The sequence below is a fragment of the Pseudomonas sp. NFACC37-1 genome (genome assembly GCF_900101575.1).
Classification (GTDB): Bacteria; Pseudomonadota; Gammaproteobacteria; order Pseudomonadales; family Pseudomonadaceae; genus Aquipseudomonas; species Aquipseudomonas fluorescens_AA.
The window spans coordinates 1-57406 of the sequence record NZ_FMUZ01000027.1 but is presented as its reverse complement, the minus strand read 5'-3'; the positions used below and the strand labels follow the sequence as shown (position 1 = coordinate 57406).

Here is a 57406-nt window from a genome sequence, read left to right as displayed (position 1 = left end):
CCCGAGGTTGCTCATCAGGGTACCGACCACACCGCCCTGCAGCTTGCCGCGCCCATGCAGGTCACGAGCAATAATGAACAGCAGTTCGTCACCATCGACGACCGTACCGGTGTGATCGACCATCAGGACCCGATCACCGTCGCCATCGAAGGCAATACCGAGATCGGCCTGCTCGGCCAGCACTGCCGCCTGCAACGCCTCGGTATGGGTGGAACCACAGTTGTGGTTGATGTTCAGGCCATTGGGCTGGGCGGAAAGCACCACCACGTCGGCACCCAGCTCGCGAAACACGCTCGGCGCGACTTTATAGGTGGCGCCATGAGCACAATCGACAACAATTTTCAGGCCGGAAAAGCTGGTACCGGTCGGCACGCTGCCTTTGCAGAACTCGATGTAGCGACCCGATGCATCGTTGATCCGCGACACCTTGCCGATCTTGCTCGACTCGACCACGGTCATCGGCGCGTCCAGCAATTCTTCGATCATCAGCTCGATGTCATCCGGCAGCTTGGTCCCCTGGCCGGAGAAGAACTTGATGCCATTGTCATCATGGGGGTTGTGCGAGGCACTGATCACGATGCCCGCCTGGGCCTGGAACGTACGGGTCAGGTAGGCGATGGCCGGCGTCGGCATCGGGCCCAGCAGCATCACATCGGCGCCCGCCGACGTCAGGCCGGCCTCGAGCGCCGATTCGAACATGTAGCCGGAAATTCGCGTGTCCTTGCCGACCAGCACCTTGCAGGCGCCCATCTTGCGGAATGCCATGCCTGCCGCCCAGCCGAGCTTGAGCATGAAATCAGGGGTAATAGGGTATTCGCCGACCCGACCACGAATACCGTCGGTGCCAAAGTATTTCTTGCTCATAAGTGCTCCGTCATTCTTATTCGGCTGAATCCACAGCTGCGATCATCCGCACGACATCCATCGTTTCGGCTACATCGTGCACGCGCAATATGCGCGCACCTTTGGCGAGGGCCAAGGCCGCAAGGGCGAGACCACCATACAGGCGCTCTCCCACCGGCCGCCCCAGGGCATTGCCTATCATGCTCTTTCGCGAGACCCCAACCAACAGGGGCCGCCCCAGGGCGTGCAAGGCTTCCATATGTTTGAACAGGCTCAGATTGTGCGCCAATGTCTTGGCAAAGCCGAACCCGGGATCAAGGATGATCCGCTCGGCGGGAATGCCCACGGCAGCACATTGGTCCAGACGCGCCACCAGGAACTCACCTACCTCCCTGGTCACATCATCATAGTGCGGGTCGTTCTGCATGGTCCCCGGTTCGCCGAGCATATGCATCAGGCAAACCGGCAAACCGGTGGCCGCCGCGGCATCCAGGGCACCATCGCGTTGCAAGGACCGAACATCATTGATCAGGCCCGCCCCCAGTCGCGCAGTCTCGCGCATGACCGCAGGCGTGGACGTATCGACCGAGATAATGACATCGAGTTCGCGATGGATGCGCTCGACAATCGGCGCCACCCGCTCCAGCTCTTCGATGGGCGAAACCGCGCGCGCACCCGGCCGGGTCGATTCCCCCCCCACATCGATCAGTGTCGCGCCAGCGGCCACCATGGCCTCGGCATGCCGCAGCGCAGCATCGAGCTGGCTGAATCGACCACCATCGGAAAAGGAATCAGGCGTGACATTGAGAATGCCCATGACATGTGCATGGGCCAAATCAAGAACCCGGTTGCCGCAAGGCAACCGGGTCGAGGACTGAACAGAAGTCATTTCAAGCCTTAGACATCAGCGGCCGGACCGCCAATCGGTGTTTCCGGACGCTCACCCTGTACCGCCGGAGGTGTACCGGAAGTACCGGTACCACCACCCGACCAGTCACGAGGCTCGCGAGGCTCGCGACCCGCCATGATGTCGTCGATCTGCTCGGCATCGATGGTTTCGTACTTCATCAGGGCATCGGCCATGGCATCGAGCTTGTCACGGTTGTCCGTGAGGATCTGCCGGGCAGTGCCGTAGCACTGGTCGATGATGCTGCGCACTTCGGAATCGATCAGCTTGGCCGTTTCGCCGGAGAAGCTTGCATGCTGGCCACCGCCACCACGACCGAGGAACACTTCCCCTTCTTCTTCGGCGTACATCAGCGGCCCCAGCTTCTCGGACAGGCCCCACTTGGTGACCATGTTCCGAGCGATCTGACTGGCGCGCATGATGTCGTTGGATGCCCCGGTGGTCACACCGTCGAAGCCCAACGTCATCTCTTCAGCGATACGACCGCCGTACAACGAACAGATCTGACTGATCAATGCACGCTTGGACAGGCTGTAGCGATCCTCTTCCGGCAGGAACATCGTCACGCCCAGGGCGCGACCGCGCGGGATGATCGAGACCTTGTAGACCGGATCATGCTCAGGCACGACACGACCAACGATCGCGTGACCCGCCTCGTGATACGCGGTGTTCTGCTTTTCTTTCTCCGACATGACCATGGATTTGCGCTCCGCGCCCATCATGATCTTGTCCTTGGCCAGTTCGAATTCCTTCATTTCCACGACGCGCTTGCCGGTACGAGCGGCGAACAGCGACGCTTCGTTGACCAGGTTCGCCAGGTCGGCACCGGAAAAGCCCGGCGTACCACGCGCGATGACGGCCGGAGCGACGTCGTCGCCCATCGGCACCTTGCGCATATGGACCTTGAGGATCTGCTCGCGACCACGAATATCCGGCAGCCCCACCACGACCTGGCGGTCGAAACGACCTGGACGCAACAGCGCAGGGTCGAGCACGTCAGGGCGGTTGGTGGCGGCGATCACGATGATGCCGTCGTTCATTTCGAAACCGTCCATCTCGACCAGCAACTGGTTGAGGGTCTGTTCGCGCTCGTCGTGACCGCCACCCATGCCGGCGCCACGATGGCGACCAACGGCGTCGATTTCGTCGATGAAGATGATGCAAGGCGCGTGTTTCTTGGCCTGTTCGAACATGTCGCGAACACGACTGGCGCCCACGCCGACGAACATTTCGACGAAGTCGGAACCGGAAATCGTGAAGAACGGCACCTTGGCTTCACCGGCAATCGCCTTGGCCAGCAAGGTTTTACCGGTACCTGGAGGGCCGACCATCAGCACGCCGCGTGGAATACGACCGCCCAGGCGCTGGAACTTGCCCGGATCGCGCAGGAACTCGACCAGTTCGCCTACTTCTTCCTTGGCTTCGTCGCAGCCTGCGACGTCGGCCAGGGTGGTTTTCACCTGGTCTTCGGAAAGTAGCCGGGCCTTGCTCTTGCCAAAGCTCATCGGCCCGCCTTTGCCACCGCCACCGCCCTGCATCTGCCGCATGAAGAACATGAACACGGCGATGATCACCAGGATCGGGAAGCTGGCCACCAGGAGCTGGGTCCAGATGCTTTGCTGTTCAGGCTGCTTGCCTTCGACCACGACATGGTTGTCCACCAGGTCGCCAATCAGGCCATTGTCCTGGATTGCCGGACGAATGGTCTTGAAACTGTCGCCGTCGGTGCGCTTGCCGGTAATCACATAGCCATCAACGGCTACGCGCTCGACCTTGCCATCCTTGACCTGCTGGATGAAGTCGGAATAGTTGAGGGTCTGCGGCTCGTTAGGGCTGGAGAAGTTGTTCATCACGGTCACCAGGACAGCGGCGATGATCAACCACAGGATCAGATTCTTTGCCATATCGTTCAATTAACTACCCTCTGAAGCAAGCTCCGCTACTGGCGCGCGCTTCGCATGATATTCACCGGCCTAACTTACTACATTACCTACGACTCTGGCAGGCGCCGTCTGTAACCCTTTGTGAAACTTTGACCGCATAATTTTGGTTACGCGGCTTTTTCAATGCGAGACAAAAAAAACTATCGCCCTGCTCAAAGACGCTCATCACTGGCCGCGCCTTCGACACCGCGAAAGCCCCGCGCCAGCAGATACTGCTCGCGAGAACGGTCACGGGACGACAATGGCTTGCGCATCTGCACCTTGTCGAACAACTTGCGGATGCCCTTGTGGTACTCGTCGAAGCCTTCACCCTGGAAGACCTTGATCAGAAAATCACCGCCTGGACGCAGAACCCGCCCCGCAAGATCCAAGGCCAGCTCGCTGAGGAACATGGCACGAGGCATGTCGACAGCCGCTAATCCACTCATATTGGGGGCCATATCGGAAATCACAAGGTCAACTTGCGTATTTCCGACGGCTTCCAGGATTTTCGCCAGTACGGCGTCTTCAGTGAAGTCACCCTGGATAAAGGTCACATCAGGGATGCTGTCCATTTCCAGGATGTCGGAAGCGATCAAGCGGCCCTGACCACCAATCAGACGACTGGTAACCTGGGACCAGCCGCCCGGTGCCGCGCCGAGGTCGATCACGGTCATGCCTGGACGAATCAGGCGATCCTTTTCCTGGATCTCCAGCAATTTATAGCTGGCACGAGAGCGATAGCCGTCTTTTTGCGCCATTTTGACGTACGGATCGTTGAAATGCTCTCTGAGCCAGTTCTGGCTAGTCTTGGAACGGGCCACGGGCCACCTCTAAAAATAAAACGGGTCGTGATTAAGTGGGCGGTCCCGGACTTGCTCGGGTAAACTGGCCGCCGCTTTTTACAAGATCAGACGCAGGGGTCAGATTATGCCGCTCACTCAAGAGCAGAAGAAACAATACAAATCCATTGGCCACCATCTGAAACCGGTTTTGACTGTGGCTGACAACGGTTTGACTGAAGGTGTACTCGCCGAACTGGAGCGCGCCCTGGGCGATCACGAGCTGATCAAGATCAAGCTCAACATCCTCGATCGCGAAGCCCGCCTGGCTGCCGTTGCCGAATTGTGCAAGACCGGCAAGGCAGACCTGGTACAGGTCATCGGCAAGATGGCGCTGATTTATCGCAAGAATTTCAGCGTCAACAAGCAACTGTCGAACGTTCACCGCTTCAAGTGATGCCAAAGGGTCAAGGGTGTGCTTCGCACACCCTGCCGCTCCACCCCGGAACCGGCTGCAAGACCAGTACCAGACCGGAAAAACCCAGCACCAGGTAACTGAATACCTGCCACTGGCTCGCATCCGGCCAGCCGAGATGCACGGCAAAGAACATCCCGCACGCATACAACGACATGAGCAGCAATTGCCCACGAATGTCGCGCCATAGACTGGCAAGGCCTTCGACCTGAACCAGCACCAACGCCTGAAACATCACGCACGCCGCGGAAAAACCCACCAGCAGCGCCGTCAGCATGCCTGCGATCTCATCAATGAGCAGCGGTGCCAGGCCCACTCGCCCCAGCACCGGCAGCAAACCGATGTGCAGCAACCAGATGCCGCCCACCCACAACATCTGGGTGAGCTGCCAGATCATGGCGCCCGCTCGCAGCGGGCGCCTTCGTTCAGATGTGACGGACTTCGACAATCTCATACTCGATGACACCACCCGGTGTCTTCACCGCCACCACATCGCCCTCTTCCTTGGCAATCAAGGCGCGAGCAATGGGTGAACCAACGGAAATCTTGCCGAGCTTGATGTCTGCCTCGTCCTCGCCAACGATCTGGTAAGTCACGCTTTCATCAGTCTCGACGTTGGCGATTTCCACCGTGGTGCCGAAAATCACTTTGCCGGTATGTGGAATCGTCGTGACATCGATGATCACCGCATTCTGCATGCGGCCTTCGATGTCACGGACACGCGCCTCGACCATCCCCTGCTCCTCTCGGGCAGCGTGGTATTCGGCGTTTTCCTTGAGATCGCCCAGCTCACGCGCTTCACCAATAGCCTGGCTCAAGCGCGGGCGCTCGACCTTGGTCAGGAAAGCGTGTTCTTCTTCCAGGGCCTTCGCGCCCTGAACAGTCATCGGGTACTTGGTTATGCTCATGCCTTCAATCCTGCATGTAGATCCTGCAAGCGACGCACGGTCTTCTCGGGACCGAACTTGAGCGCTTCGCAGATCGCTTCGCCTGCCGCAATGGTCGTGGTGCAGTAGATCTTGTGCTGCAGCGCATTGCGACGAATGGAGTAGGAGTCAGCGATCGATTGACGACCTTCGGTGGTGTTGATGATCAGCGTGACTTCGTCATTCTTGATCATGTCGACCACGTGCGGACGCCCCTCGGTCACCTTGTTCACGCGGCGCACTTTCAGGCCTGCGGCTTCGATCAGCCTGGCAGTACCGGCAGTGGCGACCACTTCGAAGCCCAAGTTGATCAGATCGCGGGCTACGCCTGCAACCAGTGGCTTGTCGTCATCACGCACGCTGATAAACGCCGTGCCACCAGTCGGCAACACCTCGCTGGCGCCCATCTGGGCCTTGGCAAACGCCTCACCGAAGGTATCGCCCACGCCCATCACTTCACCGGTGGACTTCATTTCCGGGCCGAGGATCGGATCCACGCCTGGGAACTTGGCGAACGGGAACACCGCCTCTTTCACGCTGTAGAAATTCGGAATGATTTCTTTGGTGAAGTTCAGCTCTTTCAGGGTCTTGCCGGCCATGACTCGCGCCGCGATCATCGCCAGGGAAACACCGATGCACTTGGAGACGAACGGCACGGTCCGGGAAGCGCGCGGGTTGACTTCGATGACGTAGATATCTTCGCCCTGCAGGGCCAGTTGCACGTTCATCAGGCCGACGACGCCCAGCTCCAGGGCCATTTTCTTGACCTGCTCACGCATCTCGTCCTGGATGTGCGCTGGCAACGAGTAAGGCGGCAGCGAACAGGCGGAGTCACCGGAGTGAACACCGGCCTGCTCGATGTGCTGCATGATCGCGCCGATCACCACGTCCTTGCCGTCGCTGACCGCGTCCACGTCCATTTCGATGGCGCAGTTGAGGAAGTGGTCCAGCAGCACGGGGCTGTCATTGGAGACCTGGACCGCTTCGCGCAGGTAGCGCTTGAGTTCGTCTTCCTGATAGACGATTTCCATCGCACGGCCGCCCAGTACATAGGACGGACGCACCACCAGCGGGTAACCGATCTTGGCGGCGGCACGAATCGCTTCGTCTTCGCTGCGCACGGTGGCGTTTGGCGGCTGACGCAAGTTCAGGCGCTCGACCATCTGCTGGAAGCGCTCACGATCTTCGGCGCGATCGATCGCATCCGGGCTGGTACCGATGATCGGCACACCGGCGGCTTCCAGGGCACGGGCCAGCTTCAGCGGGGTCTGGCCGCCGTACTGGACGATCACGCCTTTTGGCTTCTCGACGCGGACGATTTCCAGCACGTCTTCCAGGGTCACTGGCTCGAAGTACAGGCGATCGGAGGTGTCGTAGTCGGTGGACACGGTTTCCGGGTTGCAGTTGACCATGATGGTCTCGTAACCGTCGTCGCGCAGGGCCAGTGCCGCGTGTACGCAGCAGTAGTCGAACTCGATGCCCTGGCCGATCCGGTTAGGACCGCCCCCCAGGATCATGATCTTGTCCCGGGTCGATGGTGCGGCTTCGCACTCTTCTTCGTACGTGGAGTACAGGTAGGCGGTATCGGTGGCGAACTCGGCCGCGCAGGTGTCGACGCGCTTGTAGACCGGGAACACTTCCAGCTTGTGGCGATGCGCGCGCAGGCTCTTCTCGGTCACACCCAGCAACTTGGCCAGGCGCATGTCTGAGAAGCCTTTGCGCTTGAGGCGGAACATGGTGTCGCGGTCGATGCTGGACATGCCCAGGGTCTTGACCTTCTCTTCTTCCTTGATCAGATCTTCGATCTGCACCAAGAACCAAGGGTCGATCATGTTCATGCCGAAGATCTGCTCGACGGTCATGCCGGCGCGGAAGGCATCGGCCACGTACCAGATACGCTCGGCGCCCGGCACGGTCAGCTCGCGCTTGAGCACGCTCATGCTTTCCGGGTCGGCCAGGTCCAGCTTCGGATCAAGACCGCAAACGCCCACTTCCAGGCCGCGAAGGGCTTTCTGCAAGGATTCCTGGAAGGTCCGGCCGATGGCCATGACTTCACCGACCGACTTCATTTGAGTCGTCAGGCGGGCATCGGCCTTGGCGAACTTCTCGAAGGCGAAGCGTGGCAGCTTGGTCACGACGTAGTCGATGGACGGTTCGAAGGACGCCGGGGTCTTGCCACCGGTGATGTCGTTCGACAGTTCGTCCAAGGTGTAGCCCACGGCGAGCTTGGCCGCGACCTTGGCAATCGGGAAACCGGTGGCCTTGGACGCCAGGGCCGACGAACGGGAGACCCGCGGGTTCATCTCGATGACCACCATGCGACCGGTGTTCGGGCAGATGCCGAACTGGACGTTGGAGCCGCCGGTTTCCACGCCGATCTCGCGCAGTACCGCCAGGGAGGCGTTACGCAGGATCTGGTATTCCTTGTCGGTCAGGGTCTGGGCCGGTGCGACGGTGATCGAGTCGCCGGTGTGCACGCCCATCGGGTCGAAGTTCTCGATGGAGCAGACGATGATGCAGTTGTCCTTTTTGTCGCGGACAACTTCCATTTCGTATTCTTTCCAGCCGATCAGGGATTCGTCGATCAGCAGTTCCTTGGTCGGCGACAAGTCGAGACCACGGGCGCAGATTTCTTCGAATTCTTCACGGTTGTAGGCGATGCCACCACCGGTACCGCCCATGGTGAAGGACGGACGGATGATGCACGGGAAGCCAAGGCGTTCCAGGACGGCGTTGGCCTCTTCCATGCTATGGGCGATGCCCGAGCGCGGGCAGTCCAGGCCGATGGATTTCATCGCCTTGTCGAAGCGCGAACGGTCTTCGGCCTTGTCGATGGTGTCGGCGTTGGCGCCGATCATTTCCACACCGAACTTCTCCAGGACGCCTTCGCGCTCCAGGTCCAGGGCGCAGTTGAGCGCGGTCTGGCCGCCCATGGTCGGCAGCAGCGCGTCCGGGCGCTCCTTCTCGATGATCTTGGCAACGGTCTGCCACTTGATCGGCTCGATGTAGGTGGCGTCGGCCATGGCCGGGTCGGTCATGATGGTGGCCGGGTTGGAGTTCACCAGGATGACGCGGTAGCCCTCTTCGCGCAGGGCTTTACAGGCCTGGGCGCCGGAGTAGTCGAATTCGCAGGCCTGGCCGATCACGATCGGGCCAGCGCCGAGAATCAGGATGCTTTTTATGTCTGTACGTTTTGGCATGGGTTTGTCACTCAAATCCGCAGGTCAGTCGGCTAGGCCGTCGAACAATCTTTGAAGCGCCCGAAGGGGCCGCCGCACTCGGGGCCGCCCTCGGGCTTCACGCGGTCAGCGTCGCTTGGCCATCTCGTTGATGAAGCGATCGAACAGCGGCGCCACATCGTTCGGGCCCGGGCTCGCTTCAGGGTGGCCCTGGAAGCTGAACGCGCTCTTGTCGGTACGCTCGATACCTTGCAGCGTGCCGTCGAACAGCGACTTGTGAATCGCACGCACGTTGGCCGGCAGGGTCGCCTCATCCACCGCAAAACCGTGGTTCTGGCTGGTGATCATCACCACGCCGGTATCCAGGTCCTGCACCGGGTGGTTGGCACCGTGGTGGCCGTGGCCCATTTTCAAGGTCTTGGCGCCCGAAGCGAGGGCCAGCAACTGGTGACCGAGGCAGATACCGAACACCGGGATCTCGGTTTCCAGCACGTCCTTGATCGCCTGGATCGCGTAGTCGCAAGGCTCCGGGTCACCCGGGCCGTTGGACAGGAACACGCCGTCGGGCTTGAGGGCCAGGACATCGGCGGCCGGGGTCTGGGCCGGTACCACGGTGACGCGGCAGCCACGCTCGACCAGCATGCGCAGGATGTTCAGCTTGACGCCGTAGTCGTACGCCACCACGTGGTAGGGCAGTTCGGAAGCCTCGATCGTCGCGTGACTGTCGGTCTTCAGGTCCCAGACCGTGGAGCGCCATTCGTATTGTTTCTGGGTGCTGACGACTTTCGCCAGGTCCATGCCCTTGAGGCCAGGGAAGCCCTGGGCAGCGGCAATGGCGGCTTCTTCGGAAATGTTGTCGCCAGCCATGATGCAGCCGTTCTGCGCGCCTTTTTCCCGAAGGATGCGGGTCAGGCGGCGCGTGTCGATACCGGCGATCGCCACGACGTTGTTGGCTTTCAGGTAATCGGACAGGGACATCGTGTTACGCCAGTTGCTCGCTACCAGCGGCAAGTCACGGATGACCAGGCCGGCGGACCAGACACGATCGGACTCGGCGTCTTCCGGCGTGGTGCCGGTGTTGCCGATGTGCGGGTAAGTCAGGGTAACGATTTGCTGGGCGTAGGAAGGATCGGTAAGAATTTCCTGATAGCCGGTCATTGCGGTGTTAAACACCACCTCACCAACGGTCTGACCGTCGGCTCCAATGGCTTCGCCGCGAAAAATGCTGCCATCAGCAAGGGCGAGTATGGCTGGCTTAGTCAAGAAGACCTCCCGTAAATAAAGCCTGAAAGGGCGATCGCAGGTTGTAAAAAAGCGGAGTGACGTATGGACACGTCACCCCGCTTGTTCACTGAATTATTCTGCGCGCTTTTAGTGGACACACTAAAGCTGTAGCTTACAGAAAAAGGCTTTTTTGGTCCACCGCTAAAGAGCCTTAAAGGCAGGGGAATGCGACAGGCCGTCGCGAAGCGGTGTAAAACGGGGCGCAGTATAACCTGAACCCCGCCTTCAATGACATCAACGCAGGTCGAGAACGTCCTGCATGTCGTACAAACCAGGCTCGCGGCCGTCCAGCCACAACGCGGCACGCACGGCACCCTTGGCGAAGGTCATCCGGCTGGAGGCCTTGTGGGTAATCTCCAGGCGCTCGCCTTCAGTGGCGAACAACACCGTGTGATCACCTACCACATCACCACCGCGCACAGTGGCGAAACCGATGGTATCGCGCTCACGGGCACCGGTATGCCCTTCACGCCCATACACGGCGACTTTCTGCAGATCACGCCCCAGCGCATCGGCAATCACTTCACCCATGCGCAAGGCCGTTCCCGAAGGTGCGTCGATCTTGTGCCGGTGATGCGCCTCGATGATTTCGATATCGGCATCGTCACCCAAGACCCGGGCCGCCATGTCCAGCAGCTTCAGCGACAGGTTCACACCCACGCTGAAGTTCGCCGCGAACACGATTGCGATGTCGTTGCCCGCCTCGGCCAGCAGTTGCTTCTGCGCAGCATCCAGCCCCGTGGTGCCAATCACCATGGCCTTGCCATGCTTGCGGCAGATCGCGAGGTTTTTCAGCATCACGTCCGGCAGGGTGAAGTCGATCAGCACATCGAACTCGTCCAGCACCTTCTCCAGGCCGCCGGACATCGGCACGCCGATACGCCCCAGCGAAGCCAGCTCGCCAGCATCGGCGCCCACCAGCGTACTGTCGGGCCGAACGATGGCCGCCGTCAGGCCGGAGAGCGGCGAGCGCTGCTGCACCGCTTCGACCAACGCCTTGCCCATGCGCCCCGCAGCGCCCATCACAGCTATACGTCGCATGCGAACTCCTTACAGGTCGCCGAAGAAGCGCTTCACGCCTTCGAACCAACCGGTGGTTTTCGGGGAGTGACTGTTGTCATCCGCCAGCGTGCTGCGGAACTCTTCCAAGAGTTCACGCTGACGCCGACTCAGGTTGACCGGTGTCTCCACTGCAACACGGCACATCAGGTCGCCCGCACCACCGCCACGCACTGGCGCGACGCCTTTGCCACGAATCCGGAACTGTTTGCCGGTCTGCGTGCCCTCGGGAATTTTCAGCTTGACGCGACCGTCGAGGGTCGGGATCTCGAGCTCGCCACCCAAGGCCGCATCGACGAAGCTGATTGGCACTTCGCAGAACAGGTGCTTGCCGTCGCGCTGGAAAATCGCATGCTCGCGCACGTTGATGACCACATACAGGTCGCCAGTCGGGCCTCCCTGGGCACCCGCTTCGCCTTCGCCGGACAGGCGAATGCGGTCACCAGTGTCGACACCGGCCGGCACTTTGACCGACAGCGTCTTGTACTCTTCGACACGCCCTTCGCCATGGCAGGAATCGCACGGGTCGGAAATGATCTTGCCTTGACCATGGCAACGCGGGCAGGTCTGCTGGACCGAGAAGAAGCCCTGCTGCATGCGAACCTGGCCGATGCCGCCGCAAGTCGGGCAGGTCACGGGCGAGGAGCCCTTCTTTGCACCCGAGCCATCACACGGCTTGCAGTTGACCAATGTCGGCACACGGATATTGACGGTGGTACCGCGCACCGCTTCTTCCAGGTTCAGCTCCAAGGTGTAGCGCAAGTCGCTGCCACGCTGGGCGCCACCACGGGCACCGCCGCGACCGCCGCCGAAGAAATCGCTGAACACGTCGCCGAAAATATCGGAGAAGTTCTGGCCGCCGAAACCGGCACCGCCGCCGCCCATGCTTGGGTCGACACCGGCATGCCCGTACTGGTCGTAGGCCGCGCGCTTGCTGGAATCGGACAGAACTTCGTAAGCCTCGTTGGCTTCCTTGAACATCTCTTCCGACGCTTTATCGCCGGGATTACGGTCCGGGTGGTGCTTCATCGCCAGGCGACGATAAGCCTTTTTCAGCTCTGCCTCGCTGGCCCCCCGCTCGACACCCAATACTTCGTAAAAATCACGCTTCGCCATTAGTCTTTGCACTCTTATAGGACGTCCGGCAAACCTCTCCTGAACCTTGCCAAACTCGTTGAGCCCCAATACAGGCCCGGACCCAACTCACGTCAATTCAACGATCCTGGTCTTTAAATATTTCAGCCAGGGCCCCGGCCAAAACGCAGTGCTCATTGCCGGAAAGCAGGAGCATTCCCGAACGCACCGCCAACATCCGAACACTGTCGCATGCTGTAAAAATTCCCTAGCTCCAGACACGCCAACGCGGGAGCAAGCCCCCGCGCGGCGACATCCTACCAGCCACCGCACAAGTGCAGTCAACCGGCCGACCAACAAGCGATTACTTGTGGTCTTTCACTTCTTCGAACTCGGCATCCACGACGTCGTCGGCTTTTTCGGCCGATTCGCCCTGGGCAGCCGCGCCTTCAGCGGGCTGAGCCTGCTCGGCGTACATCTTCTGAGCCACTGGCGCGGAGACCTTGGACAGCTCTTCGATCTTCGCCTCGATGGCCGCCTTGTCGTCGCCTTTCACAGCGGCTTCCAGGGCAACCACGGCCGCTTCGATGGCGGTTTTCTCTTCCGCGGTCACTTTCTCGCCAGCATCAGCGATCATCTTGCGGGTCGAGTGCACCAAGGCATCGCCCTGGTTACGGGCGCTGGCCAGCTCTTCGAACTTGCGGTCTTCCTCGGCGTTGACTTCAGCATCGCGAACCATCTGCTGAATTTCTTCCTCGGACAGGCCGGAGTTGGCCTTGATCACGATCGACTGAGTCTTGCCAGTGGCCTTGTCTTTGGCGCCGACGTGCAGGATGCCGTTGGCGTCGATGTCGAAGGTCACTTCGATTTGTGGCACGCCACGTGGCGCTGGTGGAATCTCGGCCAGGTCGAACTTGCCCAGGGATTTGTTCTGGGCAGCCTGCTTGCGCTCACCCTGCAGCACGTGGATGGTCACGGCACCCTGGTTGTCGTCGGCCGTCGAGAACACCTGGGATTTCTTGGTAGGAATCGTGGTGTTTTTCTCGATCAGCGCGGTCATCACGCCGCCCATGGTTTCGATACCCAGGGTCAGCGGGCTGACGTCGAGCAGCAGAACGTCCTTCACGTCACCGGCCAGAACAGCGCCCTGGATGGCAGCGCCCATGGCAACGGCTTCGTCCGGGTTCACGTCCTTGCGAGCTTCTTTGCCGAAGAAGTCGGTGACCAGCTTCTGAACCAGCGGCATACGGGTCTGGCCGCCCACCAGGATCACGTCGTTGATCGAACCAACGTCGATACCGGCGTCTTTCATGGCGATACGGCAAGGTTCGATGGTGCGCTGAACCAGGTCTTCCACCAGCGCTTCGAGCTTGGCGCGGGAGATTTTTACGTTCAGGTGCTTAGGACCGGTGGCGTCTGCGGTGATGTACGGCAGGTTCACGTCGGTCGACTGGCTCGAGGACAGTTCGATCTTGGCTTTCTCAGCGGCTTCTTTCAGGCGCTGCATGGCCAGCGGGTCACCCTTGAGGTTCATGCCGCTTTCTTTCTTGAACTCGTCGACGAGGTAGTCGATCAGGCGGATGTCGAAGTCTTCACCACCGAGGAACGTGTCACCGTTGGTTGCCAGTACTTCGAACTGGTGCTCGCCGTCGACTTCAGCGATCTCGATCACGGAGACGTCGAAGGTACCGCCACCCAGGTCGTAGACGATCACGGTGTGGTCGCCCTTGGCCTTGTCCATACCGTAGGCCAGAGCGGCCGCGGTCGGTTCGTTGATGATACGTTTTACGTCCAGGCCCGCGATGCGGCCGGCGTCTTTGGTCGCCTGGCGCTGGCTGTCGTTGAAATAGGCTGGAACCGTGATGACCGCCTCGGTCACCGCTTCGCCGAGGTAGTCTTCGGCGGTTTTCTTCATTTTCTTGAGGATTTCAGCCGAGATCTGTGGCGGTGCCATTTTCTGGCCGTTCACTTCAACCCAGGCGTCGCCGTTGTCAGCCTTGGCGATTTTGTAAGGCACCATCTTGATGTCTTTCTGAACGACTTCTTCGTCGAACTTGCGACCGATCAGACGCTTCACCGCGTACAGGGTGTTATGCGGATTGGTCACTGCCTGACGCTTGGCCGACTGGCCAACCAGAATTTCGCCATCATTGGCGTACGCGATGATCGACGGCGTGGTACGCGCGCCTTCAGCGTTCTCAATAACCTTGGCCTTGCCGTTTTCCAGCACGGAGACGCACGAGTTGGTGGTCCCCAGGTCGATGCCGATAATCTTGCCCATGTTAACTCTCCCGGAACTTGGATTTGGTTGCCGCAGCAGTGGTGGCTAACTGCGGTAGCACTTAAACGCTTGACTTATAGATGGGGCCGCTGCGCCCGATTTCAAGCCTGCTCATCAATAGAAGGCGAAACCGGTGCCGGTGCCTTGCTGACCACGACCATGGCCGGGCGCAGCAGACGGCCATTAAGCAGATAGCCCTTCTGGAAAACCTTCAGAACACTGTTTGGCTCGACGTCGGCACTTTCCTGCATCGCCATGGCCTGGTGATGCTCGGCGTTGAAGGGCTCGCCATGGGGATCAAGGGCTTCGAGCTGATAACGCTTGAGGGTGTCCTGGAACATTTTCAGGGTCAGCTCGATGCCTTCACGCATCGGACGGATGTTCTCGTCGTCCGGGTTGGACAACTCCAGGCCGCGCTCCAGGCTGTCGATAATCGGCAGCAGGTCGCCGGCAAAACGCTCCAGGGCGAATTTATGGGCCTTTTCTACATCTTGCTCGGCGCGACGGCGGACATTCTGCAGGTCGGCGGCTACACGCAACGCCTGATCCTGCGCACCGGCCAGCTGCTCCTCAAGCACTTGTACACGTGCCGCCAGGTCTTCACCGGAATCCTGGGAAGCCTGATTGGCGTCTAGATTTTGCGTGTCCTGCGTCTGTTCGTCAGCCATAGAGATTTCTCCTTTCAACTTCGTCCGCGAGCTCGACTCGCGCTTCTGCCCCGGTATATGGGGCCGGGTTTTCCAGCTTCAAGGGCCAACTGACGAATTAACCTTACAAAAAGCAGCTGCATAATCATTCCTCACGGCGCTAAGAAAATCACTTTCCCAAGCAAATCGAGCTAAGCGCGGGCATTGTCAGGCCGAAACAAAACACTGTATAAATAACCAGACCTAAAGCCTGGGAGCGGCCTTATGCTGGTGCACCTGTCCGTACACAACTACGCCATCGTCGAACATCTCGACCTCGAACTCGATCGAGGCATGAGCGTGATCACCGGTGAAACCGGCGCGGGCAAGTCGATCATGCTCGACGCCCTGGGCCTGACGCTGGGCGACCGCGCCGACAGCGGCGTGGTGCGCCCCGGAGCGGACAAGGCCGACATCCTGGCGACGTTCGACCTGGTCGACATCCCCGAGGCCAGCGCCTGGCTGGCCGAACGCGACCTGGACACCGACGGCCTGTGCATCCTGCGCCGGGTCATCACCGCCGAAGGCCGCTCCCGAGGCTACATCAACGGCACGCCCTGCCCCCTGGGCGATCTCAAAGCCCTCGGCGAACTGTTGATCGACATCCACAGCCAGCATGAACACCAATCCCTGCTCAAGACCGATACCCATCGTCGCCTGCTGGATGAGTACGCCGGCGCCACCGACCTGGCCCGGCAAGTCCAACTGGCCGCCCAACGCTGGCGCCAGACCCGACAGGAGCTCGATCGCCTTTCCAACTCCGGCGACGAACAGCGTGCCCGTCACCAGCTATTGAGCTACCAGCTCGAAGAACTGGAGAACCTGTCCCTGGGTGAAAATGAACTGGAAGAACTGGAACAGGAACACAAGAACCTGACCAACGCCGAAACCCTGCTGGGCATCTGCCGACAGGTGGTCGAACAATGCAGCGAGAGCGATTCGGGCAATGTGCTCAATGCCCTGACAGCCAGCCTGAACCGCCTCTCCAGCGTGAACAATTCGGTGGGCGCCCTGAACGAAGCGACCAACCTGCTGACGAGCGCGCAGATCCAGGTCGAGGAGGCCGTTGGGGAACTGAACCGCTTCCTTGATCATTTCGATGCCGACCCGGCCCGCCTGCAGTACCTGGAAGAGCGCCTGGACACCATCTATACACTGGCGCGCAAGCACCGCATCCAGCCAACCGACGTTGCCGAACTCCAACAGCGCCTGCTGGAAGAGCTGGAAACCCTGAACGCCAACGATGAATCCATCGAGCGCCTGGGGGACGAACTGGCTTCTTATGCCCGTCATTACCAGGAAAAGGCCAAGGAACTCAGTGAACTGCGGCGCCAGGCCGCGACAGGGCTGGCCAGTGCCGTGGAGCAGGAGATCCAGCGCCTGGGCATGCCGGGCGGACGCTTCACCATCGAATTGCGCCCCAACGCCGGTGACGAGCTCCAACCCAATGGGCTGGAACAGGTGGAACTGCTGGTCAGCGCCAACCCCGGACAACCGCTCAAGGGCCTGGCCAAAGTCGCCTCCGGCGGTGAGTTGTCGCGAATCAGCCTGGCCATCCAGGTCATCACCGCGCAAACCTCTCGGGTGCCAACACTGGTATTCGACGAAGTGGACGTGGGCATCGGTGGCCCAACCGCGGAAATTGTCGGCCAGTTGCTGCGCCGACTAGGGGAACGCGGCCAGGTGCTGACCGTCACTCACCTGCCCCAGGTCGCCGCCCAGGGACACCAGCACTTATTCGTGCACAAAGTGCGTGGCGAGGACGCGACTCGCACCGCCGTGTCCAAGCTCAACAAAAACGAGCGGGTGGAAGAAGTGGCGCGAATGCTCGGGGGTATCGACCTCACCAAGGAATCCCTGGCCCACGCGAAAAAAATGGTCGTTACTGCAAAAATCTGAGAGCGACAGAAAGCACGAAGGCGACCCTGGGGTCGCCTTCGTTCGTTTCGCGAACCTTAAATCCGCGCGACATGCTTACTTTTTCTTGCGTACGTACAGTACAAGATTGTGATCAACCATCTCGAAACCGTACTTCTCGACGATTGCTTTCTGCAGCCGCTCGATTTCTTCGTCGAAGAATTCGATGACTTCACTGGTCTCGACGTTGACCATATGGTCGTGATGCTTGCCATCGTCCAGTTCGAAGACCGCATGGCCTCCGTCGAAGTTGTGTCGCACCACAAGGCCAGCTGCCTCGAACTGGGTCAGAACACGGTAAACCGTGGCCAGACCGACGTCCTCGCCAGCCTCCATAAGCGCCTTGTAGACATCCTCGGCACTCATGTGGCGCTGCTCTGCGGAATCGAGCATTTGTAGAATCTTGACCCGTGGCAGGGTCACTTTGAGGCCGGCTTTGCGTAGTTCGCTATTTTCAACCATGGTCAGCTTTCTCGCGATGCTGCTTCGCAGCTTCTCTTAATGCGGGTATGATCGGCGTTTACGTTGTCCCAGCCAAGATAGTGGAAGTCGCCCACCGATGCAAAACACCAAGCTCTTGCTAACCAGTTTCACCTTTGTGGGACTGCTCGCACTCGCCGGTTGTTCATTCCCCGGGGTTTACAAAATCGACATCCAGCAGGGCAATGTCGTCACGCAGGACATGATAGACCAGTTACGCCCGGGAATGACCCGCCGGCAAGTACGGTTTATCATGGGTAACCCTCTGCTGACCGACACGTTCCATGCCGATCGCTGGGATTATCTGTACAGCTTGCAGCCAGGTGGCGGTGAGCGCCAACAGGAACGCATCAGCGTTATCTTCAGCCCTGACGACCAACTTGTCAGCTTGTCGGGCGACTTCATGCCTGGGGTGAGCCGCGACGAGGCCATCATGGGCAAGGAAAGCGGCACCACCGTGACCGATCCGACCCAGAATGCCGAACAGCCGAAACCGGAAAAACCGGCCAAGCCAGGTTCGTTGCTGGACCAGATCCAGAAGGACGTGGACAAAGTCGAGACCGTACCGGTCCCGACACCAGAGCCTCTGGACACCTCGCCGCAATAAATTGCGACATGAAAAAACCCGGCATGCCGGGTTTTTTATTGCCTGCGATTCAGACCAAGTCATTGCTCCGATTGTCGCGCAAGGGCAGCCTTGGCCGCGCGCAGGCGACGAATTTCCTTCGGATCAGCCAACAACGGTCGATAAATCTCCAATCGATCCGCCGCTTGCACCACTTGATTAGCCGGATCGGCAACCACCTTGCCAAAAATCCCCACCGGGCACGTCGCCAGGTCCAGCTCCGGGAATGCATCGGCAATCCCCGAGCCCAGCAGTGCCGCGCGAACACTGGTACCTTCCTGCACCACGCACGTGCGCAGGACCTGACGGTCCACCGCGGCATACACCACTTCTATCTCAATCAACGCTTGAGCTCTGCATTCTGCTTGGCCCGCTGGCAGAACGCGTCAACTAGCGTATTGGCGGCTTGATTGAACAGCGGCCCCAACGTCGCCCGCACCAGCGGACCGGCGTAGTCGAACGACAGGTCCAGGCTGATCTTGCAGGCTTTTTCACCCAAAGGCTTGAACACCCAGACGCCGTGGAGCTGATTGAAGGGCCCCTCTTCCAGGTTCATTTCGATGGACTGCCCCGGCACCAGCGTATTACACGTGACGAAGCGCTGGCTCAAGCCACTCTTGGCAATGTTGAGGCTGGCGCGCATCTGGGTTTCGGAGCTTTCCAGCACCTCGGCGGATGAGCACCACGGCAAGAACTCCGGGTATCTCGCCACATCGTTGACCAGGTCATACAGCGCCTGCGCCGGGTAAGGCAGCAAGGCCGAGCGTTGAATATGTGTCGTCATGTAAGCGTCACTTCCAGAGCTGGGCGGCAAACACTACGAGAATGCCGATGGGCGCCACATAGCGCATCAAGAACAGGCTCAAGGCAAACAATACCGGGCTGCGCAGCGACAGTTCATCACGCACCGCTTCACGCCCCATGACCCATCCTGCAAACACCACGAAACACAAACCACCCAATGGCAGCATGATCCGTGATGTGAAGAAATCAATCACGCCGAAGAAATCCAGCCCTCCGGTCGCTCCCCACTGATAGAGATGGAACAGCCCACCTTCGTTCACGAAAAACTTCGCCTGCTTCCATATATTGAAGGAAAACACCGTACCCAGGCCGACAAACCAGCAAGTGAAAGCCAGCCAGAAAGTCACCCAGGCGCGGCTGATGCGGGTCCGCTCAACCAGGTAAGCCACCATGGGCTCCAACAGGGAAATGGCCGAACTCCAAGCCGCGATGGCCACCAGCACAAAAAACACCACGCCCATCACTTGGCCGAAAGCCATGCTGCCGAAGGCGAAGGGCAGGCTGACAAACATCAGCCCCGGCCCCTCGCTGGGGTTCAGACCTGCGGCGAACACAATCGGAAACAATGCCACACCCGCCAGCAGCGACACGAAAGTGTCCAGCAGCGCAACGCCAACGACGGTGCGCGTCAGCGAGGCGTTCTTGGGCATGTAGGCGCCGTAGATCATGATCGAGCCGACCCCGACGCTCAGGGAGAAAAACGCATGCCCCATGGCCGGCAGCAGGCCGTCCAGGACTTTCTCCGGCTGGAAGTCGAACATGAAATGCACGCCCTCCATGAAATGCCCGGTGGTCATGCTGTAGCCCAGCAGCACCAGGATCATCACGAACAGCAACGGCATCATGATCCGCAGGCTGCGCTCAAGCCCGGCCACCACGCCCCGGGCAATCACCACTGCCGAGAGGACCATGAAGATCGTGTGCCAAAGGGTCAGCCTCCAGGGATCGGCGATCACATTGCCGAAGTAGGCGCCCACCTGATCCGGCGTGGCCCCTTGGAAATCCCCACGCCCCATGTCGATGATGTAGTCCAGGGACCAGCCACCGACCACGCTATAGAAAGACAGGATCAACAGCGCCGTGATCATCCCGGCGAAGGCGCCCCACGACCACCTGGTCGAGTGTCCCGCTTCCACCGCCAGCACCTTCAGGGCATTGGCCGGGCTTTGCCGGGCCCGACGCCCGATCAGCGTCTCGGCCAGCATCACCGGTGCGCCGATCAGCGCGATGCACGCCAGGAACATCAATACGAAGGCACCGCCACCGTAGACGCCGACCATGTACGGAAACTTCCAGATACTACCCAGACCCACGGCAGAACCGGTCGCCGCGAGTATGAAGACCCAGCGGCTAGCCCAACTGCCGTGGACAGAAACCTTGTCTGTCGACATCGTGATCACGCCCAAGCGTTCAAAAAGAGGGCGCATTGTCCGGGATTCACTCAACGTGCTCAAGCACGCAGGTTCACCGTAGCCGACACGCTCGCAACTGCCTATAATGCCGCCCCTATGGCTAAACAGAAGAAACACCCCACAGGGACCATCGCGCAAAATAAAAAGGCGCGACACGATTACTTCATCGAACAGCGTTTCGAGGCTGGCATGGTCCTGGCCGGCTGGGAAGTAAAGAGCTTGCGTGCCGGCAAGGCACAGTTGGTCGACAGCTATGTACTGCTCAAGGACGGCGAGGCCTGGCTGCTGGGCAGTCATATCACGCCGCTGACCACCGCCAGCACCCACGTGATTGCCGACCCGGTGCGCTCGCGCAAGCTGCTGCTCAACAAGCGCGAGCTGGAAAAGCTCTTCGCCTCCGTGCAGCAGAAGGGCTACACCTGCGTCTGCACGTCGTTGTACTGGAGCAAGCACCTGATCAAGTGCGAAATTGCCCTGGGCAAGGGCAAGAAGGAGTACGACAAGCGCGATACCGAGCGCGAACGCGACGCCGGCCGCGAGCTGCAGCGCGCGGTGCGCAACAAGGGCAAGGAAGACTGATTCTTTCGCCGTTGAGAGCGCATTCGCGAGCAAGCCCGCTCCCACATTGGATTTTTTGCGAACACAGAATATGTGCACAGCAGTGATCCGGTGTGGGAGCGGGCTTGCTCGCGAATGCAGAAGCCCAATCACCACCGAACTCGCGACCTATATCCCTTTACGCCGCTCCGCCCGCGCCACCCGCTGCACTTCCTGACGCACCTCTTCCAAGACTTCCTGCACATACAAGATATGTCGGCTGGACACTTCCCGCGCCTGCTCGGCATGCCCGTCCATAATGGCTTGGTACAATTCCCGGTGCTGGCTGATCAGCATGTCGCGGGTTTCACTGCGCTGCTTGTACATGCCGCCGATGTTGGTGACGACGTTGCGCTTGAGCAGATCGAACAAGCCGCGAATGGTATGCAGCAAGACTGCGTTATGACTGGCCTCGGCGATCGCCAGATGGAACCGGGCATCTGCCGCGCCCTCCTCCGCCCGGCTGACCTCGTCGTGGCGCGAATAACAATCCTGCAGCTCGTCGAAGGCTGCCGTCAGCCGCTCGCGATCCACATCCGTGGCCCGTTGTGCCGCGTAATACGCACAGGACGCCTCCAGGGTGTGGCGGAACTCCAGCAAGTCACGTTGCGCTTCAGGATTGCTTTCCAGCAGTTGCAGCAGCGGATCGCTGAATGTAGAGCCCAGTGACTCGACGACATAGTTACCGCCACCCTGGCGACTGACGAGCAAGCCCTTGGCGGCCAGTTTCTGGATCGCTTCGCGCAACGAAGGACGTGACACGCCAAACTGTTCGGCCAGGGTCCGTTCGGCCGGCAGACGCTCGCCGGACTTCAGCGTGCCCTCAAGGATCATGCCTTCAAGCCGCTCGACAATATCGTCAGACAAACGGCGCTGACGAATCTGATCAAACCCCATAACTCAATTCTCCACGATCCCGACGGCTCGCCGGGCTCTCTATTCTGGCCCATCCGGGCCGTGCCCACACCCACCAAAAGCCATTTGTCCGAACGGATCAGATGCCCTCTGCACCGCTTATTCGACGAAAGTTTCAGGGCGGCAAATTGACACACGACAACCAAGGCTTTTACCCTAGCCAACAGCGCTTGTAAATTGGTATTACCAATTAACCATATCCGCTGATCAGTGCCTGACCAACAACAATTAGGGGCCCACCCATGATGCAAACCTGGCAACAGCTCTACAGCCCGCTCGGCAGCCTCGGCTTGTCCGCACTCGCGGCCGTTATTCCCATCGTATTTTTCTTCCTGGCCCTGGCGGTGTTTCGCCTCAAGGGGCATGTGGCCGGCAGCATCACCTTGGCCCTGGCGATTGCCGTGGCGATTTTCGCGTTCAACATGCCCGCAGACATGGCCTTCGCCGCCGCCGGCTATGGCTTTGCCTACGGCCTGTGGCCCATCGCCTGGATCATCGTCGCCGCGGTGTTTCTCTACAAACTGACCGTCAAGAGCGGCCAGTTCGAGGTGATTCGCAGCTCGGTGCTGTCGATTACCGATGACCAACGCCTGCAAGTGCTGCTGATCGGTTTCTGCTTCGGCGCGTTCCTGGAAGGTGCCGCCGGCTTCGGTGCACCGGTGGCGATCACCGCCGCGCTACTGGTCGGCCTGGGCTTCAACCCCCTGTACGCCGCGGGCCTGTGCCTGATCGCCAACACGGCCCCGGTGGCGTTCGGCGCCCTGGGCATTCCGATCATCGTGGCCGGCCAGGTCACTGGGATCGATGCCTTCAAGATCGGCGCCATGACTGGTCGTCAACTGCCCCTGTTGTCGCTGTTCGTGCCGTTCTGGCTGGTGTTCATGATGGACGGCCTGCGCGGCGTGCGGGAAACCTGGCCAGCAGCGCTGGTGGCCGGTTTGAGCTTTGCCATCACCCAGTACTTCACCTCCAACTTCATCGGCCCGGAACTGCCGGACATCACCTCGGCCCTGGCCAGCCTGATTTCCCTGACCCTGTTCCTGAAGGTCTGGCAGCCCAAGCGCACCGCCGGCGCCCAGATTGCCGGCGCAACGTCCAGCGCAACGGTCACCGCCAGCGTCGGCGGTTTCGGCCAGCCGCGCAGCACCGTGGCTTCGCCCTACAGCCTGGGGGAAATCATCAAGGCCTGGTCGCCGTTCCTGATCCTGACCGTGCTGGTGACGATCTGGACCCTCAAGCCGTTCAAGGCCATGTTCGCCGCGGGCGGCTCGATGTACGGCTGGGTGTTCAACTTCGCCATCCCGCACCTGGACCAGATGGTGATCAAGGTCGCGCCCATCGTGATCAACCCCACCGCCATCCCGGCGGTGTTCAAGCTTGATCCGATTTCCGCCACCGGCACGGCGATTTTCTTCTCCGCGTTGATCTCGATGCTGGTACTGAAAATCAACCTCAAGACTGGTCTTACCACTTTTAAAGAGACGCTTTTCGAGCTGCGCTGGCCGATCCTGTCCATCGGCATGGTCCTGGCCTTCGCCTTTGTCACCAACTACTCGGGCATGTCGTCGACCATGGCCCTGGTACTGGCCGGTACGGGCGCGGCGTTCCCATTCTTCTCGCCGTTCCTGGGTTGGCTGGGCGTGTTCCTGACCGGTTCCGATACCTCATCCAACGCGCTGTTCAGCTCGCTGCAAGCTACCACCGCGCACCAGATCGGCGTCAACGACACCCTGCTCGTCGCGGCCAACACCAGCGGCGGCGTGACCGGCAAGATGATTTCGCCACAATCGATCGCGGTGGCCTGCGCCGCGACCGGGCTGGTGGGCAAGGAATCGGATCTGTTCCGTTTCACCCTCAAACACAGCCTATTCTTTGCAACGATTGTCGGTCTGATCACGTTGGCCCAAGCCTACTGGTTTACCGGCATGCTGGTTCATTAAGTCCTACACGCAATACTGGAAAAACCGACGCCGAACCGTGATTTCGGCGTCTGCTATTCACAACCGGGTCTGCAAGGCTGCTGAAAGATTTCCTGGCTATATTCAGCAGCCTCAGCGGACGGATAACCGGGACCACCCGGAGACACGCCTGATGAGCGAGCTTTTTTACAACGCCGTACCGAACGCGACCCGTGTCGCCCCGCCCTTGCCCGAACCACGGCAATACCCCAGCGAGAAGCCGCGTCGGGTCTACCTGTTCGGCACGTGCGTGGTGGACCTGTTCTATCCCGAAGCCGGGATGGATGCGATTCATCTGCTGGAGCGCGAAGGGATCCGGGTGGATTACCCGCAAGGGCAAAGTTGCTGCGGACAACCGGCCTACACCTCGGGGTACACCGAGCAGGCGCGGACGGTGGCACGGGCGCAACTGGCCCTGTTCGCCGAAGACTATCCGGTGGTGGTGCCCTCGGGTTCCTGCGCCGGCATGCTGCGCGAGCATTACGCCGACCTGTTCAAGGACGAGCCGGAAACCCTCAAACAGGTGCAGGCCCTGGCGGCCCGGACCTATGAACTGGCCGAGTTCCTGCTGCTGGTCTGCAAGGTGCAGTTGAACGACGGCGGCGAGCCGATGAAGGTCGCGCTGCATACGTCTTGCTCGGCACGGCGTGAGATGAATACCCACTTGCACGGCCGCGCGTTGTTGGCGCAGTTGCGTAACGTGGAGCGAGTCGAACACAGCCACGAAAGCGAGTGCTGTGGGTTTGGTGGGACATTCAGCGTACGCATGCCGGATATTTCCGGCGCGATGGTGGCCGACAAGACCCGGGCGCTGAAGGAATCCGGCGCACATCAGGTCGTCAGCGCCGACTGCGGTTGCTTGATGAACATCAACGGCGCATTGGAAAAACAGCAGGAGGCGTTGCGCGGCAAGCATCTGGCAAGCTTCCTCTGGCAGCGTACCGGAGGTGCCGCATGAGCACGCCAACGCTGATTCCGACCGTTGAAGTACCGGTTGAGGCGCAGGGAGATTTTCGCGCCCGAGCCCACAAGGCCCTGGACGACACGCAACTGCGAAACAACTTCCGCAGCGCGATGGATTCACTGATGACCAAGCGGGCAGCGTCCTTCAGCGATGCCCACGAAAGAGAACACCTGCGGGTGCTGGGCAATGCGGTCCGCGCCCGTGCGTTATCCAAGCTGCCCGACCTGCTCGAGCGACTGGAAACCAACCTGACCCGCAACGGTGTGAACGTGCACTGGGCGGAAACGGTGGACGAAGCCAATGGCATCGTCCTCTCGATCATCCGCGCTCACGAGGCGCGGCAAGTGATCAAGGGCAAATCGATGGTCAGCGAAGAGATGGAGATGAACCATTTCCTCGAGGCTCGGGACATTGAATGTCTCGAATCCGACATGGGGGAATACATCGTCCAGCTCGACCACGAGAAGCCTTCACACATCATTATGCCGGCGATCCACAAGAATGCCGGTCAGGTCGCGTCCTTGTTCCACGACAAACTCGGCGTGGAGTACACCAAGGACGTCGACCAACTCATTCAGATCGGCCGCAAGGTATTGCGGCAGAAATTCTTCGAAGCCGACATCGGCGTCTCCGGCGTCAACTTCGCCGTTGCCGAAACCGGCACGCTGCTGCTGGTGGAAAACGAAGGCAATGGGCGGATGTCCACCACCGTGCCGCCGGTGCACATCGCCGTGACCGGCATCGAAAAAGTGGTGGAGAACCTGCGCGATGTCGTGCCACTGCTCTCGCTGCTGACTCGCTCGGCCCTCGGCCAGCCCATCACGACCTACGTCAACATGATCTCCGGGCCACGCAAGGCCGATGAGCTGGACGGTCCCCAGGAGGTCCACCTGGTCCTGCTCGATAACGGTCGCAGCCAGGCGTTTGCCGACAGCGAACTGCGCCAGACGCTGAACTGCATTCGCTGCGGCGCCTGTATGAATCATTGCCCGGTCTATACCCGAATCGGCGGCCATGCCTACGGCGAGGTGTACCCGGGACCTATCGGAAAAATCATCACGCCGCACATGGTCGGCCTGGCCAAGGTGCCGGACCACCCGAGCGCCTCTTCGCTGTGCGGGGCCTGCGGTGAAGTGTGTCCGGTGAAGATTCCGATCCCCGCGCTGCTACGGCGGCTGCGGGAAGAAAACGTCAAGGCGCCGGACAGCCCGAACCCGGTGATGCGCGGCCAGGGCAGCAAATACTCGCCCAAGGAGCGTTTCATCTGGAATGCCTGGGCCTGGCTCAACAGCTCGCCGCGGCTGTACCGACTGTTCGGGTTCCTCGCCACGCGCCTGCGCGCCCTGACACCCAAAAACGTCGGCCCATGGACCCAGAACCACAGCGCCCCCCAACCCGCCGCCCGCTCATTGCATGACCTGGCCCGCGAACACCTGAACCAGCAGGGAGACCGCCGATGAGCGCCAAGAACAATATCCTCGCCAAGCTGCGTAAAAGCCTGACGGGCGCCACACCCGTTACCGACAACTTCGATGTCGAACTGGTGACGCAAACCTATCGCTACGCGCCGGAGGAACGCATTCCCCAGTTGCGCAAGCTGATGGAAGCGGTCCACACGGAAATCCATCTGACGTCCGAGGACGGCTGGCCGGCCCTGCTCGCGCAATTACTGCGCGACCGTCAATTGCCGAGCCTGCTCATCGCCCCGACCACCGCACACGGGAAAAAAATCGCACAGTTCTGGGCGAACAATCCGGACCTGCCACCCCTCAAGGCTTACGACCGCCCCATTGAGGAATGGAAAGCCGAGTTGTTCAACGACACCCCGGCCAGCCTCACCGGAACCCTCGGCGCCATCGCCGCCACTGGCAGCCTGATTCTCTGGCCAACGCGGGAAGAGCCGCGACTGATGAGCCTGGTGCCGCCGGTGCATTTCGCCCTGCTCAAGGCCAGCGAGATCCGCGACAACTTTTATGAAGTGCAACAGGAATTCGAATGGGCCCAAGGCATGCCCACCAATGCCCTGCTGGTGTCCGGCCCGTCGAAAACCGCCGACATCGAACAAGTCCTGGCTTATGGCGCCCATGGTCCGAAGGATCTGGTGGTCTTGATTCTGGAGGACCAATGACCCTTCCGGCCCCTTTCCTGCGTGACGTCCAACAGCTGATCCCACAAAAACGTCGTTTCGACGACCCCTTGTCGACCTTGGCCTTCGGCACCGACGCCAGTTTCTATCGGCTGATTCCGAAACTGGTGGTACGCGTCGAGTCCGAAGATGAAGTGATTGCCCTGCTGAAACTGGCCCAACGGGACCAGGTCCCGGTCACGTTCCGCGCCGCCGGCACCAGCCTGTCCGGCCAAGCCATCAGCGACTCGGTACTGATTGTGCTGGGGGATAACTGGAACGGTCGCGAGATTCGCGAGCAAGGCACGCAGATTCGTTTGCAACCCGGCGTGATCGGCGCCCAGGCCAACGCCTGGCTGGCTCCGTTCGGGCGCAAGATCGGCCCAGACCCGGCGTCGATCAACGCCTGCAAGATCGGCGGCATCGTCGCCAACAACGCCAGCGGCATGTGCTGCGGCACCGCGCAGAACACCTATCACACCCTGGCCGGTATCCGCCTGGTACTGGCCGATGGCACACGCCTGGACACAGAAGACGACAACAGCGTGGCGGCTTTTCGTACAAGCCACGGAGAACTGCTGGAACGCCTGGCCACCCTCGGTCGCGAAACCCGCGCCAACACCGAATTGGCCGCTCGAATTCGCCACAAATACCGTCTGAAAAATACCACCGGCCTGTCACTCAATGCCCTGGTGGATTTCGACGAGCCTGTGGATATCTTGAGCCACCTGTTGGTGGGCTCCGAAGGCACCCTCGGCTTCATCAGTGCAGTAACCTACAACACCGTCATCGACCATCCGAACAAGGCTTCGGCGCTGATCGTATTCCCGGATGTGGAAACCTGCTGCAACGCCGTCACCGTGCTGAAAAGCCAGCCGGTATCGGCCGTGGAACTGCTGGATCGCCGCAGCCTGCGCTCGGTGCAGGACAAACCGGGCATGCCGGATTTCGTACAGCATCTGTCGATTAATGCCTGCGCCTTGCTGATCGAATCCCGCGCGGCTTCTTCGTCGTTACTACAGGAACAACTGGCCCGGATCATGACCTCCCTTGTCGGCTTCCCGGTGGAAAAACAGGTCGACTTTACCGAAGACCCACGGGAAAACGCCCGGCTCTGGGCGATCCGCAAAGACACCTTTCCAGCCGTGGGGGCGGTACGCAAAACCGGGACTACGGTGATCATCGAAGACGTGACCTTTCCGGTGGAACAACTGGCCCTCGGCGTGAACCACCTGATCGAGTTGTTCGACAAACATCACTACGACGAAGCGATCCTTTTCGGACACGCGCTGGAAGGCAATCTGCACTTCGTCTTCACCCAGGGCTTCAACAGCGCCGAAGAAGTCGCACGCTACCAGGCGTTCATGGATGACGTGGCGCACTTGGTAGCAGTGGAGTTCGGCGGCTCGCTGAAAGCCGAACACGGCACCGGGCGCAACATGGCGCCGTTCGTCGAGCTGGAATGGGGCAGTGATGCCTACCAGTTGATGTGGCAGCTCAAACGGCTGCTCGACCCCAATGGCATCCTCAACCCGGACGTGGTGCTCAGCGAGGCCCCGCAAATCCACCTCAAGCACCTCAAGCCCCTGCCGGCCGCCGATGAGATCGTGGACAAGTGCATTGAATGTGGCTTCTGCGAGCCGGTGTGCCCGTCCAAAGACCTGACCTTGAGCCCGCGCCAGCGCATCGTCATCTGGCGGGATATCCAAGCGAAAAAACGCGCCGGCACGGACACCACCGAACTGGAACGTGCCTACCAATACCAGGGCATCGACACCTGCGCCGCCACAGGCCTGTGTGCGCAACGTTGCCCGGTAGGCATCAATACCGGCGAGCTGGTGAAAAAGCTGCGCAGCCGTGACGCAACGAAGACGAAAACCGCCAACTGGATTGAAGGAAATTTCGCCACCACGCTGCAAGGCGCACGCTTTGCCCTGCACGTCGCCAACGGTGCGCGCATGCTGTTGGGCGCCCCCCGCCTGGCGAAACTGTCGGCCTCGTTGACGCGCCTGTCCAAGGGCCAGGTGCCGCAATGGACCAGCGCCATGCCGCAGCCGGAAAAGGCCATCCGTTTCAGCCCCACCGTGCCGGACGAACGCCCGAGAGTGGTGTACCTGGCGGCTTGCGTGTCGCGGGTCATGGGCCCGACGGCGGCGGACAAGGAGCAGATGTCGCTGTACGACAAGACCCGCGGCCTGCTGGAAAAGGCCGGCTACCAGGTGGTCTTTCCAGACAATGTGGACAGCCTCTGCTGCGGCCAGCCCTTTGCCTCCAAAGGCTACACAGAACAGGCCGAGCACAAGCGCCAGGAACTGATCGGTGCCTTGCTGCATGCCAGTCGCGGCGGGCTCGACCCCATCTACTGCGACACCAGCCCCTGCACACTACGGTTGGTCCAGGACCTTGGTGACGTGCGCCTGGATCTGTACGACCCGGTACGCTTCATCCGTACCCATTTGATGGAGCGTCTCGACTTCATCCCCCAGGAGGCGCCCATCGCCGTGCACGTCACCTGCAGCACGCAACACCTCGGCGAAAGCCAGGCGCTGATCGACCTGGCGCGCAAATGCAGTAAAAACGTGGTCATCCCCGAAGGCATCCATTGTTGCGGTTTCGCCGGCGACAAGGGCTTCACCACGCCGGAGCTCAACGCCCACTCACTGCGAACCCTCAAGGAGGCGGTTCAATACTGCACCGAGGGCATTTCCACCAGCCGTACGTGTGAGATCGGTCTGGCGCGTCATGGCGAAATCGACTACCACGGATTGGTGTATCTGGTGGACCGGGTGACACACCCCAAAGCCGCCACCAAGGAAGTGGCTCTTCCGGCATCAGGTTAAAAAATCGAATTCCTGCGCTTCGTTGTAGTCACTTGAATAGGCCCGGTTCCGCTGGGCCATCTACCGACTCGGCCCGGCCGCGACTGTCCAGCGGCACCGAGACCATACGTTTAAGGAGATACACATGAAGCGCACCGCACTTGCTGGCTTGTTCATTTCCGCTGCGATGTTGGCCTCTCCGGTGTTTGCAGGAAGCCAGGATGACCTTTGCAAAATCAATCTGCAGAAGATCAGCGACGCCAAAGTCAGCACCGAGCAAATGAGCGAAGGTCTGAAGACCGACATCGACGCCACCGTTGGACAAGCCAAGGCTGAGCATGCCAAAGGCACCAAAGAAGGCACCGAAAATTGCATCTCGTTGACCAATCAGGCCATCCAGAAGCTACAGAACAACACCAAAGGCGGCCAGTAACACCGCAGTTGGCCAACCTTCGGGTTGGCCTCAGACGCGGATTGGCGTACACTGCACATGCCTGCCGCTCCAACAGCTTCATGGAGCGACAGGTTCGGGGCCGTTTAGGATTCGACGCCGGTTGCGAAACTTTAGGTGCATGCCGAGTTGGTAACAGAACTCGTAAATCCACTGTTGCAACTTCTATAGTTGCCAATGACGAAAACTACGGCCAGGAATTCGCTATCGCTGCGTAAGCAGCCTTAGATCCTGAGCTTCTGGTACCTTCGGGTCCAGCAATCATTAGGGGATGTCCGTAAACCCAAAGTGATTGTCATATAGAACGGAATCGCCGTGCAGTACGTTGTGGACGAAGCGGCTAAAACTTACACAACTCGCCCAAAGCACCCTGCCCGTCGGGTCGCTGAGGGTTAACTTAATAGACACGGCTACGCATGTAGTACCGACAGCAGAGTACTGGCGGACGGGGGTTCAAATCCCCCCGGCTCCACCACTTCAACATCTAAAGACGTCCACGGACGTCTTTTTTTGTGCCTGAAACCCAGTAAATACGGGGGTTTCAGCGCCACTGGGCTCCATAGCCCTTCACGCAGATCCATTTTGAAATGTATTCCAAGACGTATTTCCAAGCACTGAGATGAGTGACCGCAAAACTCTACTCTGCCAACCGTATCCGCAACCGGCTTCGATGGGACAAGCCTGCTTGCAAGGCAAATGCAACTATCACGGTAGATGGCGCGGAAAAGCTGCTCGGGCCGGCGCCGGAAAACATCAACGCAAGACCCAATGCGGTGGCGCCAAACCAGGCCGTCAAGCCCACCGGGTTAAACGCGGCCACCCGCTCGAGCGCTGCCACGTCACTGCGTCCGTAGACAATTTGCGCCAGCGCCACACCCACCCAGGCCACCACGAAAATCCCCTGATAGGCCAACGCCTTGAGGATGTAGGCAAACACGTCCGCGAGCATCAAACCGTAGACGATCACCCCCACCGCCACTGCCCACATCAGGTAGGAACCGCGAAGGCCAAATCGACCGAAGAACGCCTGCATGTTCAGGGTCGCCAAATAATAGTTGGCGGTGTTGATCCGGGTTTGCGTGGCCCAGACAAACAGTAATCCCCACAGGCCCATCAACTGCAAAATCGCCATCACCACCGAGACTTCGTTCAGTGCGCCTTCGTGGGGGATGCTGCTGACCAGGTAAATGCCCGCCGCGCCGTTGAGCAGAAACGTCACCGCGTAGAACGGCATGCCGAAGTTCCAGCGACCGTGGTACTCGGCGTCTTCAGGTTTGCCGAAACGCGCATAGTCGAAGGTGAACAGCATCAACACCCAGACGCCCATGTAGGCGACAAAACAATCCCACCAGCCGAATGCATCAGGCGTTGCCGGGCCGAACTCCAGCCATTGCGGCTGGTAGCCATAACGGCTGATCGATAGGCCCACCGCCACCAGCAAACCACCGAGGTACACCGGCAGCAATACGCCGTTGAGCTTGTCCAGCCAGTGCTGCACGCTACCCAGGATCATTGGCACGCTGTAGAGCACCACCGCCAACGCCGCCAGCGGATAGACCAGTTCCGGGTACAGGTGATTGAGCGCGACGGCGATCACCGAACCTTCGAACACCGCGTAATAGATCGCGGTCGAGAAGAAAATCAACGTCGCCAGGCACGCCCCGGTGCTGCCGAACAACAGCCGTGAAAACAACGCCACCGACAAACCGCTGCGAACCGCAAAGCGACTTAGCACGCTGTTGACCAGTCCATAACTGATCACCGACAGGACCATGCCGATCAGCGCATTTCGCGCACCGAACGACAACGCCAATGAAGCGCCCACCACGATGTAGAACATCGCACTGCACACCGCCCACCAGGCCATGGTCAAGGACAGTCGACCCATGCGCGCTTCGGTGGGAACAGGATGATGCGCCGGGTCTTGCCCGGTTTGACTCGATTGCGATAAAGCAGCCATATGCGTGAACTCCAAAACCGATCAAAGGTTGAAGCGCGGGCAGCCGTCACCGCACCGAAGTGCGGCGTTGGCGTACCGTTTGGCATGGCCCGCGCTAGACGGCGGGCAGAATCAGGAAGGGAACAGCTTGCTCAGGCAGCTGAGCTTTTTCTTATAGGAACGTCGCGCTTGCAGCGCCTCTTCGAGGGTTACCGCGACAAAGCGGGCCTTCTGGTTGGGTTGCATCTGGCCGATCAAATCGAGGTCGGCGCTGATCACCGTGCCAATCATCGCGTAGCCGCCACCGGACACCGCATCACGGTGCAGCACGATGGGTTCGAGCCCGGCGGGCACCTGGATCGAGCCGATCGGGTAGCAACTGTCGACGATGTTCGAAGGATCGGAACCGGCGCCAAACGGCTGCTCCCGGGGCTGAAAGCTCAGCGCGCTGCCGCCCTTGAAGCGATAGCCGATGCGGTCGGCCTCCGAACCGACCGTCCACGGCTCGGCGAAAAAGCTCTTCGCCGCCGCTTCGGTCAAGCGGTGGTCGTACAAACCGGGCACCACCCGCAGGGTGATTTCGCCGCCTAACGATTGCCGTAACGCCATGGGCAAACTGACCCCGGCGCGGCTCTTGCCACTGGCGATGCCCATCGGCAATTCGTCGCCTGCAATCAGGCGACGCCCCTGAAAACCGCCCAGCGCGCCGAGCGCATAGGTGGAGCGACTGCCGAGCACCACCGGCACATCAATGCCGCCGGCCACCGCCACATAAGCGCGGGCACCCGCCTTGGGAAAGTCAAAGCGCAGCACTTGCCCGGCCTTCACGGTGAACGCGGTGTCGTGGTGCATTTCCACGCCATCGACCCGTGGCGTCATGTGCGCGCCGCTGACCGCCACCAATGCATCCTGCTGAAACTCCAACTCAGGCCCGAGCAGCGTGCATTCCAGCGCCGCCAGACCTGCCGGGTTGCCGACCAATTGATTGGCCGCGCTCAAGGCGTATTGATCAAGCGCGCCGGACGGCGGAATGCCCAAGTGGTAATACCCTTCACGGCCCAGGTCTTGTACCGAAGTGGCGAGGCCGGGTTTGAGGACCTTGATCATGCCAACACCTCCTGCAACGACTTGGGATAGCCAACGGGATCGGCGAGGAACGCGTCCAGCGAAAACTCCACTGGCCGAATCCGCAGATCAAAGCAACCGGCTTCCACTTCGGCCACCGCGTGGTCGTAGGCTTCACGGTCCATCGGTTTGAACTGCACGATGTCGCCCGGGCGGAAAAACACCATGTGTTCTTTCAGGTACGCGAGGTTCTGTTGCGGGTCGTAGATCGGCGCGGGGGTGACGCCAAACATCTGATAACCGCCGGCGCCACGCACCGAGTAAATGCAACCAAAGCAACCGCCGTGACCAAGGGTCAATTTTGGTGTGTCGGTGCGCGGGCGCAGGTACTTGGGCACCTGCAACTGACGCTCGCGCTCGACCATCTGGAACATGAACGGCAGCCCGGCAACGAAGCCAACCATCGAGACAAACCACGGCGCGCCACTGTGGGCCGCGATGAATGCATCGACGTCGGCCAGACCGTTGATTCGGGCGGCGTATTCCAGGTCCGTGGCGCTCGGGTCTTGATGGCGGTCGCGAAAACGCATCAGGGTTTCGTGGGTCCAGGGATCGTTGTAGAGCACTGGAATCTCGATAATTCGTGTCTGCAACGTGCGCTCGGCAACGGCTCCGGCCTCGGCGATTTTTACCGCTTCGAGCAAGGCGTGAGGGGCGATGCGATCCGGGTCGAAACGAATCTGGAATGACGCGTTGGCCAGGCAGATATCGAGCACGCCATCCAGCGCCTGCTGTTCCACGGCGCGGGTGACGGCCAAGCCTTTGAAGAATGCGTCCAGGGACATGCTGTCGCTGACTTCGGCAAACAAATGCTCATCGGCGCCAAAGCTGTAGCGGATGGGAGTACTCATGCTTCACCTCCGCTGCGGCGCTCGGCCAACCAGGTTTCCAGAGTGCCGGTGTGAAAGTCGGCGCTGTGCAGCCACGGTTGCTCCAGCAATTCACCGTGCAACGCCAAGGTGTTGGCCATGCCGGTGAGCGTGGTGTGCGCCACCGCCATTCGCGCTCGGGCCAGGGCTTCGGCGCGATCCGCACCGTGAATAATCAGTTTGGCCAGCAGCGAGTCATAGTACGGCGGCACACGGTAGCCTTGATACAGATGCGTATCGACACGAATGCCCGCGCCGCTCGGCCAGATCAGTTCCTCGACCAGGCCTGGACTCGGGAAGAAATCCCGCGCCGGGTCCTCAGCGTTCAGGCGCATTTGCAGGGCGGCGCCGTTGAGTCGGATGTCACTTTGCTTGAAGCCCAGCGGCTCGCCGCCAGCGATGCGCAACATGGCCTGGACCAGGTCGATGCCGGTGATCAGTTCGCTGACCGGATGCTCCACCTGGATCCGCGTGTTCATCTCGATAAAGAAGAATTCGCCAGTGGCGTCGTCATACAGGTATTCCAGGGTGCCTGCCCCCTTGTAGCCCAACGATTCGGTCAGGCGCACGGCGCTTTCGCAGAGGATTTCCCGTTGCTGCTGGCTGAGGACTGGCGACGGCGCTTCTTCAAAGATTTTCTGCCGGCGTCGTTGCAGCGAACACTCGCGCTCAAACAAATGCACCGCGTGCTGACCGTCGCCCAACACCTGCACTTCAATATGCCGAGCCCGGCTGATAAATCGCTCCAGGTACACAGCGCCATTGCCAAACGCCGCTTGGGCTTCGCGCTGGGAACGGGGAAATTCTTCGCTCAGTTGCTCGGCGTTTTCCGCCAGCCGAATACCGCGCCCGCCGCCACCGGCCGAAGCTTTGATCAACAACGGGAAGCCAACGGATTGAGCAGCCTTCAGCGCCGACTCGACGTCGAACAGTTCACCCGGCGAACCCGGCACCACCGGCACGCCATTGGCTTGTGCGGTACGCCGTGCCTCGGCTTTATCGCCCATGCGCCGGATCGTCTCCGCGCTCGGGCCGACGAATATGGCGCCGGCAGCCACCACCGCTTCGGCGAAATCGGCGTTCTCCGACAGAAAGCCGTAACCGGGATGCACCGCGTTGGCGCCCGTGGCTTTCAAGGCGCCGAGCAAGGCCTCGACGTTCAGGTAACTTTTGTCGGCACGGGCCGGGCCAAGAATGTGCACCTCATCGGCCATGCGCGCGGCCTGGGAATCGACGTCCGCCTCGCTGCACGCCGCAACGGTGGGAATGCCCAGTTCTTTGGCGGCGCGGATAATCCGCACGGCAATCTCGCCACGGTTGGCGACCAGCAGTTTACGAATGGCTTGGGTCATGATCGCCCCCTCACTCGTCGTCGAGTGTTGCGACGACTTGACCCGGCTCCACCGGATCACCGTCTTCCACCAAGAAGGCACTGAGGCGACCAGCCGTCCCGGCGGTCAGTTCGGAGAACTGCTTCATGACCTCAATCAGGCCAATGACCGTGTCGGCGCTGACCTGCGCGCCGACCTCGACGAAGTTCGCCGATTCCGGAGAGGCTTTACAGTAGAAGGTTCCCGGCAATGGGGTGATTACAGTGTGTTCAGCCATGTCTGTTCCTCTTGGAATAGTTATAGAAAGGCAGGCAAAAAGTGAATCGGTGGGCAAACCCTGGCGTCTATGTGCCAGGTGTTTTCGTTCGGTCTCAGCGCGGTGCTCGGACCTCTATGCCCGCGCCACCCAGCGCATGACGGGTGGCTTCGACCAACGCCAGGGCGCCCGGTGTGTCGCTGTGCAAACAAATGGAATCGAATTCGATCGCCAGGTCTTCGCCCTCGACGGTGCGCACCACGCCTTGTTGGCAAGCACGCAGCACTCGATCGGCGACGTGGGCCGGGTCATAGGCCCGCACGTTGCGAGTGAAGACGATGGAGCCGCTGAGGTCATATTCGCGATCGGCGTAGAATTCGCGGATCACCGGTTGGCCAAGTTCCGTGGCGACCCGCCAGATCACCGAATCGGGCATGCAATACAACAGCAATTCCGGCTCCAGGCGCTGGAGGTTTTCCACCAGCAAACGCGCGGCCTCTTCGTCGCGGGCCAGGTGCATGTAGAGCGCGCCGTGGGGTTTGATGTGTTGCAGGGCCATGCCTTGAACCCGGGCGAGTTCACGCAGGGCGCCCAACTGATAGAGCATGTCGTCGACCAGTTCCTGGGCCGGCGCATTGATGTGCCGACGGCCAAAACCAACCAGGTCGCGAAACCCCGGATGCGCGCCGATAGCCACGCCCAGGCGCTTGGCCTGCTCGACGGTGCGGCGCATGGTGCCAGGGTCGCCGGCATGAAAACCGGTGGCGATGTTGGCCGAACTGATAAAACCCATCAGCTCATTGTCGACGCCATCGCCGATGGTCCAGGGACCAAAGCCTTCGCCCATGTCCGAGTTGAAGTCTACTGCCTGCATGACGCTTGCTCCCGACGCTTGTGACTTCGTGAAGGCCAAGTTAGATTCCTCCCTACCCCCTTGGGAAGATCTATTATCAGATAGGCCATCTTCTGAAAAACAGATACACCGTTGCCCGGAGTGCTCATGTCCTTGACCCTGCGCCAAGTCCGCTATTTCGTCGCCACCGCCGAGATCGGGCAAATCTCTCAAGCCGCGATTCATCTGAATATTTCCCAGTCGGCGGTGACCACGGCGATCAAGGAACTGGAAGGCATCCTTGGCACGCTGTTGTTCCAGCGCTCGGCCCAGGGCATGAGCCTGACCGACGCCGGGCGGCACTTTTTGAATCGAGCCTATGTGATTTTGCGCAGCGTCGATGACGCGTTGAACAGCCCGTTGCCGGACATCCGCGCCAGCGGCGTGTTGCGCTTGGCGGCGAGCTACACAGTGATCGGTTATTTCCTCCCGCACCATTTGCAGCGCCTGGAACACTGGCATCCGGACGTGGCGATTGAAGTTCATGAACAGGAACGGCAAGCCATTGAGCAAGGCTTGTTGGAAGGTCGTTTCGATATGGCCGTGGTGCTCACCGCCAACCTCACGCACCCGGATATCGTTTCAGAGATTCTCTTCAACTCCGAACGGCGGTTATGGCTGCCCAGCCACCATCCGTTGTGCGAACGCTCGGCGGTCAGCCTCGCCGACGTCGCGAAAGAACCCTACATCCTGCTGACCGTCGACGAAGCCGAACAAAGCGCCATGCGCTATTGGGAACATGCGCATCAACAGCCAAACGTGCGGGTGCGTACCAGTTCAGTCGAAGCGGTGCGCAGCATGGTCGCCAATGGCAGCGGCGTGGCAATCCTCTCGGACCTGGTGCACCGCCCCTGGTCACTGGAAGGAAAACGCATCGAAACCCTGACAGTCACCGATAAGGTGACGCCGATGAGTGTCGGACTGGCGTGGCATCGCGAGCGCGAATTCAGCCCGGCGATGCAGGCGTTTCGTAACTATTTCCACGATGCATTTTTGGCGCCACAACAGCTGTCCGCGCGACGCTGAAAACAGTGAAAACCATGCTTTTTTGTTGGAGTTGGGAACGACTATTTGCTTGCGACGGGCCCTGCGCGGTCGCAGTTGCGGCAAGCCGCGGAAGAGGTATCGGGTCGGGCAGGACAACCCACCGGCCCTTTGCGGCTCACGATGCCACGCGCGCCGTTTGAGTCATTCATCGCACTTGATCATCCCCTGGACCTTGGAATCTGCGGGCGAGGTGGTACAAATCGTCCCGCCGACACGCATGATTGTTCACGATCTGGCATCGCAAATCGAGCTAGCTCTGCGGGGATTGGGGATCGTTAACGCGCCTGCCGCGTATGTGGCCGGCCTTCTCGAATCGAGAAGGTTGTCGCAGGTCCTCCCCTCATGGTCTTGTCCTCAGGAGGCTGTTTACCTCTACTTCCCAAGCCGTCGCCACCAATCGGCAGCATTACGAGCGTTCATGGCTTTTTTAAAGACTGCGGATTTTGGCGATGCTTCCAGATAAAGCCGGCCTTCTCTGGAGCAGCGAAAATAGGTAAAGACGACCTGTTGGAAGGCGCCTATCGCCAGTGCCTTTTTTGTATCCGGGCAGCACCAGCGCTGGCGCGACCCACCATCGCTCCTCTGGGAGAATGTTTCGACGTCCGGATGCTCGAAGAGACGGAGACGCGCTCACTAATCTGCGATGAGCGCATTGGAAAATCTTCGAAAAACTCAACGCAATGTTTTATCGGCTTCGTTAGCTTCGCCCTGATCGTCGACGGGAAGAAATCTGGTGTATGCAGCCCCTAGCCCGTAGCACTCCTTACGCCCGCGGGCCTAGCCAAATGCCTCCTTGACGAGGCTGTCGAACATGCTGTAGGCCGACAGTGCCTCACGACGGTAATCCTCATCGCTGGCGTCCAGAGGCGTGACTAGCAAGGTCTGGATCTCGATGACGTTGCTGGTCGCGTCATGCTGGTAGTGGAGCAGCACCGAGATACCGTAGTTGTCGCCACACAGGCTGTAGCAGACATTCATGTACTGCGGTTTGAGCAGCGCCAGGCCGTGCATCTGGCTATGGATGGCCAAGGCACAGACCCTGGCCTGACAGGTCGCGGCGAAGGCCGACTTGGGCAGTTTCTCGGCGTAGGCCGCGTCGCCAATCACATGCACATCCGGTACTAGCAGGGATTCCAGGGTCTGGGTGTTGACCGGACACCAGCCATGTTCTGCGGCCAAGCCGTTGTGCCGTGAAAAATCATCAGCCTGCTGGGGCGCGATGATGTTGATCACCTGGCCGCTGACCGGACCACCCTCGGTCAGCAACTGCCCCTTGGCTTCGTCGAAACCGTACACGGTCCCACCCTGCAAGGCACCAATCCACTGGATGTTGGCCTGCTCGCTGCCATAGCCATATAAACGTTTCCAGGCCTGCTCGAATTGCGCCTGCTTGGCGAATCGCGGCTTGGCATCCAGGACTATCACCCGCGAATCGGGTTTGTGGGTCTTGAGATAATCGGCAATCAGGCTGGCCCGTTCATATGGCCCGGGCGGGCAGCGGTAGTCGTCCACCGGTACCGAAATCAGCACATTGCCGCCGTTGGGCATGGCCTCCAGTTGCTGACGAAGCAAACGCAGTTGCTCACCGCCGCCCCAGGCATGGGGTACACGACTGGCCACCGCCTCGCTGTAACCAGCGATACTGTCGTACTTGTAGCCAATGCCCGTCGCCACTACGCAGCGGTCGTAGCCGAGTACCGAACCGTCGGCGAGCCTGACCTGCTTGCGCTTGGCGTCGATCAAGCTCGCCTTCTGATGCACCACCTCGATGCCCTCGGCACGTAGCTGTTCGTAACCAAAAATCAGGGTTTCTTCGTCCCGCTTGCCCACCAGGTACTCGACCCCCAGCGGACAGCAGTGATACTGCCGGCTGGGCTCGACCAGAGTGATACCGACGTTCGCATCCAGACGCCTGAGAGTACGAGCGAAAGTTGCGCCGGCAAAACCACCGCCGATCACCACCACGGCATAGGAGCGCGCTGCCACAGGCACCACCGGTCTGGCCAGGGCCTGGATCGAAGAAGCTCCGATACCGGTGGCCAGCCACTTGAGCAACAGCCTGCGTTGTGGGTTCATCGACATGGAGCCTCCTGCGCGCAACCTTGCAGGAACCCCAGAAGCTGTTGCAATTCCTCGCTTTTGAGGGCGGACATCGCGCTGGCCATTTCCTCTGGCATCGTTCGTTGGCCTGTGGCCATATCCTTCAGCACTCCTTGCATATACTGCACATTCTGGCCTTTCACATACGGCGTATCCGCCTGCTTTTCATGGCAACTGGAACAGTGTTGCGCATACAGCTGCTCACCCTGCTCGTGTGCCTGGGGCACGGTCGCCCCCAGCGAGTTTTTCGGCAGGCGGCTGTAATACTCGGCAAACTGTCTGAGCGTCTGGTCGTCGTACCCTTTCATCGCCCGGTTCATGATGGTGCCTTTGAGGGTACCGTCGCGATAAGCCGCCAGGGTTTTGTACAGGTAGGCCTCGGACTGGCCGGCCAGCGAAGGAATCGCCCCCGGCGTGCGCTGCCCCTCGAAACCGTGGCAATTGATGCAACCGTTGCTCAACATGAAGGAGTCGCCACGACTGCCGGCTTGCAGACTGGGAACCGCAAAAACGAGGCCGATCAACAACGACCCGATAACCACGCGCATAGCCTGGACTCTCCCTGTGCCTTGTATCGGCCGCCGCACCGCGTCGGCCGAGTCATCCCATCGATTACTCAGTGAGTACGTTGCTCATGTACACCTTGGTGTGACGCAGGTACTCCTTGGGAATTTGGTAACCGCCATAGGCTTTCACATGGCCGTCGATATAGCCGCTCATGGCCTCGCGCGAAGCAAATATCTGCTTGGCCCGCTCGAAGGTCGCCGAGTCACGGTAGATCATCAGGTGGATCAGCGGCTCGCCCAGCTCGGTTGGGATCAGGTTGATCACCTTGACCCCCTCCTTCGACTTGCCAGCATAGGTCTGCATGTACTTGGCCTGGGAGGTGACGAAGGTATTCAGGAACGCCTCTTCCTGGCCCTTGGGCGGCTCGAAAATGATGGTCATGGCCTTGCTGGTGGAGGTTGCAGCCGGAGCCGGGGCTGTCGGGGCCTGGGTCTGAGCCCATGCCTGGTTGCCAAAAAACCACAGGAGGCCGACCAGGCCAAGACGCGCCGTAAGGTTGTTCATCGCTATCACCTTTATTGTTACTGATGGCTTAATTTCTTATGTCTAGCCAAACACGTCCGGCGAGCAGGCCCGGATGGCAGACTCGGCTTTTCTTATTTGTGCAACACAACTGAAATCATTCGTCCTTCCAGGTCCGCCGTCGGGTTGGCGGTATCCCTGGGATCAACCCGCACTGAGCTGATTTCCACCCGGCGATAGTGTTCGAACATCACACGCTGGTACTCCGGCGGCAGCAAGGGCCGGATGCAGAACAGCGACAGGCGCCCGCCATCGTCGAGCAGTGACTGCGCGGCGAACTTGAGGAACCTGAGGTTCTCATCGTCAACCGCCGCCATGTCATCGGCGAACGGATCGAAGAATATCGCCGAATAACGCTGGGGGCCGGTATCAAGCTGCTGCCAGTAGCCGGGGAGTAACTGAATGTTCGTGCGCGCGCCCTTCCAGCGCTCGGCCCGGTCCAGCACCTGTGGATGGGGCTCGACAATGGTATGGGACGCCGGGCCGAATTCCTGCAGGATGCTGGCCGAGATGCCCATGCCGAAGCCGATTTCCAACAGCCGGTCGTCCGGTGCGATCTTGAGGTCCTCGACCATTCTGCGAATCAGTGGCCTTTCCCATTCATGCATGACGTACTCGTCGCCGATGCGCAGCGAATCGCTGGTGTAAACCGCCTCTGTCGCCAGATAGTCCTTGCGTTGCGGATCCATAAGCACTCCTTTTCTCTTCACTCAGCGTAGGTTCGGCGATCACGCCAACAGTCTCGTGGCGTCACCTCACCAGTTTCAATTCGGGCCTGCCGATGAACGCTTGCGCCGGCGTTACATTTGATTTCAGCAGCAGGGTCTGGAATCCGCCCTTGAACGGAATCCTGGCGAGGATCGCGATACTCAGTTCTTCGAGGTACAGCGAAAAACCCTGCAACGCCTGCAGGGGTAGACCGGCAAGCACGGCGTAAGTGATTTCCAACAGCAACTGGTCGAGATAGATCACCAGTGTTCTTTGGCTGTGCCGACGGAGAATCTCTTCCAGTTCGATGGCAAATGCATGATAGAGCGTGTTGAGGCTCGGGCTGCCGTAGCGATCAGAATAGGGATCGAACAACCACTCCGCCTTGTGGGCCCCATGAACCTGCTGCGGATCGTAGAACTCCTGCTCGAGGACGAGGGTCTGGATCCCAAGGCTATCAGCCAGGTCCAAGACCGGGGCATAGCAGGCCGAGCGGCCGGACAGCACTAGCAGGTCGCTATGCGCACGCTGCAGCGTCTGCAGATGGTGTTGCAATAACGCCTCGTCAGACTGCCGCGCACGACGCATTAGAATCACGTTCATCTCGTCGAACTCCTGAAGCCAGCCTCGCAGGCCGCCAATGCCTCGATATGCCGAGTACGAGTAGCGCCGACGATACAAGCGTCGACCTGCCGATGATGAAAGGCGTAGTCCAGCGCAGGCGCCAAGGGAATATCGCCGCCCGCCAGGCAATGCACGGCGTAAAGACGCGATCGGGCCTTGATCTGGCGCAAGTAATCGGCGTAAGTCGCGCATTGCATGTTCAGTAGGTTGACCGGCACCGCAGCGCCAGCGAACGATCGCTCTCTCAACACCTGCAAGAAGCCGGCACTGGGATGGAACCCCAGGAGAATCCGGGAAGCCGCCGGAATGGCCGCCTCCATCTGCCGCAGGATCGCCTCGAGCAACGCGTACTGCTGTTGCGCGAGCAAAATGTCCAGCCAGTCGCCCCCCAGCGTTACCAAGCCAGGCTGGCAGCAGCGGACGATATCGAGGTCTTCGGCTATCTGTTGCGCATCGGCGGCGAAGGTATAGCCAGGGGCTGTGTAGTAATACGTCGGGTTGGCCTGGACCTGACGGACACTGACGCTCTGCCCCGTGGCCTGCTCAGTCACTCGCAGCAGAAACCGTGAATGATAGATATGCCGTGTTCCTAGGCCACCCGCCAAGGCACTGCTGACGGCCTTAGCCGTGGGCCAGTCGCCACTGGCCATGCCCAGGCCGGAACTGGCCAGAACCCAGCGCGCGATCCCCTCGACCTGTTGCGTCGAGTAGGGACTGCCGTAACGCTTGAGAAACCCCCGGTCGCCCAGGTACAGCACTGGCTCACGCATGAGTCTTTCCTTGCACCGGATAATCAACGAGCCAGCTCGCCGAGCTCAATGTCATGCTCCAGCCGGCAACGATGATCCACCAGTACCAGGGTGTTGCCGCTACGCTCGACGTAACGACGCAACGCTTGCACACGCTCGGCCAGTTGCTCGGCGCGCAACCCCCTGAACGGCTCATCCAGCAACACCAGATGGTGGCGGTCCTCTGGCAAGGTGCTCAGCCAGGTATCCAGCCAATCACTTGCTCCGAGCTCATCGCCGAGCAGCGCCAGGGCATTGCTGTCCAGGTAATAACGGGGTGATGTCATGGCCTGCGTCACGCCCGCGTCTTCAATGGTCACGTCGGTGATACCGGCCACGCCCTTGAGGTACTCGCTCTTGCCGGAGCCGGAGTGCCCCGATAGCGAATACAACCGGCCCCGTTCCAGGGTCAGGGCACGATAGGCACGTTGAGCGACAAAGGGCGCGATGCTCAGGCTCTGCCCGGCGATAGCCACTGCTACCGAACTTTTGGGCCGGGCAAAATATTGCAGGCGCTCCACCGACACCGACTGAGATTTGAACCCCGTGATGGCCAGAAATACATTGGCCAGGTCGGAACGAACTAGCAGCAAAGCTGTGACCGCGAGCACAAAAGCCGAATCGCTTGTCCGGTAGAGACTGCCCATCAAGACCACCAGGACAATCACCAGGTCACTGAGCAAGGTGCAACTGGCCGCTGTGACTGTGCGAGTGATCACGCTGCGCATGCGGGTGGTGTAGAAACTCTTCAGCCCCTCGGCTATCGCACCCCGCTGGGTGAGCGCCAGCCATTCACCCAGGCGTTCGAAACCCACGCCACCGGCCCGGGAAATGGAAAATGCCACATGGGCCGAGCGTAGTAGGGAGTCGAATCCCTTGACGCTCTCCACCCGGGTCCGATACAGCTCGTTGATCGAAAGCCGGTACAACACCGCCAGCAGGCCGCTGAACAGCAGCGCCACCGCGACCCCGAACAGGCCGAACCCCATCCACAAAGCCACGCCATTGCACAGCAACAGCGCGAAAATCCAGGCAATGTCGTGGGCATACCAGGCGATGCGTTCGAATGTCGTGGTGACATCGCGAGAAACCACCTGCAGCGCATCGGCCAGGCCGGTAACCCGGATGTCCCGCAGACCATCGATGAACAAGCGGGAAAAGCGGCTGCGCAACAGATTTTCGATAAACAGCCCGGCAGCTATTCCTGCCCCTACCCCGACCACGGCATACAACAGAACCTGCCAGGGCGAGAAACCTGCCTCTGGCAGCGTCAGGTTGGCCGCATAGCTCATCATCAGTGCCGGCACCAACAACATCAGTCCCCCCCAGCAACAATATTTGAACAGATCGCCGAGACTGAAGCGGTCCAGCGCCGGGGGGCCGGCCGGCACCGTCGAAGCCGTCCGCTCAGCGATCTCCGCCGGCAGGGCCTCACGCTGCGCTATCGCTCTTGCGGCCGAGGGGCTGAAGCTGACCCAGGACAGGCGTTCCAAGGCCTCTTTCACTGCCAGCGCGGCGGCGGCGTCCAACGCCGAAAAGTCGTGGTCGACACTGAGGGTCCCGTCCTGGATACGGGCCAGAAACACACCGCGCAGCAGCTGCAGGCGCAGGCGCTGTCCGGCAGATAGGTTGCTCGCGTCCAGCTCGATAGGCAGTTGCAGAACCTGCTGTGGGTCCTGTCCCAGCTCGGGTACCAGCCGGAAAGCGCCCAGCAACGCATGCAGGTCCTCGCGCTGGCTCTCCAGTGGACCAGGAATCAGTTCGACCAGCGTCGCGGGCCAGATCGGCCAGTCGGCGTCGAACTCGATCACGCCGCGCGCCTGATCGGCAACATCGGGTAGCAATACCGGATGCCTGGAGGAATTCTGATACAGGCCATTGAGTGCTTCCAGGGAGCGGCCGACGGCCTTGTAACTCACATAGGAGCGGGGCAGCGCGAGCACCGCCGCCAGCAACGGAATGCTTAGCCAGAAAATCGCCCCGTCCCAGACCATGGCCGATTCCGAGGTACCCAACAGCCCCAGCAAGACAAAAGGAATCAAGCGGCCGAAACCGATGATGTAGCTGTCGGCGCCGCGTAGCAGCGTATCTAGGTTGCGCAGGGAGCGTTCGTCCACCAGTGTCCGCTCGATGCTCTGCAAGGCCGTATGGTCGGCGAACTGTTTGAGCCACGGTCCTTGGCGCAACCATGCCGAACATTGTTCGATACGCTGCGCCGTCATATCCATGATTCGCTCGTAGTTGCGGTCCGCGAGCCTGGACAGCAGATAGGAAAGCGGCAGGAACATACCGATCACCGCAACCGCCCAGAACCCTGCCGTGCCGAAGACCAGCAACGCCAGCAGGATTGAAAGCAGCAGGAAAACCGGAATAGCCAACAGGTTAACGCTAGCACCGATACCATCGAGAATGACGCTGAAATCCCGCGACACCACCCGTTCCAGCACCGACACCTCTACCCCGGGCTGCATCTTGCGCACCAGAAGGCGCTCGAACTCGCGGCATAACCTCAGGGAGATGTAGCGTTCCAGATTGAGCTCGCTCACCACCAGCAAGAACCCACTGATGGCCAGGAACGCCAGGAGCGCTGTATCCGCCAGCACGACATCGGCAGCGCCTTGGGCCGCCACCAGGGTGCTCAGCTTGTAGATGAACAACAGCGGCACGCTGTATTGCAACAACGACACAAGTACATAAGCGCTGACCGCCCAGGGCGCAAGGCTGAAGGCCAGGCCGAAAAAACCATCGACGAAGGCTCGCCCTTCGGAACGAGCGACCGTCCGATAGCGCAATGCCGGGGTAAAACAATACATCCAGTTCACGGCCGCGCCTCCTCGCAGTACACCCGACCCGACTCCAGGGCCTGTACGCGCTGCAGGCAGTCTCGGATTTTCTGCAGATCGTAATAGTGGGCGGGAATCTCCCGGCATTCGCAGTAATGGGCCACCCATTCCTCCAGAGTCCATGAAAATGCCGAGCTCGCCCCCAGGAAACGGCTCAAGGACAAGATGTCGAACCAAACGCTGCGTTGCAGGGAATGAGTCTCCAGGTCGAGGACACGCACACCCTCCACGGTAACAAGCAGATGCTCCGGCTTGCAGTCACCGACGCTGATGCCCTGCAAGTCGAACGAGGGGAAACGACAGCGGGACGACAGGCAGGGATCGATAAACTCAGGGGTACTGCGGTGCCCCATGACGCGCTGGATATTCGCCAGGGCCGTGGCATGCATCGCTGCGTAGGCCGCAATCACTTCAGGTAAATCGGCCGGACCGGGCAAACGGCCCTGGAGAAACTCCAGCACCAGTACCTGATGCCGCGCATCCTGATATCGCACGCCTGCGATCGGCCCCGAGCGGAAGAGCAAATAACCGCTGGCTTCAGCGGCATAGGCCTCCTCGTCGAAGTAACGCTTTATCACCACCTGCTCGCCCGAGGCCATGCACAGGCCCGAGCAGACCAGCGACTTCACCGACTGGCCGAGTACCTGCAGAACCTGATAACGCTCGGCCAACAACTCGGCGAGCGCCTGTTGCTGCAACTGCAGCTGGGCGGAGCCGAGGAGCTCCAGATGCACATGGTCAAAGGCTATTTGCCCGCTCATGGCGCAGTCGCCAGGGACATTTCATAACTGCGCAAGGCACGTCCATAGTCCACTTGCTCGTTGTAATACTCGAGCCAGAACGCAAGCGGGCTGTCATAGCGATCGCAGACATACCACTGCGATGCCGACAGATTGAGCAGCTCCCATATCTGCAATTCGCCGAGAAGCAACTGGCAGAAATCGTCATGGTCGACACGGATGCCGTAGGGATAACGCTTGATCGCCCCCGCGCCTTCGTCCGGCACCTCGACGAACTCGACCCTGGACACGTCCAGCAGCCATTGTTGGCCGATGCCGTCGTCCCGGGTCAATTGCAGCACCGCACGGCACGGGCCAACGGGGCGCCCCAAGTAGTTGCTCTGGGTCATCAGCACCTGACCGTAGCGGGTAATCAGCCAGGTCCTGGCCATTTCATCGAGATGGGCCTTGATCCGCTGTGTGTCGAGCGAGACCGTCCGGCGTCGCCCTTTCGCCGGACGGAACCCTGCCTGTTCCTCGGATGCGCAGATCCAGTCCGCCGGTTCGCCAGGCCGTGCCGCCGCCACGTCGAAGCTTTCGCCGGGCATCAGTGAGTGCACCGCCCGCAACAACGACAGTTCACTGCAGATCTGCGCCAGTTCGAGGTTCGACCAGGGGTGATGCATTTTACCAAAGGGATCGCGATAACCATTGCCCGCGAGGATCAAGGTCGGCACCTGGTTCAGTCGGCGCATCGGCTTGTGTACGATTTCGTCCAGCAGACGCAAGCCGGACACCCGGGTGTAGCGTTGGTCGGGCACCGGCAATAGGTTGTCCAGGCCGATCGGCCCTTGCGCCCCACTGCCCTGAAAATTATTGGTCATCACCATGACCTGAGGCCAGGCAATGGCTCCACTATTGACATCGGCAAAGTAAGCGTCGGCGATGCGGGTATCGGACTGGATGAACACCGCCTCGCGCCCCCGATGCTCGACATGCAGCGATGCTACCCGGCTGTCCCAAAACAGTACCTCTGTGCAGGGCATGTAGAAGCGCAGGCTCAGCGAGCCGATGAAGAACTCGGCCTGAGTATCAACCCGCCGCACCTCGTAACCGCAGGCGCGGACAATCGCCTCGGCCGCGCCGGGAAACAGTTCCGGGACATAGACCACTTTGTGTTTGAGCAAGTATCCGTAGTCCGATGATAAGCGGCGCAACGAGGCCGGGTGAAAATGCTGCAGGTGCTCGGTGGTCAAGACAATGCCGTCCACCGCCGGCATGCGCTGCAGATCGACGTTGCGCGCCGGGACTATCGTGAACTGCCGGTCGGCATCGGAACCGAAGCCACCACCCAGCACCGGGTCGATCAATACATGGCTATCGCCAGCCCGCAGCGACCAGCTTTCGTGGCCGATCATCGTCAGCTTCATGGGCACACCTCCAGGTTACGCATGCTGCGCCCGATGATTTTCGCCAATAGCTCAGGGCTGCCGTTCTCGCCGTAATAGCTGTAGAAGAACGGGATCAGGCCGTCGAAGATGCCGTTCTCGAACCATGATTGGACCGAAACGCCCACGATGTCCCAGATCTGCAGATCCCCCTCGACCATGCCGATGAAGTCCACCAGGGGCAGGCATACGCCGAAGGGATACTGCGCCACCAGCGATTCAAGCTGGTTGTGCGCCTCAGCCTCGAACTGGCCGCTGATGAGGTTCAGCGCATAGCTGTCCTGACGCCCCAGGGCATGCGAGGCAAAACTGAAAACGATTCTTTTCGGCCCGAGCTTGCGTCCCTTGTAATGAGACATCGCCAATACCTTGCGCCCGGTGATGAACAGCATCAGGCTTTTCGCCAGGCGCTGCAGCTCGGCTTCCGCGCGCCGCAGCAGCTCGTCATACGACTCGGCGTCCTGCACGTCCGGGCGCACCGAAGCGACCACCTCGACGGTCTTGCACGCCTTGATGAACTGGTCCAGCTCCTCGATCAGCAAGTTGTGCTGCACCTTGTCCACCTGGACCCAGTCGATAACCGCCTGCGGCCCGGAATAAGGATCCAGGGCAAAAGCTTCGCCTGGCAGCAGGCCGACAATATTGGTGTCCAGGCTGAGTCGATTGGCCAACCGGCTCAATGTCGGCTGGTCGGAAAACGGGAAAGCGGCGAACCCGCCCAGGCGTTTGATGAACCCGCCGCCGCAAAGGGCTATGTTCTCGGGCTGCACCGGAAAATCGTCCATGTAACTGGTCAGTACGGCGCTCAGCACACCGATCCCCAGCGGACCGACCTTACGGTTGCTGTCACTCGCGTTCTTACCCCAGTTTTCCAGGGACTGAAAAGCTCCCGGGGGCGATACCCTGGAGTTGTTCGAGACGATCACCAGCTTAGGCGGTGTCAATCGTCCTTCGACGATATCGGTCTTGAACACTTCGGACACCAACGCGTCCACGGCAATGAAGATGCCAGTGCCAGGCTGTTCGGCCTCCTCGATATGCACCTGGGTGACCCGGCTTTCCCAGAAGGCGGTCTTCGGATCCGCCGGGTAGAAGCGCAGGTTCAGGTCGCCAACCCGCATCGGCTCGGTGTCGTTGACTTGCGTAAGGGTGAACCCGAGGTCGCGGATGCATTGCTTGACCGGTTCGACAATGGTCGCCCCCACCACAAACCGGGCGGAACGTGGCAACAGGTTCAGCGACTGGATATCGAAATGATCGGAATGTTCGTGACTGAGGAAAATCAGGTCTACATCGGACAGTGCCGTGGCATCGACAGTGCGCGGAGGATAGATCTCGATCCGGTGCTCGTCGACCAGACCGAAGTCTTCACACAATAGCGGGTCAATCAGGATTCTGGTGCTTCCATGCTCCACGAGCCACGTTTGATGGCCGATAAAGATCGCCCGCATGTCCACCTCCTCCCTGGATGACAACTGGATACTCACTACCCGAAAAGCGAAAAAGCAAGAAAGGACTTTCTTGCTTTTTCGGGGTCAGCTCAACGGTGGTACGCGCAGCTTGCAGCCTTGGTTTCGGATACACGGGTCTTGGACTTCTGAATGGCGTCGCTCAAGACCTGTAACTCTTCCTTGCTGAAAAGTACTTTTTCGCTGTCTTGATGGTTGGGTGCGGTCGCACCCTGCTGGATCTTCTGGCTCATGACTTGCTCCTTGTCTAGCTGTTTCCAGGTACGCCAAGGCGTAATGGCGTCCTGTCGCGAGCCAATATAACCGAGGACTCCGACTTTTCAAGAAAGAAAAGTTCCCGGAAAAGTGACGCAACCGCAGTCTCAGGCACGGAGTAAACTTTTGATACAAATCTTCTGAAAACCACCAGCCCTTGTCCGACCTGCGAGAGGATTCACCGAACAGAGGTTGCCCTTTTGATGCCTAATGCGACGACACATAAACCGACGGCCCCACCGGCGCCGGCAACGCATAAGTCGCCTTCATCCATTCAATCTCTGCCTGAGGCGTTCGCCCAAACAGGCGCTTGAACTCGCGGCTGAACTGCGAGGCGCTTTCGTAGCCGACGTTGAACGCCGCCGTCGAGGCGCTCATGGTGTTGCGCAGCATCAATAATCGCGCCTGGTGCAGGCGTGTCGATTTCAAGTACTGCATGGGCGTGGAGTCCGTCACGCTGCGAAAGTGCAGGTGAAAATTGGGGATGCTCATGTTGGCTTCGTGGGCGAGTGTTTCGACGTCCAGATGCTCGTGGTAGCAGCTGTGGATCTTGCGTATCGCCCGGGTGATCTTGCCGAAGTGTCCCTGGCGACTGAGCGCGGCGCGCATCGAACCGCCCTGCTCGCCGGTCAGGATCCGGTAGTAGATTTCCCGTATCAGCGAAGGTCCCAGGATTTGCCCTTCGCCCGGGCGACTCATGGCTTCCAGAAAACGCAGCGTCGAGGTGCGCAGCAAGTCGTCCATGGGCGAGGCGTACATGCCTTTGGGTTGCTCGTCGCTGGGGCCCAGGGTTTCGTCCACTTGCAACATCAACTCGCTGGCCAGTTGCAGATCCAGGCGCATGTAGACCGCCAGCATGGGTTCCGCGGCGCTGGCGTCGGTCTCCATGGTGAAGGGAACCGGGACAGACACCACCAGGTAATGCTGGGCGTCATAGACATAAACGTCGTCGCCCAGATAGCCCCGCTTGCGCCCCTGGCACAGGATCACGATGCCGGGCTCATACAACACCGGCGTGCGCGTCAGCGGTCGGTTCGAACGCAGAAAACGGATGTCTTCCAGCGCGCTGAGGTTGTAGCCCTCTACCGGTGCGAGCTTCTCCATCAACCGCACCATGCGCGCGGTGCAGGCATCAACCTGGGTCATTGACGTGCCTCTTGCTTGCCATTCAATCGTCCGTCGAACGGCTCAGCGCTTCCCATTGATCGATCTCCCTGGCCGCGCGGCTCAGCTTGTCGCGCACCAGGCTGAGGGCATCACTGCCCAGCAGCAAGTGGGCCGGCGGTGTCGGGCTGTCGATCAGTTGCAACATCGCTTGGGCCGCCTTCTGTGGATTACCCGGCTGCTTGCCGCTTTTCTCTTCTCGCGCCTTGCGTATCGGGTCGAAACTGGCGTCGTAGTCGGCAATGCTTCGCGGAGTGCGTTGCATCGAACGTCCCGCCCAGTCGGTGCGAAACGAGCCCGGTGCCACGGCGGTCACGAAGATGTTGAACGGCAGCAATTCCTTGCTCAGCGTATCGGAGATACCTTCCAGTGCAAACTTGCTCGCGCAGTAGAAGGAAATGCCCGGCATGGTGATGGTGCCACCCATGGAGGTGATGTTGAGGATATGCCCGGCACGGCGCTGGCGAAAATACGGCACGAAGGCCTTGGTCACCGCCACCGCGCCAAACACGTTGACGTCGAACTGGCGGCGCATCTCTTGCAACGGTGACTCTTCGAAGATGCCCTCATGGCCATAGCCGGCATTGTTGACCAGTACGTCGACCGGGCCGTGGCTGGCTTGTGTGGCGGCGACGACGCTGTCGATCCGCTCGAAGTCAGTGACATCCAGGAGCACGCCATGGGCCTGATCCGGGGACAGTGCCTCGAAGACCTGCAACGCAGCTTCACTGCGCACGGTGCCGATCACCCGATGGCCCGCCGCAAGCGCTTCCCGCGCCAGGGCATTGCCCAGGCCGCTGCTGACGCCGGTAATGAATAGGGTTTTTCTGCTGCTCATGGCGAGTCTCCAATCAGATGGGAACGAGGCCATGCTATCGACGCAGAACCTCGGCACCTATGCCGGTTTGCCTTGCAGCCTTGCCTATTCCTATCAGGACTCGGATGCCAGGACCCGTCTCGCGCATGGGCTCCCACACATTTGCACTGACGTCAGCCGCCTGAATATAATGCGAGTCATTATCAATTATGTATGTTTCCGGGATGCTGATGCGCAGCAACGACACACTGGGCAATGCCGACCTCACCCTGCTCTATCGCAGCCACCATTCCTGGTTGCACAGCTGGCTGAGCCGGCGCATCGGCTGTCGCGAAAGCGCGGCGGACCTGGCGCAGGACACCTTTGTCCGTCTGCTCAAGTCGCGTCAATTGAGCCCCTTGCGCGAACCCCGGGCTTATCTGAGCAGTATCGCCCGTGGACTGATGATCGATCGGTATCGCCGTCGCGAGCTCGAACGCGCTTACTTCGAGAGCCTCGCGCTGCTCCCTCCACAAGCGGCCCCCTCTGAAGAAGAACGCTTGCTGATTCTTGATAGCCTCGAGCGCATAGACCGCCTGCTCGACCTGCTCAAACCGAGGGTTCGCGAGGCTTTTCTACTCGCCCAGCTCGACGGCCTGACCTGCCTGCAAATAGCCGAAAAACTCTGCGTTTCCCGCTCTACGGTTGAACGCGACCTGGCCAAGGCCCTGCAACACTGCTATCGCTTGCGTTATGCCGAACAGTGAAGCGCAAGCGCTGGATCCCGCGGTGGTCGACCAGGCGATCCACTGGCTGGTACGCCTGCGCTTCAATCCTGCCGATGAGCAAACCCAGCTCAGTTTCGAGCACTGGCTGCAGCAGCGTGCGGAACATCGGTTAGCGTGGCAGCGCGTGGAAGCGCTTGGCGATGACTTCGCGGGCGTGCCACCTGATTTGGCCCGGCACACCCTCAAGGGCACCCGCTCAGGCATCCATCGGCGCCAAAGCCTGAAGCTACTGGGCGCATTGGCCACCTTGGGGGGCGCGACCTGGCTGGGCCGCGACTACACGCCGCTACCGGCCATGCTGGCCCAGCAGCACAGCAAGACCGGCGAACGAAAGCGCTTCCAACTCGATGACGGCAGCCTTATCCAGCTCAATAGCGACAGTGCGGTCGACAGTTATTTCAACGAACAGCGGCGCCTGATCGTTCTGCGGCGCGGCGAAATCATCGTGAACACCGGTGCGGACGCAGGCTCGGCTCAACCGCGTCCTTTCTGGGTACAAACTCGCGACGGATTGATCAGCACGCTGAATGCCCGGTTCCTCGCGTATGAGCGTGACGACGGGATCCTCATCTCGGTGCAGCGCGGCGCAGTCAGCGTATTTCCTGGATCCACTCAAACCCTTGCGGATAACAACACGGTCCAGGCCGGTAATCAGCGGCTGTTCACCTCAAATGGCATTCGTGAGTTCAAGGATAACGGCCTGGATGTATGGAGCTGGAGTGACGGCGTAATCAGCGCACGCAATATGCGCCTCGGTGATTTCATCGGGGCCTTGTCGCGTTATCGCCCCGGCCTGTTGCGCTGCGCTGAAGAGGTCTCGGACCTACGTGTTTCCGGCACCTTTCAACTCGCCGACACCGACCAGGTATTGGCATTGGTTGCGCAGTCACTGCACCTGCGGATCGATTATCGAACCCAATATTGGGTGACGTTGAACGCCGCCAGCTAAGTGTTTTCTTCGTCGCATATCAACATCAAATAAAAATGAGGTGATTTCTCATTCTCGTTCGGCATGTAAGAAAGGCCGACCTACAGGCCGATCTGCCGATCCCCTTTCCACGGAGCGAGTTAATGAGTGCGTCCCCGGTTCCCCAGCGTCATCTACTGAATCGTGCCATCCACGGTGCGATCTTCGGCGTCCTCGTCAGCATCTATGCGCTACCCACCCTGGCGCAGTCCTCGACCGTTGAGCAGACCCACCCGGTGCACCAGTGGAACATTCCCGCCGGTCCCCTGGCACCGGCGCTTGACCGCTTTGCCCGGGAGGCGGGTATCAGTCTTTCCTTCGACGCTTCAAGCGTCGCGAACCGCAATACCCGGGGCGTGAGCGGCACACTCGATACGCCCGATGCCCTGTCGTCGTTGTTGCAGGGGAGCGACATCGCGATACAGCAGCAAGGCCCGAACGCTTACTTGCTGACGCCGCAACCCAAGGCGGACGCCGACCTTGAGGACTATCGCCTCGCGCCCATCCTCGTCAACGCCAAGGCCAGGGTCGACGGCACCGAGGACAGCAACTCGGTGGTGGCCCAGGAACTCTGGGTCGGCGGCAAGGTGGCCACCAGCATCCTCAATACGCCCGCCTCGGTTTCCGTGGTGACCGACAAGGAAATGAAACAACGCAGCGTGAGCACCACCGAAGAGCTGCTGCAATACACGCCAGGAGTCATTACCGACTATTACGGCACTGACGACCGCAACGATTATTTCCAGATCCGCGGCTTCCAGGCCACGACCTATCGGGACGGCCTGACCCTGGGGTCGATGCGCGGTGTGCGCGAAGAGCCTTTCGCCTATGAGCGAGTTGAAGTAATACGCGGGGCCAACTCGACGCTGTTCGGCCCGGCCGACCCGGGCGGCTCGGTGAACTTTGTCAGCAAAAAGCCGCGCTTCGACAAGTTCGGCCAGGGCTACGTCACCTACGGTTCGTTCGACCATGTCGAAACCGGCATCGATGTCGGGGACTCTCTGAACGAAGAAAAAACCGTGGCCGGTCGCTTCACGGCAAAGATGCAAGACAGTGATCGCGAATACGACCATTCACGGGACGACAACAAGTTCCTGATGGGCGGCCTGACCTGGTCACCCACGGACTTCACCTCGGCCTCGGTGATCGTGGACTACCTGAAGACCCAAAGCTCGCCCAACAGCGGCGGTTACCCGCTGGACAAGGAATACGACCGCGACAAGTTCTACGGCGAGCCCAGCTACAACTTCCACGACGTCGAACGTACCAACATCAGCGGCACCTTCAGCCATGATTTCGACAATGGCTTCGTGCTGCGCAGCAACCTGCGCTACAGCGAACTGACCGATGATTTCGGCTATGTGTTCCTCAGCGACTCCCCTACCCGCACCGGCACCACGGTCCCGCGTTACATCTTTGGCACTGACAGCGAAGCCGAGCAACTGAACGGCAACTTGATGCTGCAATACGATGCCCGCTTCGAAAACATCGACAGCAGTACATTGGTGGGCGTGGAGTACGGCGACTCTTCGACCGAGGAACGCTCCGTCTATGCCACAACAGGCTCCATCGACCTGGCCAACCCCGTGTTCACCGGTGTACCCAGCGGAGTAGCGCCCTACAGCAACAACAAGCTGGATACTAAAACCAAGGCCGTGTTCCTGCAGCAGAACCTGTCCTTCTATGAGCGCTTTATCGTCACCGCCGGTGTACGCAACGACTCGCTGGATCTGTCCAGTACCGACATCAACAACGTAAAAGCGTCGGATAACTTCTCCGAAACGTCCTATCGCGGCGCGCTGACCTATATCGTCAACGACGAAGTGTCCACCTACGTCAGCATGGTCGAATCGGTCTCACCACCAACGGTGGGTGTAGTGCCGAAGACGGGCACGCAATACGAAGTGGGCGTGAAATATGCGCCCATCGGTATGGACGCGCTGTTCTCGGCGGCCGTCTACGACCTGACCCAGGAAAATGTCAGCATCGCCGTCGTACTGCCCAGCGGTGTCATCGAGCAGCAAACCGTTGGCGAATCACGGGTACGCGGCCTGGACCTGGAAGCCAAGGCTGAGCTGACTCCAAATCTGAGCCTGGTGGGTGGCTACTCCTACATGGAGTCCGAAGTGTTACGCGGTACTTTGTACGACGGCAGTTCACTCAAAGGAAATGAGTTCGCCACCGCCCCCAAACACTCCGCGTCACTGTGGAGCTATTACAACATCCCCGACACCGATGTCAGCGTTGGCCTGGGCGCGCGTTATGTGGGCTCTTACTACTTCGACGCGGCCAACACCGGCACCAGCGATGGCACGACGCTCTTCGATGCGGCCTTCAACTACAAACTCTTCAAAGGCACTGACCTGGCGGTTAACGTCAGTAACCTGCTGGATGAGCAACATGTGGTTGGTTCGGGGACTGCGAACTACTACAACCCGGGTCGAGAAGTGACCGCGAAGTTGAGTTACAACTGGTAAAAGCTGGCCGTTCATGATTGGGGCTCGGCCTGATGTGGGTCAGTCATTGAACGGCGTAAACCTGTGGGAGCACAACTTGCTCCCACAGGTTTGAACCTACAGAGCCAGACTGCGGCGAGCATCAAATACCCGGGCCGCTGACGCGAGCCGGCAACCTGGCCAACCGATCCCAACCCTCGACACTGATCCCGGAACAGTTCAGCAACCACAGTGTCTGCAACGACAATTGCTCCAACACCGGCACTGCGGCTGAGGTAATCCGCGATTCCCCGGGATCTGCCGAGATCGTCAGATCACTCAACGGCAGCCGAACAAGGTGGGCCACTCCGGCGTCGGTGAGCCAAGGGCTGTCATACAAACCCAGGCGCCGCAGCGGCAGATCGCGCAGGCAGGCCAGATCGGCATCGCGCAGGTCCAGGCCGCTTATTTCAAGTTGCTCCAGCGGCAAGCCCAACTCGACGAGCTTGCGCAGAACCTTGCCATCGACACCGCGACAGAAGCTGAGATTCAACCGTTTCAGTGGCAGGCCGGCGAGTTGTTTCAGTTCCTTCCAAGTTAGGTCGTTCAATGACAGGTCAAGGGACTCCAACTCCAAACCATGCAGATCGCTCAACGTATCTGCATCAATGCCTTGCACATCGGAGAGCCCCAGGCGCTTGAGTGGAAATCCGTGCAGCACATCGAGCCGCTCAATTGTTTGACGTGAAGATTTGAGATTCAGGTCGGCGAGTGGCATGCCTTCCAATATCTCAAGGTCGTCCTCGCAAACATACGAAGAGGGAAGCGAAAGCCGTTCGATGGGCAGACCCGCAAGGGCGTGCAGCGTGGCGTCTGTTGCGTAACATTGATCCAGGCTCAGGGAGCGCAACGCGCTCAAGTGGGAGAGCCATGCAGGGTCCTTCAGGATTGCGCTGCTCCAGCCGAGGGACAGTTGCTCAAGGGGGTGACTCCTTAAGTGCGCCATCCCACGGGACGTCAGCTCGCCGACGCGTTCCAGCGTGAGTGATCGCAATCTGAGGTTTGACAGCCCGAGAAGGCCATCATCGGTGACGTCATCGCAACGGTTCAGTAGAGAAAGGGACGAGAAAGGACGAGAAAGGGGACAGATTTGAATGGCACTTACTTAACCTTCTTCGGGTGTCCATTCTTCCTGACCTCGGCCCTTGCTGATCGACGTGTTTTCATCAGCATGGGGTAAGGCTTGGGTCTTCGTTTTATGGCGCGCGG

At 60.1% G+C, this 57406-nt stretch carries 51 protein-coding genes, 1 other RNA gene and 1 pseudogene (1 of these 53 cut by a window edge); 16 read left to right on the top strand and 37 right to left on the bottom strand.

Annotated elements, in window-relative coordinates; all coding sequences use genetic code 11:
- The 4 genes from glmM to rlmE all read right to left on the bottom strand — a co-directional run.
- Positions 1 to 864: the 5' portion of a phosphoglucosamine mutase gene (glmM, locus tag BLP82_RS22875; RefSeq protein ID WP_092173278.1), read on the bottom strand. The gene continues 474 nt to the left of window position 1, outside the view; only the first 864 of its 1338 coding nucleotides appear in the window; the start codon lies at positions 862 to 864; its stop codon lies beyond the left edge, outside the window.
- A gap of 16 nt (positions 865 to 880) precedes the next feature.
- Entirely contained in the window at positions 881 to 1732 is an 852-nt protein-coding gene (gene folP / locus BLP82_RS22870) for a dihydropteroate synthase (RefSeq protein ID WP_092173275.1), read from the bottom strand.
- 8 nt (positions 1733 to 1740) lie between these two features.
- A complete protein-coding gene (gene ftsH, locus BLP82_RS22865; protein ID WP_053118351.1) occupies positions 1741 to 3654 on the bottom strand; it encodes an ATP-dependent zinc metalloprotease FtsH in 1914 nt (637 codons plus the stop codon).
- A 191-nt stretch (positions 3655 to 3845) separates the two neighbouring features.
- Entirely contained in the window at positions 3846 to 4496 is a 651-nt protein-coding gene (gene rlmE / locus BLP82_RS22860; protein ID WP_060739222.1) for a 23S rRNA (uridine(2552)-2'-O)-methyltransferase RlmE, read from the bottom strand.
- Positions 4497 to 4602: 106 nt separating this feature from the next.
- Here rlmE and BLP82_RS22855 point away from each other — a divergent pair, with 106 nt between their 5' ends.
- Positions 4603 to 4911, top strand: coding sequence for a YhbY family RNA-binding protein (locus BLP82_RS22855; protein WP_003177852.1), 309 nt, complete (start codon positions 4603 to 4605; stop codon positions 4909 to 4911).
- 10 nt (positions 4912 to 4921) lie between these two features.
- On the opposite strand, the gene BLP82_RS22850 is transcribed toward BLP82_RS22855, so the two are convergent.
- From BLP82_RS22850 to grpE, 8 genes are all read right to left on the bottom strand, one after another.
- Positions 4922 to 5326 carry an MFS transporter gene (locus BLP82_RS22850; protein WP_092173272.1) on the bottom strand — a complete coding sequence of 135 codons (405 nt, stop codon included), beginning with the start codon at positions 5324 to 5326 and terminating at the stop codon, positions 4922 to 4924.
- Between the two features lie 28 nt (positions 5327 to 5354).
- Positions 5355 to 5831, bottom strand: coding sequence for a transcription elongation factor GreA (gene greA, locus BLP82_RS22845; RefSeq protein ID WP_030139783.1), 477 nt, complete (start codon positions 5829 to 5831; stop codon positions 5355 to 5357).
- A gap of 2 nt (positions 5832 to 5833) precedes the next feature.
- A complete protein-coding gene (gene carB, locus BLP82_RS22840) occupies positions 5834 to 9055 on the bottom strand; it encodes a carbamoyl-phosphate synthase large subunit (RefSeq protein ID WP_063322988.1) in 3222 nt (1073 codons plus the stop codon).
- A gap of 105 nt (positions 9056 to 9160) precedes the next feature.
- Positions 9161 to 10297, bottom strand: a complete 1137-nt coding sequence (gene carA, locus BLP82_RS22835) for a glutamine-hydrolyzing carbamoyl-phosphate synthase small subunit (protein WP_053118343.1) — start codon at positions 10295 to 10297, stop codon at positions 9161 to 9163.
- 255 nt (positions 10298 to 10552) lie between these two features.
- On the bottom strand, positions 10553 to 11359 hold the full coding sequence (gene dapB / locus BLP82_RS22830) for a 4-hydroxy-tetrahydrodipicolinate reductase (protein ID WP_060739225.1): 807 nt from the start codon (positions 11357 to 11359) through the stop codon (positions 10553 to 10555).
- 9 nt (positions 11360 to 11368) lie between these two features.
- Positions 11369 to 12493: a molecular chaperone DnaJ gene (gene dnaJ / locus BLP82_RS22825; RefSeq protein ID WP_092173268.1), complete on the bottom strand. Its 1125-nt coding sequence runs from the start codon at positions 12491 to 12493 to the stop codon at positions 11369 to 11371.
- A 322-nt stretch (positions 12494 to 12815) separates the two neighbouring features.
- A complete protein-coding gene (gene dnaK, locus BLP82_RS22820) occupies positions 12816 to 14768 on the bottom strand; it encodes a molecular chaperone DnaK (protein WP_256211756.1) in 1953 nt (650 codons plus the stop codon).
- Positions 14769 to 14833: 65 nt separating this feature from the next.
- On the bottom strand, positions 14834 to 15400 hold the full coding sequence (gene grpE / locus BLP82_RS22815) for a nucleotide exchange factor GrpE (protein WP_060739227.1): 567 nt from the start codon (positions 15398 to 15400) through the stop codon (positions 14834 to 14836).
- Positions 15401 to 15643: 243 nt separating this feature from the next.
- Here grpE and recN point away from each other — a divergent pair, with 243 nt between their 5' ends.
- The gene (recN, locus tag BLP82_RS22810; RefSeq protein ID WP_072411328.1) at positions 15644 to 17317 is read left to right on the top strand and encodes a DNA repair protein RecN; all 1674 of its coding nucleotides are present in this window, start codon (positions 15644 to 15646) and stop codon (positions 17315 to 17317) included.
- Positions 17318 to 17392: 75 nt separating this feature from the next.
- On the opposite strand, the gene fur is transcribed toward recN, so the two are convergent.
- Positions 17393 to 17797: a ferric iron uptake transcriptional regulator gene (gene fur, locus BLP82_RS22805; RefSeq protein ID WP_026013299.1), complete on the bottom strand. Its 405-nt coding sequence runs from the start codon at positions 17795 to 17797 to the stop codon at positions 17393 to 17395.
- A 97-nt stretch (positions 17798 to 17894) separates the two neighbouring features.
- Between fur and BLP82_RS22800 the strand changes: the two genes are divergently transcribed.
- Positions 17895 to 18422, top strand: a complete 528-nt coding sequence (locus BLP82_RS22800; RefSeq protein ID WP_092173265.1) for an outer membrane protein assembly factor BamE — start codon at positions 17895 to 17897, stop codon at positions 18420 to 18422.
- 59 nt (positions 18423 to 18481) lie between these two features.
- Here BLP82_RS22800 and BLP82_RS22795 read toward each other — a convergent pair whose 3' ends face one another.
- The 3 genes from BLP82_RS22795 to BLP82_RS22785 are packed head-to-tail and all read right to left on the bottom strand — an operon-like array spanning position 18482 to position 20635.
- The gene (locus tag BLP82_RS22795) at positions 18482 to 18784 is read right to left on the bottom strand and encodes an RnfH family protein (protein ID WP_092173262.1); all 303 of its coding nucleotides are present in this window, start codon (positions 18782 to 18784) and stop codon (positions 18482 to 18484) included.
- Positions 18781 to 19224, bottom strand: a complete 444-nt coding sequence (locus BLP82_RS22790; RefSeq protein WP_092173259.1) for a type II toxin-antitoxin system RatA family toxin — start codon at positions 19222 to 19224, stop codon at positions 18781 to 18783. The genes BLP82_RS22795 and BLP82_RS22790 overlap by 4 nt, the downstream gene beginning before the upstream one ends.
- Before the next feature lie 7 nt (positions 19225 to 19231).
- Positions 19232 to 20635 carry a sodium-dependent transporter gene (locus tag BLP82_RS22785; RefSeq protein ID WP_092173336.1) on the bottom strand — a complete coding sequence of 468 codons (1404 nt, stop codon included), beginning with the start codon at positions 20633 to 20635 and terminating at the stop codon, positions 19232 to 19234.
- A gap of 117 nt (positions 20636 to 20752) precedes the next feature.
- Here BLP82_RS22785 and smpB point away from each other — a divergent pair, with 117 nt between their 5' ends.
- Positions 20753 to 21235: an SsrA-binding protein SmpB gene (gene smpB, locus BLP82_RS22780; RefSeq protein ID WP_042730880.1), complete on the top strand. Its 483-nt coding sequence runs from the start codon at positions 20753 to 20755 to the stop codon at positions 21233 to 21235.
- A gap of 147 nt (positions 21236 to 21382) precedes the next feature.
- On the opposite strand, the gene BLP82_RS22775 is transcribed toward smpB, so the two are convergent.
- Complete coding sequence (locus tag BLP82_RS22775; RefSeq protein ID WP_092173256.1) at positions 21383 to 22150, bottom strand: FCD domain-containing protein; 768 nt, start codon at positions 22148 to 22150, stop codon at positions 21383 to 21385.
- A 263-nt stretch (positions 22151 to 22413) separates the two neighbouring features.
- Here BLP82_RS22775 and BLP82_RS22770 point away from each other — a divergent pair, with 263 nt between their 5' ends.
- The 7 genes from BLP82_RS22770 (at position 22414) to ssrA (ending at position 30960) form a co-directional block, all read left to right on the top strand.
- On the top strand, positions 22414 to 24108 hold the full coding sequence (locus tag BLP82_RS22770; RefSeq protein ID WP_053118326.1) for a lactate permease LctP family transporter: 1695 nt from the start codon (positions 22414 to 22416) through the stop codon (positions 24106 to 24108).
- 151 nt (positions 24109 to 24259) lie between these two features.
- A complete protein-coding gene (locus BLP82_RS22765; protein ID WP_092173253.1) occupies positions 24260 to 25084 on the top strand; it encodes a (Fe-S)-binding protein in 825 nt (274 codons plus the stop codon).
- Entirely contained in the window at positions 25081 to 26550 is a 1470-nt protein-coding gene (locus BLP82_RS22760; RefSeq protein WP_092173250.1) for a LutB/LldF family L-lactate oxidation iron-sulfur protein, read from the top strand. The genes BLP82_RS22765 and BLP82_RS22760 overlap by 4 nt, the downstream gene beginning before the upstream one ends.
- Positions 26547 to 27218 (top strand): LutC/YkgG family protein, encoded by a 672-nt coding sequence (locus BLP82_RS22755; RefSeq protein ID WP_092173247.1) that lies wholly within the window; start codon positions 26547 to 26549, stop codon positions 27216 to 27218. The genes BLP82_RS22760 and BLP82_RS22755 overlap by 4 nt, the downstream gene beginning before the upstream one ends.
- Positions 27215 to 30055 carry an FAD-binding and (Fe-S)-binding domain-containing protein gene (locus tag BLP82_RS22750; RefSeq protein WP_092173244.1) on the top strand — a complete coding sequence of 947 codons (2841 nt, stop codon included), beginning with the start codon at positions 27215 to 27217 and terminating at the stop codon, positions 30053 to 30055. The genes BLP82_RS22755 and BLP82_RS22750 overlap by 4 nt, the downstream gene beginning before the upstream one ends.
- Before the next feature lie 124 nt (positions 30056 to 30179).
- Positions 30180 to 30467: a hypothetical protein gene (locus BLP82_RS22745; protein ID WP_060739237.1), complete on the top strand. Its 288-nt coding sequence runs from the start codon at positions 30180 to 30182 to the stop codon at positions 30465 to 30467.
- Positions 30468 to 30563: 96 nt separating this feature from the next.
- Positions 30564 to 30960, top strand: a transfer-messenger RNA (tmRNA) gene (gene ssrA, locus BLP82_RS22740).
- A gap of 162 nt (positions 30961 to 31122) precedes the next feature.
- Here ssrA and BLP82_RS22735 read toward each other — a convergent pair.
- The 6 genes from BLP82_RS22735 to BLP82_RS22710 all read right to left on the bottom strand — a co-directional run bounded on the left by BLP82_RS22735 (position 31123) and on the right by BLP82_RS22710 (position 36879).
- A complete protein-coding gene (locus BLP82_RS22735) occupies positions 31123 to 32445 on the bottom strand; it encodes a purine-cytosine permease family protein (protein WP_092173241.1) in 1323 nt (440 codons plus the stop codon).
- A gap of 111 nt (positions 32446 to 32556) precedes the next feature.
- The gene (locus tag BLP82_RS22730; RefSeq protein ID WP_092173238.1) at positions 32557 to 33531 is read right to left on the bottom strand and encodes a 5-oxoprolinase subunit C family protein; all 975 of its coding nucleotides are present in this window, start codon (positions 33529 to 33531) and stop codon (positions 32557 to 32559) included.
- Entirely contained in the window at positions 33528 to 34400 is an 873-nt protein-coding gene (locus tag BLP82_RS22725; RefSeq protein WP_092173235.1) for a 5-oxoprolinase subunit B family protein, read from the bottom strand. The genes BLP82_RS22730 and BLP82_RS22725 overlap by 4 nt, the downstream gene beginning before the upstream one ends.
- On the bottom strand, positions 34397 to 35770 hold the full coding sequence (locus BLP82_RS22720) for an acetyl-CoA carboxylase biotin carboxylase subunit (protein ID WP_092173232.1): 1374 nt from the start codon (positions 35768 to 35770) through the stop codon (positions 34397 to 34399). Before BLP82_RS22720 ends, BLP82_RS22725 begins: the two co-directional genes overlap by 4 nt.
- Before the next feature lie 10 nt (positions 35771 to 35780).
- Complete coding sequence (locus tag BLP82_RS22715; protein ID WP_092173229.1) at positions 35781 to 36026, bottom strand: acetyl-CoA carboxylase; 246 nt, start codon at positions 36024 to 36026, stop codon at positions 35781 to 35783.
- 94 nt (positions 36027 to 36120) lie between these two features.
- Positions 36121 to 36879 (bottom strand): 5-oxoprolinase subunit PxpA, encoded by a 759-nt coding sequence (locus tag BLP82_RS22710; protein WP_092173226.1) that lies wholly within the window; start codon positions 36877 to 36879, stop codon positions 36121 to 36123.
- A 126-nt stretch (positions 36880 to 37005) separates the two neighbouring features.
- Between BLP82_RS22710 and BLP82_RS22705 the strand changes: the two genes are divergently transcribed.
- Together BLP82_RS22705 and BLP82_RS32130 are read left to right on the top strand one after the other, a co-directional pair.
- Positions 37006 to 37923: a LysR family transcriptional regulator gene (locus BLP82_RS22705; protein ID WP_047882404.1), complete on the top strand. Its 918-nt coding sequence runs from the start codon at positions 37006 to 37008 to the stop codon at positions 37921 to 37923.
- Entirely contained in the window at positions 37883 to 38407 is a 525-nt protein-coding gene (locus tag BLP82_RS32130) for a LysR substrate-binding domain-containing protein (protein WP_092173223.1), read from the top strand. The genes BLP82_RS22705 and BLP82_RS32130 overlap by 41 nt, the downstream gene beginning before the upstream one ends.
- Positions 38408 to 38721: 314 nt before the next feature.
- Here the strand turns inward: BLP82_RS32130 and BLP82_RS22695 are convergent, their stop codons facing one another.
- From BLP82_RS22695 to BLP82_RS22640, 13 genes are all read right to left on the bottom strand, one after another.
- Entirely contained in the window at positions 38722 to 40026 is a 1305-nt protein-coding gene (locus BLP82_RS22695; RefSeq protein WP_092173220.1) for an FAD-dependent oxidoreductase, read from the bottom strand.
- Positions 40017 to 40592 (bottom strand): c-type cytochrome, encoded by a 576-nt coding sequence (locus BLP82_RS22690; RefSeq protein WP_092173217.1) that lies wholly within the window; start codon positions 40590 to 40592, stop codon positions 40017 to 40019. Before BLP82_RS22690 ends, BLP82_RS22695 begins: the two co-directional genes overlap by 10 nt.
- A 64-nt stretch (positions 40593 to 40656) precedes the next feature.
- Positions 40657 to 41115 carry a hypothetical protein gene (locus tag BLP82_RS22685; RefSeq protein WP_092173214.1) on the bottom strand — a complete coding sequence of 153 codons (459 nt, stop codon included), beginning with the start codon at positions 41113 to 41115 and terminating at the stop codon, positions 40657 to 40659.
- A 92-nt stretch (positions 41116 to 41207) separates the two neighbouring features.
- Positions 41208 to 41822, bottom strand: a complete 615-nt coding sequence (locus BLP82_RS22680) for a class I SAM-dependent methyltransferase (protein ID WP_092173211.1) — start codon at positions 41820 to 41822, stop codon at positions 41208 to 41210.
- Positions 41823 to 41883: 61 nt separating this feature from the next.
- Positions 41884 to 42444 carry a hypothetical protein gene (locus BLP82_RS22675; RefSeq protein WP_092173208.1) on the bottom strand — a complete coding sequence of 187 codons (561 nt, stop codon included), beginning with the start codon at positions 42442 to 42444 and terminating at the stop codon, positions 41884 to 41886.
- Complete coding sequence (locus BLP82_RS22670) at positions 42441 to 43235, bottom strand: hypothetical protein (RefSeq protein ID WP_092173205.1); 795 nt, start codon at positions 43233 to 43235, stop codon at positions 42441 to 42443. Before BLP82_RS22670 ends, BLP82_RS22675 begins: the two co-directional genes overlap by 4 nt.
- Before the next feature lie 23 nt (positions 43236 to 43258).
- A complete protein-coding gene (locus BLP82_RS22665; RefSeq protein WP_092173203.1) occupies positions 43259 to 46075 on the bottom strand; it encodes an ATP-binding cassette domain-containing protein in 2817 nt (938 codons plus the stop codon).
- Complete coding sequence (locus tag BLP82_RS22660) at positions 46072 to 46857, bottom strand: hypothetical protein (protein ID WP_092173200.1); 786 nt, start codon at positions 46855 to 46857, stop codon at positions 46072 to 46074. Before BLP82_RS22660 ends, BLP82_RS22665 begins: the two co-directional genes overlap by 4 nt.
- Positions 46854 to 48245: an MBL fold metallo-hydrolase gene (locus BLP82_RS22655; protein WP_092173197.1), complete on the bottom strand. Its 1392-nt coding sequence runs from the start codon at positions 48243 to 48245 to the stop codon at positions 46854 to 46856. Before BLP82_RS22655 ends, BLP82_RS22660 begins: the two co-directional genes overlap by 4 nt.
- The gene (locus BLP82_RS22650; protein WP_092173194.1) at positions 48242 to 49714 is read right to left on the bottom strand and encodes an MBL fold metallo-hydrolase; all 1473 of its coding nucleotides are present in this window, start codon (positions 49712 to 49714) and stop codon (positions 48242 to 48244) included. The genes BLP82_RS22655 and BLP82_RS22650 overlap by 4 nt, the downstream gene beginning before the upstream one ends.
- 89 nt (positions 49715 to 49803) lie before the next feature.
- Positions 49804 to 49965, bottom strand: coding sequence for a hypothetical protein (locus BLP82_RS31230; protein ID WP_170842363.1), 162 nt, complete (start codon positions 49963 to 49965; stop codon positions 49804 to 49806).
- 229 nt (positions 49966 to 50194) lie between these two features.
- Complete coding sequence (locus tag BLP82_RS22645) at positions 50195 to 51133, bottom strand: AraC family transcriptional regulator (protein WP_092173190.1); 939 nt, start codon at positions 51131 to 51133, stop codon at positions 50195 to 50197.
- Between the two features lie 22 nt (positions 51134 to 51155).
- The gene (locus BLP82_RS22640) at positions 51156 to 51989 is read right to left on the bottom strand and encodes an oxidoreductase (RefSeq protein WP_092173187.1); all 834 of its coding nucleotides are present in this window, start codon (positions 51987 to 51989) and stop codon (positions 51156 to 51158) included.
- Positions 51990 to 52198: 209 nt separating this feature from the next.
- Here BLP82_RS22640 and BLP82_RS22635 point away from each other — a divergent pair, with 209 nt between their 5' ends.
- The 3 genes from BLP82_RS22635 (at position 52199) to BLP82_RS22625 (ending at position 56179) form a co-directional block, all read left to right on the top strand.
- A complete protein-coding gene (locus BLP82_RS22635) occupies positions 52199 to 52714 on the top strand; it encodes a sigma-70 family RNA polymerase sigma factor (protein ID WP_092173333.1) in 516 nt (171 codons plus the stop codon).
- Entirely contained in the window at positions 52701 to 53684 is a 984-nt protein-coding gene (locus tag BLP82_RS22630) for a FecR domain-containing protein (protein ID WP_092173184.1), read from the top strand. The genes BLP82_RS22635 and BLP82_RS22630 overlap by 14 nt, the downstream gene beginning before the upstream one ends.
- Before the next feature lie 122 nt (positions 53685 to 53806).
- Complete coding sequence (locus BLP82_RS22625; protein WP_092173181.1) at positions 53807 to 56179, top strand: TonB-dependent siderophore receptor; 2373 nt, start codon at positions 53807 to 53809, stop codon at positions 56177 to 56179.
- 121 nt (positions 56180 to 56300) lie between these two features.
- Here BLP82_RS22625 and BLP82_RS22620 read toward each other — a convergent pair.
- Positions 56301 to 57269, bottom strand: a pseudogene (locus BLP82_RS22620) (leucine-rich repeat domain-containing protein); the annotation flags it as partial.
- Positions 57270 to 57406 lie beyond the last annotated feature (137 nt).

What these genes read in the sequence shown, in the direction of transcription:
- BLP82_RS22770 (WP_053118326.1), top strand. Translation starts at nt 22,414, where the DNA reads ATGCAAACCTGGCAACAGCTCTACAGCCCGCTCGGCAGCCTCGGCTTG.
- BLP82_RS22735 (WP_092173241.1), bottom strand. Translation starts at nt 32,445, where the DNA reads ATGGCTGCTTTATCGCAATCGAGTCAAACCGGGCAAGACCCGGCGCAT.
- BLP82_RS22680 (WP_092173211.1), bottom strand. Translation starts at nt 41,822, where the DNA reads ATGGATCCGCAACGCAAGGACTATCTGGCGACAGAGGCGGTTTACACC.
- BLP82_RS22710 (WP_092173226.1), bottom strand. Translation starts at nt 36,879, where the DNA reads ATGCAGGCAGTAGACTTCAACTCGGACATGGGCGAAGGCTTTGGTCCC.
- BLP82_RS22655 (WP_092173197.1), bottom strand. Translation starts at nt 48,245, where the DNA reads ATGAAGCTGACGATGATCGGCCACGAAAGCTGGTCGCTGCGGGCTGGC.
- BLP82_RS22760 (WP_092173250.1), top strand. Translation starts at nt 25,081, where the DNA reads ATGAGCACGCCAACGCTGATTCCGACCGTTGAAGTACCGGTTGAGGCG.
- BLP82_RS32130 (WP_092173223.1), top strand. Translation starts at nt 37,883, where the DNA reads ATGCATTTTTGGCGCCACAACAGCTGTCCGCGCGACGCTGAAAACAGT.
- BLP82_RS22635 (WP_092173333.1), top strand. Translation starts at nt 52,199, where the DNA reads ATGCGCAGCAACGACACACTGGGCAATGCCGACCTCACCCTGCTCTAT.
- BLP82_RS22855 (WP_003177852.1), top strand. Translation starts at nt 4,603, where the DNA reads ATGCCGCTCACTCAAGAGCAGAAGAAACAATACAAATCCATTGGCCAC.
- BLP82_RS22850 (WP_092173272.1), bottom strand. Translation starts at nt 5,326, where the DNA reads ATGATCTGGCAGCTCACCCAGATGTTGTGGGTGGGCGGCATCTGGTTG.
- BLP82_RS22705 (WP_047882404.1), top strand. Translation starts at nt 37,006, where the DNA reads ATGTCCTTGACCCTGCGCCAAGTCCGCTATTTCGTCGCCACCGCCGAG.
- BLP82_RS22625 (WP_092173181.1), top strand. Translation starts at nt 53,807, where the DNA reads ATGAGTGCGTCCCCGGTTCCCCAGCGTCATCTACTGAATCGTGCCATC.
- BLP82_RS22640 (WP_092173187.1), bottom strand. Translation starts at nt 51,989, where the DNA reads ATGAGCAGCAGAAAAACCCTATTCATTACCGGCGTCAGCAGCGGCCTG.
- folP (WP_092173275.1), bottom strand. Translation starts at nt 1,732, where the DNA reads ATGACTTCTGTTCAGTCCTCGACCCGGTTGCCTTGCGGCAACCGGGTT.
- dapB (WP_060739225.1), bottom strand. Translation starts at nt 11,359, where the DNA reads ATGCGACGTATAGCTGTGATGGGCGCTGCGGGGCGCATGGGCAAGGCG.
- BLP82_RS22690 (WP_092173217.1), bottom strand. Translation starts at nt 40,592, where the DNA reads ATGCGCGTGGTTATCGGGTCGTTGTTGATCGGCCTCGTTTTTGCGGTT.
- BLP82_RS22720 (WP_092173232.1), bottom strand. Translation starts at nt 35,770, where the DNA reads ATGACCCAAGCCATTCGTAAACTGCTGGTCGCCAACCGTGGCGAGATT.
- carB (WP_063322988.1), bottom strand. Translation starts at nt 9,055, where the DNA reads ATGCCAAAACGTACAGACATAAAAAGCATCCTGATTCTCGGCGCTGGC.
- BLP82_RS22685 (WP_092173214.1), bottom strand. Translation starts at nt 41,115, where the DNA reads ATGAACAACCTTACGGCGCGTCTTGGCCTGGTCGGCCTCCTGTGGTTT.
- BLP82_RS22645 (WP_092173190.1), bottom strand. Translation starts at nt 51,133, where the DNA reads ATGACCCAGGTTGATGCCTGCACCGCGCGCATGGTGCGGTTGATGGAG.
- BLP82_RS22750 (WP_092173244.1), top strand. Translation starts at nt 27,215, where the DNA reads ATGACCCTTCCGGCCCCTTTCCTGCGTGACGTCCAACAGCTGATCCCA.
- BLP82_RS22745 (WP_060739237.1), top strand. Translation starts at nt 30,180, where the DNA reads ATGAAGCGCACCGCACTTGCTGGCTTGTTCATTTCCGCTGCGATGTTG.
- BLP82_RS22660 (WP_092173200.1), bottom strand. Translation starts at nt 46,857, where the DNA reads ATGAGCGGGCAAATAGCCTTTGACCATGTGCATCTGGAGCTCCTCGGC.
- BLP82_RS22630 (WP_092173184.1), top strand. Translation starts at nt 52,701, where the DNA reads ATGCCGAACAGTGAAGCGCAAGCGCTGGATCCCGCGGTGGTCGACCAG.
- smpB (WP_042730880.1), top strand. Translation starts at nt 20,753, where the DNA reads ATGGCTAAACAGAAGAAACACCCCACAGGGACCATCGCGCAAAATAAA.
- BLP82_RS22785 (WP_092173336.1), bottom strand. Translation starts at nt 20,635, where the DNA reads ATGTCGACAGACAAGGTTTCTGTCCACGGCAGTTGGGCTAGCCGCTGG.
- BLP82_RS22775 (WP_092173256.1), bottom strand. Translation starts at nt 22,150, where the DNA reads ATGGGGTTTGATCAGATTCGTCAGCGCCGTTTGTCTGACGATATTGTC.
- BLP82_RS22725 (WP_092173235.1), bottom strand. Translation starts at nt 34,400, where the DNA reads ATGAGTACTCCCATCCGCTACAGCTTTGGCGCCGATGAGCATTTGTTT.
- dnaJ (WP_092173268.1), bottom strand. Translation starts at nt 12,493, where the DNA reads ATGGCGAAGCGTGATTTTTACGAAGTATTGGGTGTCGAGCGGGGGGCC.
- BLP82_RS22790 (WP_092173259.1), bottom strand. Translation starts at nt 19,224, where the DNA reads ATGACGACACATATTCAACGCTCGGCCTTGCTGCCTTACCCGGCGCAG.
- recN (WP_072411328.1), top strand. Translation starts at nt 15,644, where the DNA reads ATGCTGGTGCACCTGTCCGTACACAACTACGCCATCGTCGAACATCTC.
- BLP82_RS22675 (WP_092173208.1), bottom strand. Translation starts at nt 42,444, where the DNA reads ATGAACGTGATTCTAATGCGTCGTGCGCGGCAGTCTGACGAGGCGTTA.
- BLP82_RS22650 (WP_092173194.1), bottom strand. Translation starts at nt 49,714, where the DNA reads ATGCGGGCGATCTTTATCGGCCATCAAACGTGGCTCGTGGAGCATGGA.
- BLP82_RS22755 (WP_092173247.1), top strand. Translation starts at nt 26,547, where the DNA reads ATGAGCGCCAAGAACAATATCCTCGCCAAGCTGCGTAAAAGCCTGACG.
- BLP82_RS22730 (WP_092173238.1), bottom strand. Translation starts at nt 33,531, where the DNA reads ATGATCAAGGTCCTCAAACCCGGCCTCGCCACTTCGGTACAAGACCTG.
- BLP82_RS22715 (WP_092173229.1), bottom strand. Translation starts at nt 36,026, where the DNA reads ATGGCTGAACACACTGTAATCACCCCATTGCCGGGAACCTTCTACTGT.
- ftsH (WP_053118351.1), bottom strand. Translation starts at nt 3,654, where the DNA reads ATGGCAAAGAATCTGATCCTGTGGTTGATCATCGCCGCTGTCCTGGTG.
- BLP82_RS22670 (WP_092173205.1), bottom strand. Translation starts at nt 43,235, where the DNA reads ATGCGTGAGCCAGTGCTGTACCTGGGCGACCGGGGGTTTCTCAAGCGT.
- BLP82_RS22695 (WP_092173220.1), bottom strand. Translation starts at nt 40,026, where the DNA reads ATGTCGATGAACCCACAACGCAGGCTGTTGCTCAAGTGGCTGGCCACC.
- BLP82_RS22765 (WP_092173253.1), top strand. Translation starts at nt 24,260, where the DNA reads ATGAGCGAGCTTTTTTACAACGCCGTACCGAACGCGACCCGTGTCGCC.
- fur (WP_026013299.1), bottom strand. Translation starts at nt 17,797, where the DNA reads ATGGTTGAAAATAGCGAACTACGCAAAGCCGGCCTCAAAGTGACCCTG.
- BLP82_RS22800 (WP_092173265.1), top strand. Translation starts at nt 17,895, where the DNA reads ATGCAAAACACCAAGCTCTTGCTAACCAGTTTCACCTTTGTGGGACTG.
- grpE (WP_060739227.1), bottom strand. Translation starts at nt 15,400, where the DNA reads ATGGCTGACGAACAGACGCAGGACACGCAAAATCTAGACGCCAATCAG.
- BLP82_RS31230 (WP_170842363.1), bottom strand. Translation starts at nt 49,965, where the DNA reads ATGAGCCAGAAGATCCAGCAGGGTGCGACCGCACCCAACCATCAAGAC.